Origin of the sequence: Pediococcus sp. M21F004 (assembly GCF_051122535.1) — a bacterium.
Lineage (GTDB): Bacteria > Bacillota > Bacilli > Lactobacillales > Lactobacillaceae > Pediococcus > Pediococcus inopinatus.
On sequence record NZ_CP177314.1, the window covers coordinates 1899500 to 1957170 of the forward strand.

General features: G+C 38.8%; 57 protein-coding genes, 2 tRNA genes and 1 other RNA gene (2 of these 60 running past the window's edge). 45 read left to right on the top strand and 15 right to left on the bottom strand.

Features of this window, described 5'->3' with window-relative positions; genetic code table 11:
* From uvrB to whiA, 5 genes are all read left to right on the top strand, one after another.
* A protein-coding gene (uvrB, locus tag ACLHK8_RS09440; protein WP_063696825.1) for an excinuclease ABC subunit UvrB crosses the window boundary here: on the top strand, positions 1 to 9 show its 3' end. 1995 nt of this gene lie to the left of the window's left edge; the window shows 9 of its 2004 coding nt (coding positions 1996–2004); the start codon falls outside the window, past its left edge; the stop codon is at positions 7 to 9.
* 11 nt (positions 10 to 20) lie between these two features.
* Positions 21 to 2888 carry an excinuclease ABC subunit UvrA gene (gene uvrA / locus ACLHK8_RS09445; RefSeq protein ID WP_057772849.1) on the top strand — a complete coding sequence of 956 codons (2868 nt, stop codon included), beginning with the start codon at positions 21 to 23 and terminating at the stop codon, positions 2886 to 2888.
* Positions 2889 to 3089: 201 nt separating this feature from the next.
* A complete protein-coding gene (rapZ, locus tag ACLHK8_RS09450; RefSeq protein ID WP_057772851.1) occupies positions 3090 to 3983 on the top strand; it encodes an RNase adapter RapZ in 894 nt (297 codons plus the stop codon).
* Positions 3980 to 4990, top strand: coding sequence for a gluconeogenesis factor YvcK family protein (locus ACLHK8_RS09455; RefSeq protein ID WP_057772853.1), 1011 nt, complete (start codon positions 3980 to 3982; stop codon positions 4988 to 4990). Before rapZ ends, ACLHK8_RS09455 begins: the two co-directional genes overlap by 4 nt.
* 60 nt (positions 4991 to 5050) lie before the next feature.
* Positions 5051 to 5980, top strand: a complete 930-nt coding sequence (whiA, locus tag ACLHK8_RS09460) for a DNA-binding protein WhiA (protein ID WP_057772855.1) — start codon at positions 5051 to 5053, stop codon at positions 5978 to 5980.
* Positions 5981 to 6046: 66 nt separating this feature from the next.
* Here whiA and clpP read toward each other — a convergent pair whose 3' ends face one another.
* Positions 6047 to 6643, bottom strand: coding sequence for an ATP-dependent Clp endopeptidase proteolytic subunit ClpP (clpP, locus tag ACLHK8_RS09465; RefSeq protein WP_057772857.1), 597 nt, complete (start codon positions 6641 to 6643; stop codon positions 6047 to 6049).
* A gap of 437 nt (positions 6644 to 7080) precedes the next feature.
* Positions 7081 to 7152: transfer RNA gene (locus ACLHK8_RS09470), tRNA-Arg, on the bottom strand.
* Positions 7153 to 7218: 66 nt separating this feature from the next.
* Between ACLHK8_RS09470 and rpoN the strand changes: the two genes are divergently transcribed.
* From rpoN to smpB, 12 genes are all read left to right on the top strand, one after another.
* A complete protein-coding gene (gene rpoN, locus ACLHK8_RS09475) occupies positions 7219 to 8553 on the top strand; it encodes an RNA polymerase factor sigma-54 (protein ID WP_434520318.1) in 1335 nt (444 codons plus the stop codon).
* 201 nt (positions 8554 to 8754) lie between these two features.
* A complete protein-coding gene (locus tag ACLHK8_RS09480; RefSeq protein WP_057772861.1) occupies positions 8755 to 9783 on the top strand; it encodes a sugar-binding transcriptional regulator in 1029 nt (342 codons plus the stop codon).
* 67 nt (positions 9784 to 9850) lie between these two features.
* Positions 9851 to 10873: a type I glyceraldehyde-3-phosphate dehydrogenase gene (gap, locus tag ACLHK8_RS09485; RefSeq protein ID WP_063696834.1), complete on the top strand. Its 1023-nt coding sequence runs from the start codon at positions 9851 to 9853 to the stop codon at positions 10871 to 10873.
* Positions 10874 to 11004: 131 nt separating this feature from the next.
* On the top strand, positions 11005 to 12207 hold the full coding sequence (locus ACLHK8_RS09490; RefSeq protein ID WP_057772865.1) for a phosphoglycerate kinase: 1203 nt from the start codon (positions 11005 to 11007) through the stop codon (positions 12205 to 12207).
* A gap of 83 nt (positions 12208 to 12290) precedes the next feature.
* Complete coding sequence (tpiA, locus tag ACLHK8_RS09495) at positions 12291 to 13046, top strand: triose-phosphate isomerase (protein ID WP_057772867.1); 756 nt, start codon at positions 12291 to 12293, stop codon at positions 13044 to 13046.
* A 71-nt stretch (positions 13047 to 13117) separates the two neighbouring features.
* The gene (eno, locus tag ACLHK8_RS09500; RefSeq protein ID WP_057772870.1) at positions 13118 to 14437 is read left to right on the top strand and encodes a phosphopyruvate hydratase; all 1320 of its coding nucleotides are present in this window, start codon (positions 13118 to 13120) and stop codon (positions 14435 to 14437) included.
* 127 nt (positions 14438 to 14564) lie between these two features.
* Positions 14565 to 15326 carry a nucleoside phosphorylase gene (locus ACLHK8_RS09505; RefSeq protein ID WP_323715185.1) on the top strand — a complete coding sequence of 254 codons (762 nt, stop codon included), beginning with the start codon at positions 14565 to 14567 and terminating at the stop codon, positions 15324 to 15326.
* 21 nt (positions 15327 to 15347) lie between these two features.
* Positions 15348 to 16862: a glycerol kinase GlpK gene (gene glpK, locus ACLHK8_RS09510; protein WP_057772874.1), complete on the top strand. Its 1515-nt coding sequence runs from the start codon at positions 15348 to 15350 to the stop codon at positions 16860 to 16862.
* A gap of 121 nt (positions 16863 to 16983) precedes the next feature.
* Positions 16984 to 18543 (top strand): ClC family H(+)/Cl(-) exchange transporter, encoded by a 1560-nt coding sequence (locus ACLHK8_RS09515; RefSeq protein ID WP_434520319.1) that lies wholly within the window; start codon positions 16984 to 16986, stop codon positions 18541 to 18543.
* Between the two features lie 136 nt (positions 18544 to 18679).
* Entirely contained in the window at positions 18680 to 18916 is a 237-nt protein-coding gene (gene secG / locus ACLHK8_RS09520; protein WP_057772878.1) for a preprotein translocase subunit SecG, read from the top strand.
* A gap of 72 nt (positions 18917 to 18988) precedes the next feature.
* Complete coding sequence (rnr, locus tag ACLHK8_RS09525) at positions 18989 to 21361, top strand: ribonuclease R (protein ID WP_063696840.1); 2373 nt, start codon at positions 18989 to 18991, stop codon at positions 21359 to 21361.
* 13 nt (positions 21362 to 21374) lie between these two features.
* Entirely contained in the window at positions 21375 to 21848 is a 474-nt protein-coding gene (gene smpB / locus ACLHK8_RS09530; protein ID WP_323715182.1) for an SsrA-binding protein SmpB, read from the top strand.
* Between the two features lie 67 nt (positions 21849 to 21915).
* On the opposite strand, the gene ACLHK8_RS09535 is transcribed toward smpB, so the two are convergent.
* The 4 genes from ACLHK8_RS09535 to ACLHK8_RS09550 form a co-directional block, all read right to left on the bottom strand.
* Positions 21916 to 23340 (bottom strand): APC family permease, encoded by a 1425-nt coding sequence (locus tag ACLHK8_RS09535; RefSeq protein ID WP_323715181.1) that lies wholly within the window; start codon positions 23338 to 23340, stop codon positions 21916 to 21918.
* 131 nt (positions 23341 to 23471) lie between these two features.
* Positions 23472 to 24038 (bottom strand): GNAT family N-acetyltransferase, encoded by a 567-nt coding sequence (locus tag ACLHK8_RS09540; protein WP_434520320.1) that lies wholly within the window; start codon positions 24036 to 24038, stop codon positions 23472 to 23474.
* Positions 24039 to 24052: 14 nt separating this feature from the next.
* A complete protein-coding gene (locus ACLHK8_RS09545; protein WP_057772218.1) occupies positions 24053 to 24625 on the bottom strand; it encodes an LURP-one-related/scramblase family protein in 573 nt (190 codons plus the stop codon).
* Between the two features lie 29 nt (positions 24626 to 24654).
* Positions 24655 to 25527: a Cof-type HAD-IIB family hydrolase gene (locus tag ACLHK8_RS09550; protein ID WP_057772220.1), complete on the bottom strand. Its 873-nt coding sequence runs from the start codon at positions 25525 to 25527 to the stop codon at positions 24655 to 24657.
* Between the two features lie 134 nt (positions 25528 to 25661).
* Between ACLHK8_RS09550 and ACLHK8_RS09555 the strand changes: the two genes are divergently transcribed.
* Genes ACLHK8_RS09555 through ACLHK8_RS09565 form a run of 3 tightly spaced genes read left to right on the top strand, consistent with a single transcriptional unit; the run spans position 25662 to position 27364 of the window.
* A complete protein-coding gene (locus ACLHK8_RS09555) occupies positions 25662 to 26384 on the top strand; it encodes a uracil-DNA glycosylase (RefSeq protein WP_057772222.1) in 723 nt (240 codons plus the stop codon).
* 3 nt (positions 26385 to 26387) lie between these two features.
* Positions 26388 to 26858, top strand: coding sequence for a tRNA (adenosine(37)-N6)-threonylcarbamoyltransferase complex ATPase subunit type 1 TsaE (gene tsaE, locus ACLHK8_RS09560; protein ID WP_323715179.1), 471 nt, complete (start codon positions 26388 to 26390; stop codon positions 26856 to 26858).
* The gene (locus tag ACLHK8_RS09565) at positions 26855 to 27364 is read left to right on the top strand and encodes a GNAT family N-acetyltransferase (RefSeq protein WP_323715178.1); all 510 of its coding nucleotides are present in this window, start codon (positions 26855 to 26857) and stop codon (positions 27362 to 27364) included. Before tsaE ends, ACLHK8_RS09565 begins: the two co-directional genes overlap by 4 nt.
* Here ACLHK8_RS09565 and ACLHK8_RS09570 read toward each other — a convergent pair.
* Positions 27357 to 27893 carry a 3'-5' exonuclease gene (locus ACLHK8_RS09570; protein WP_057772229.1) on the bottom strand — a complete coding sequence of 179 codons (537 nt, stop codon included), beginning with the start codon at positions 27891 to 27893 and terminating at the stop codon, positions 27357 to 27359. The two genes, ACLHK8_RS09565 and ACLHK8_RS09570, sit on opposite strands and share 8 nt — an antisense overlap.
* 106 nt (positions 27894 to 27999) lie before the next feature.
* Here ACLHK8_RS09570 and ACLHK8_RS09575 point away from each other — a divergent pair, with 106 nt between their 5' ends.
* The 3 genes from ACLHK8_RS09575 to ACLHK8_RS09585 all read left to right on the top strand — a co-directional run bounded on the left by ACLHK8_RS09575 (position 28000) and on the right by ACLHK8_RS09585 (position 30843).
* Positions 28000 to 28914, top strand: coding sequence for a Gfo/Idh/MocA family protein (locus ACLHK8_RS09575; protein WP_323715177.1), 915 nt, complete (start codon positions 28000 to 28002; stop codon positions 28912 to 28914).
* 74 nt (positions 28915 to 28988) lie between these two features.
* Positions 28989 to 29843 carry a UDP-N-acetylmuramate dehydrogenase gene (gene murB, locus ACLHK8_RS09580; RefSeq protein WP_323715358.1) on the top strand — a complete coding sequence of 285 codons (855 nt, stop codon included), beginning with the start codon at positions 28989 to 28991 and terminating at the stop codon, positions 29841 to 29843.
* A 268-nt stretch (positions 29844 to 30111) separates the two neighbouring features.
* Positions 30112 to 30843, top strand: a complete 732-nt coding sequence (locus ACLHK8_RS09585; protein ID WP_323715176.1) for an MIP/aquaporin family protein — start codon at positions 30112 to 30114, stop codon at positions 30841 to 30843.
* A 61-nt stretch (positions 30844 to 30904) separates the two neighbouring features.
* Here ACLHK8_RS09585 and ACLHK8_RS09590 read toward each other — a convergent pair whose 3' ends face one another.
* A complete protein-coding gene (locus tag ACLHK8_RS09590; protein WP_434520321.1) occupies positions 30905 to 31552 on the bottom strand; it encodes a DUF1361 domain-containing protein in 648 nt (215 codons plus the stop codon).
* Between the two features lie 270 nt (positions 31553 to 31822).
* Here ACLHK8_RS09590 and cdaA point away from each other — a divergent pair, with 270 nt between their 5' ends.
* From cdaA to ACLHK8_RS09630, 8 genes are all read left to right on the top strand, one after another.
* The gene (cdaA, locus tag ACLHK8_RS09595) at positions 31823 to 32674 is read left to right on the top strand and encodes a diadenylate cyclase CdaA (protein WP_434520322.1); all 852 of its coding nucleotides are present in this window, start codon (positions 31823 to 31825) and stop codon (positions 32672 to 32674) included.
* Positions 32671 to 33549 (top strand): CdaR family protein, encoded by an 879-nt coding sequence (locus ACLHK8_RS09600; RefSeq protein WP_323715174.1) that lies wholly within the window; start codon positions 32671 to 32673, stop codon positions 33547 to 33549. Before cdaA ends, ACLHK8_RS09600 begins: the two co-directional genes overlap by 4 nt.
* Before the next feature lie 25 nt (positions 33550 to 33574).
* Positions 33575 to 34939 (top strand): phosphoglucosamine mutase, encoded by a 1365-nt coding sequence (gene glmM, locus ACLHK8_RS09605; RefSeq protein WP_323715173.1) that lies wholly within the window; start codon positions 33575 to 33577, stop codon positions 34937 to 34939.
* Positions 34940 to 35167: 228 nt separating this feature from the next.
* Positions 35168 to 36988 carry a glutamine--fructose-6-phosphate transaminase (isomerizing) gene (gene glmS, locus ACLHK8_RS09610; protein WP_323715172.1) on the top strand — a complete coding sequence of 607 codons (1821 nt, stop codon included), beginning with the start codon at positions 35168 to 35170 and terminating at the stop codon, positions 36986 to 36988.
* Positions 36989 to 37231: 243 nt separating this feature from the next.
* Entirely contained in the window at positions 37232 to 38539 is a 1308-nt protein-coding gene (locus tag ACLHK8_RS09615; protein WP_434520323.1) for a glucosaminidase domain-containing protein, read from the top strand.
* A 419-nt stretch (positions 38540 to 38958) separates the two neighbouring features.
* Positions 38959 to 39264, top strand: a complete 306-nt coding sequence (locus ACLHK8_RS09620) for a hypothetical protein (protein ID WP_057772246.1) — start codon at positions 38959 to 38961, stop codon at positions 39262 to 39264.
* Positions 39265 to 39366: 102 nt separating this feature from the next.
* A tRNA-Asn gene (locus ACLHK8_RS09625) sits at positions 39367 to 39438 on the top strand.
* A 173-nt stretch (positions 39439 to 39611) separates the two neighbouring features.
* Positions 39612 to 40319 (top strand): matrixin family metalloprotease, encoded by a 708-nt coding sequence (locus ACLHK8_RS09630; protein WP_236698812.1) that lies wholly within the window; start codon positions 39612 to 39614, stop codon positions 40317 to 40319.
* Between the two features lie 76 nt (positions 40320 to 40395).
* Here the strand turns inward: ACLHK8_RS09630 and ACLHK8_RS09635 are convergent, their stop codons facing one another.
* Positions 40396 to 41208, bottom strand: coding sequence for a Cof-type HAD-IIB family hydrolase (locus ACLHK8_RS09635; RefSeq protein ID WP_063697964.1), 813 nt, complete (start codon positions 41206 to 41208; stop codon positions 40396 to 40398).
* Between the two features lie 211 nt (positions 41209 to 41419).
* Here ACLHK8_RS09635 and ACLHK8_RS09640 point away from each other — a divergent pair, with 211 nt between their 5' ends.
* The 9 genes from ACLHK8_RS09640 to ACLHK8_RS09680 all read left to right on the top strand — a co-directional run bounded on the left by ACLHK8_RS09640 (position 41420) and on the right by ACLHK8_RS09680 (position 50249).
* The gene (locus ACLHK8_RS09640; RefSeq protein WP_057772249.1) at positions 41420 to 42142 is read left to right on the top strand and encodes a GntR family transcriptional regulator, LSA1692 subfamily; all 723 of its coding nucleotides are present in this window, start codon (positions 41420 to 41422) and stop codon (positions 42140 to 42142) included.
* Between the two features lie 18 nt (positions 42143 to 42160).
* Complete coding sequence (locus ACLHK8_RS09645; protein WP_434520324.1) at positions 42161 to 43477, top strand: Sapep family Mn(2+)-dependent dipeptidase; 1317 nt, start codon at positions 42161 to 42163, stop codon at positions 43475 to 43477.
* The gene (locus tag ACLHK8_RS09650; protein ID WP_323715169.1) at positions 43478 to 44431 is read left to right on the top strand and encodes a N(4)-(beta-N-acetylglucosaminyl)-L-asparaginase; all 954 of its coding nucleotides are present in this window, start codon (positions 43478 to 43480) and stop codon (positions 44429 to 44431) included.
* A 20-nt stretch (positions 44432 to 44451) separates the two neighbouring features.
* Complete coding sequence (locus ACLHK8_RS09655) at positions 44452 to 44979, top strand: GrdB-related putative oxidoreductase (protein ID WP_057772255.1); 528 nt, start codon at positions 44452 to 44454, stop codon at positions 44977 to 44979.
* Between the two features lie 15 nt (positions 44980 to 44994).
* Entirely contained in the window at positions 44995 to 46305 is a 1311-nt protein-coding gene (locus tag ACLHK8_RS09660) for a PTS sugar transporter subunit IIC (protein ID WP_057772257.1), read from the top strand.
* 150 nt (positions 46306 to 46455) lie between these two features.
* A complete protein-coding gene (locus ACLHK8_RS09665) occupies positions 46456 to 47073 on the top strand; it encodes a sugar O-acetyltransferase (RefSeq protein WP_057772259.1) in 618 nt (205 codons plus the stop codon).
* On the top strand, positions 47012 to 48016 hold the full coding sequence (locus tag ACLHK8_RS09670) for a DUF368 domain-containing protein (protein WP_434520325.1): 1005 nt from the start codon (positions 47012 to 47014) through the stop codon (positions 48014 to 48016). The genes ACLHK8_RS09665 and ACLHK8_RS09670 overlap by 62 nt, the downstream gene beginning before the upstream one ends.
* 136 nt (positions 48017 to 48152) lie before the next feature.
* Positions 48153 to 48485, top strand: a complete 333-nt coding sequence (locus tag ACLHK8_RS09675; protein WP_063697954.1) for an ArsR/SmtB family transcription factor — start codon at positions 48153 to 48155, stop codon at positions 48483 to 48485.
* 87 nt (positions 48486 to 48572) lie between these two features.
* Positions 48573 to 50249 (top strand): oleate hydratase, encoded by a 1677-nt coding sequence (locus ACLHK8_RS09680; RefSeq protein ID WP_057772265.1) that lies wholly within the window; start codon positions 48573 to 48575, stop codon positions 50247 to 50249.
* Between the two features lie 48 nt (positions 50250 to 50297).
* On the opposite strand, the gene ACLHK8_RS09685 is transcribed toward ACLHK8_RS09680, so the two are convergent.
* Both ACLHK8_RS09685 and ACLHK8_RS09690 read right to left on the bottom strand, forming a co-directional pair.
* The gene (locus tag ACLHK8_RS09685) at positions 50298 to 51110 is read right to left on the bottom strand and encodes a LicD family protein (protein WP_057772267.1); all 813 of its coding nucleotides are present in this window, start codon (positions 51108 to 51110) and stop codon (positions 50298 to 50300) included.
* 66 nt (positions 51111 to 51176) lie between these two features.
* Entirely contained in the window at positions 51177 to 51341 is a 165-nt protein-coding gene (locus ACLHK8_RS09690) for a hypothetical protein (RefSeq protein WP_169790700.1), read from the bottom strand.
* A 211-nt stretch (positions 51342 to 51552) separates the two neighbouring features.
* Between ACLHK8_RS09690 and ACLHK8_RS09695 the strand changes: the two genes are divergently transcribed.
* The 3 genes from ACLHK8_RS09695 (at position 51553) to ACLHK8_RS09705 (ending at position 53301) form a co-directional block, all read left to right on the top strand.
* Complete coding sequence (locus ACLHK8_RS09695) at positions 51553 to 51702, top strand: hypothetical protein (protein WP_162841290.1); 150 nt, start codon at positions 51553 to 51555, stop codon at positions 51700 to 51702.
* A gap of 38 nt (positions 51703 to 51740) precedes the next feature.
* Positions 51741 to 52110, top strand: a transfer-messenger RNA (tmRNA) gene (ssrA, locus tag ACLHK8_RS09700).
* A gap of 435 nt (positions 52111 to 52545) precedes the next feature.
* On the top strand, positions 52546 to 53301 hold the full coding sequence (locus ACLHK8_RS09705) for a hypothetical protein (RefSeq protein ID WP_057772271.1): 756 nt from the start codon (positions 52546 to 52548) through the stop codon (positions 53299 to 53301).
* 410 nt (positions 53302 to 53711) lie between these two features.
* Here the strand turns inward: ACLHK8_RS09705 and ACLHK8_RS09710 are convergent, their stop codons facing one another.
* The 4 genes from ACLHK8_RS09710 to ACLHK8_RS09725 all read right to left on the bottom strand — a co-directional run bounded on the left by ACLHK8_RS09710 (position 53712) and on the right by ACLHK8_RS09725 (position 55363).
* A complete protein-coding gene (locus tag ACLHK8_RS09710; protein WP_057772273.1) occupies positions 53712 to 53963 on the bottom strand; it encodes a hypothetical protein in 252 nt (83 codons plus the stop codon).
* A gap of 88 nt (positions 53964 to 54051) precedes the next feature.
* Positions 54052 to 54261, bottom strand: a complete 210-nt coding sequence (locus ACLHK8_RS09715; protein WP_057772275.1) for a hypothetical protein — start codon at positions 54259 to 54261, stop codon at positions 54052 to 54054.
* A gap of 419 nt (positions 54262 to 54680) precedes the next feature.
* On the bottom strand, positions 54681 to 55139 hold the full coding sequence (locus ACLHK8_RS09720; RefSeq protein ID WP_057772279.1) for an NUDIX hydrolase: 459 nt from the start codon (positions 55137 to 55139) through the stop codon (positions 54681 to 54683).
* Positions 55140 to 55171: 32 nt separating this feature from the next.
* Positions 55172 to 55363, bottom strand: a complete 192-nt coding sequence (locus ACLHK8_RS09725; RefSeq protein WP_057772282.1) for a hypothetical protein — start codon at positions 55361 to 55363, stop codon at positions 55172 to 55174.
* 214 nt (positions 55364 to 55577) lie between these two features.
* Between ACLHK8_RS09725 and ACLHK8_RS09730 the strand changes: the two genes are divergently transcribed.
* A complete protein-coding gene (locus ACLHK8_RS09730; protein WP_063697952.1) occupies positions 55578 to 56306 on the top strand; it encodes a response regulator transcription factor in 729 nt (242 codons plus the stop codon).
* 8 nt (positions 56307 to 56314) lie between these two features.
* A protein-coding gene (locus ACLHK8_RS09735) for a sensor histidine kinase (RefSeq protein WP_063697971.1) crosses the window boundary here: on the top strand, positions 56315 to 57671 show its 5' portion. Its footprint extends 89 nt past the window's final position; only the first 1357 of its 1446 coding nucleotides appear in the window; it begins with the start codon at positions 56315 to 56317; its stop codon lies beyond the right edge, outside the window.

Below are 57671 nucleotides of genomic sequence, written 5' to 3' on the forward strand. Positions count from 1 at the left end.
ATGGGTTAGGGGGAACGGATTTGGCAAACGATAAAATTGTCATTCATGGTGCACGAGCACATAATTTAAAAGATATTGATGTAACCATTCCAAAAAATAAAATGGTTGTAATCACAGGCTTATCAGGTTCAGGAAAAAGTTCGTTAGCCTTTGATACCTTGTACGCTGAAGGCCAACGACGGTATGTTGAGAGTTTATCAGCATATGCGCGTCAGTTTTTGGGACAGATGGATAAGCCAGATGTTGATTCAATTGATGGATTAAGTCCGGCAATTTCGATTGACCAAAAAACGACCTCTAAAAATCCCCGTTCCACGGTGGGAACTGTGACGGAAATTAATGATTACTTACGTCTTTTGTGGGCCCGGGTTGGTCATCCTATTTGTCCCAATGATGGGACACTGATTACGAGTCAATCTGTGGAACAGATGGTTGATAAGGTATTGTCGCTCCCAGAACGCACCAAGCTCCAAATTATGTCACCAATTGTGCGTGCTAAAAAGGGACAGCACAAGAAAATCTTTGAAAAAATTAAACGCGAAGGCTTTGTGCGCGTTCGGGTCGATGGCGAAATTCATGATATTGAAGAAGAGCTTGATCTCAACAAAAGCAAAATGCATACCATTGAAATTGTGATTGATCGAATTGTGGTTAAGGACGGAATTCGCTCCCGTTTATTTGACTCATTTGAAGCTGCTTTGCGTTTGAGTGGTGGGTATGCCACTGCTGATTTGATCAATGGTGAACCAATCTTGTTTTCTGAGCACTATTCTTGCCCAGTTTGTGGGTTCACAGTGGGCGAATTAGAACCGCGGTTATTCTCCTTCAATGCACCATTTGGAGCCTGTCCTGATTGTGATGGATTAGGTGTAAAGCTTGAAGTTGATATGGATCTGGTTGTGCCAGACACAAGTAAAACTTTACGAGAAGGTGCCTTGGCGCCTTGGAATCCAATTAGTTCACAATATTATCCAAGCTTATTAGAACAAGCTTGTGATGCTTTTGGAATTGATATGGATACGCCGTTCGAAAAACTTAGCAAAGCGGATAAAGATTTTGTCCTTTATGGATCAAAAGGTAAAACATTTCATTTTCATTATGAAAATGATTTTGGTGGTGTTCGCGATGTTGATGCCGAGTTTGAGGGCGTGATTGAAAACGTGGATCGTCGTTATCGAGAGACTAACAGTGATTTCACACGTGACGTAATGCGTGGTTACATGCGTGAATTGACCTGTCAAACGTGTCACGGTTATCGTTTAAACCGCAAAGCGCGAAGTGTTAAAGTTATGGATCAGCATATTGGTGAAGTTTCCAGTTTGCCAATTAATGATGCGATGGACTTTTTTAATCATGTCGTTTTATCTGAACAAGAAAGTGCCATTGCCAAACCAATTTTAAAAGAAATTCGTGATCGGCTAACTTTTCTTAAAAATGTTGGTTTAGAATACTTAACTTTAAGTCGCGCGTCCCGGACTTTATCGGGTGGAGAAGCTCAACGAATTCGATTGGCTACTCAAATCGGATCTAATTTATCTGGTGTTTTGTATATTTTGGATGAGCCTTCAATTGGACTACATCAACGAGATAACGACCGGTTAATTGGATCATTAAAGAAGATGCGTGATCTTGGGAACACATTAATTATTGTCGAACATGATGAAGATACCATGCGAGCGGCGGATTACTTAATTGATGTTGGTCCCGGTGCTGGTGATAATGGTGGCAAAATTATGGCTGCTGGAACACCTGAAGAAGTTGAAAAGAACCCGGCTTCGCTAACTGGCCAATACTTAGCTGGTAAAAAATTTGTGCCAGTTCCTTTAAAAAGGCGTAAAGGTAATGGTAAGAAGATTACAATTAAAGGTGCGTCTGAAAACAATTTAAAGAATATTAATGTGGATTTTCCCCTTGGCAAATTTGTAGCTGTAACCGGTGTTTCCGGATCGGGAAAGTCGACACTTGTTAATATGGTTTTAAAACGCGCTTTAGCACAAAAATTAAATCGTAATTCTGAAAAGCCAGGCAAGTATCGATCAATTTCTGGTGTAAAAAACATTGAAAAAATTATTAACATTGACCAAAGCCCAATTGGGCGGACTCCAAGAAGTAATCCGGCAACGTATACAAGTGTCTTTGATGATATTCGTGGGTTATTTGCGCAAACCAATGAAGCCAAATTACGTGGGTATCAAAAAGGTCGTTTTAGTTTCAATATCAAAGGTGGCCGCTGTGAAGCATGTAAAGGCGATGGAATTCTTAAAATTGAAATGAACTTTTTACCAGATGTTTATGTTCCTTGTGAGGTTTGCAAGGGAAAGCGGTATAATTCAGAAACCCTTGAAGTGAAATACAAAGGAAAGAGCATTGCGGATGTTTTAGAAATGACCGTTGAAGAAGCTTTGAACTTCTTCGAACCAATTCCTAAAATTCGGCGTAAACTGCAAACCATTGTGGATGTCGGCCTTGGTTATGTCCAAATGGGTCAGTCTGCAACGACATTATCTGGTGGGGAAGCGCAACGGATGAAGCTTGCTTCTGAACTGCATAAACAATCTGCAGGGAAGAGTTTCTACATTTTGGACGAACCAACTACTGGTTTGCATACTGACGATATCAAACGTTTATTGGAAGTTTTGCAGCGATTAGTAGATAAAGGCAATACCGTTTTGGTTATCGAACATAATCTGGATGTCATTAAAACGGCTGACTATTTAATTGACCTTGGACCAGAAGGCGGGGCCGGCGGTGGTTCAATTGTCGCAACAGGTACACCTGAACAAGTTGCTGAAGTAAAGGAAAGTTATACTGGGCAGTATTTAAAGCCGATTTTAAAACGTGATAAGAAACGGACTACAGAAGTTTCTTTGACTGACGCAAAAGCCTAATAAAAAAATCGAAATCACCTCGACTATTAAAGAAGGTGTTTCGATTTTTTTGTAATTTAAATGGCATGGAGGATTTTTTCATAGAGCAAGGCGTAAATTTAATTACCTGTCATAACTTAAGACAGCTTTAAATTTGGCGCGAAGCTTAAAATGAAACACCCGGTGTGTTATAATGAGCTATCATGAACGGGGGATATTTAAATGACAGATGAAAAAATGCAATTAGTCATTGTAACCGGAATGAGTGGAGCTGGGAAAACAGTTGCCATGCAAAGCTTTGAAGACCTTGGCTTTTTCTGTGTGGATAACATGCCACCCGCACTCTTACCTAAGTTTTGGGAATTGGTTAAAGAGTCTGGGAAGATTAACAAGGTTGCCTTGGTTGTGGATTTAAGGTCACGTGCTTTTTATGACCAAATTTTACACATGCTTACGGATGAGGATTCAGAGCCAGCTACAATTGATTCTCAAATTCTTTTTCTAGACACATCCGATAAGGAATTAATTTCTCGCTATAAAGAAACACGTCGTTCGCATCCGCTAGCAATGGATGGCCGTGTGATTGATGGTGTGCGTAAGGAACGAGAACTTTTGGCCCCAATCCGTTCAAATGCGCAATATGTGATTGACACCACTTCAATGACACCGCGTGAATTACGAGAACAGATTTTTGAGAATTTTGGTACAGAAGGTGCAACAGGGAAATTCCATATCGAAGTGGTTTCTTTTGGTTTTAAATATGGGCTCCCAATTGATGCAGATATCGTGATGGACGTTCGATTCTTACCTAACCCTTATTATGTGCCAGAGCTAAAGAGTAAGTCTGGCTTAGACGATGCTGTGTACAAGTATGTGATGGAACAACCTGTTACTGAAAAATTCTATAATCATTTTATTTCATTATTAAAATATGTAATGCCTGGTTATCAAAAAGAAGGCAAGTCGACAGTCACAATTGCAATTGGCTGTACAGGCGGTCAACACCGGTCTGTGGCGATTGCAAAGCGTGTTGCTGAAGATTTGGAGTCCGACTATACTGTTCATATTCAACATCGTGATATGAACAAGCGAAAGGAAACTGTGAATCGATCATGACAAAGAAACATGCGGCAAAAAATCGCCCTAAATTTGTGGTGATTGGTGGTGGGACTGGTTTACCGGTCATCTTAAAAAGCTTAAAAAAACAAAATGCAGACATCACAGCCATTGTTACAGTCGCTGATGATGGGGGGTCCTCAGGCGTCATTCGAAACTACGTCAACGTTGTGCCCCCTGGCGACATTCGTAATGTGATTGTGGCGCTTTCTGATTTGCCAAAACTAGAACTCGATATTTTTCAATATCGATTTAAAAGTAATGATAGTTTCTTATCTGGACATGCAATTGGGAACCTAATTATTGCGGCTTTATCGGAAATGAAATCGGGAATTTTTACTGCGGTCCAGGAACTTTCCGAAATGATGAAGGTTGATGGTCATATTTACCCAGCCTCAGATGAACCGCTTGTGCTTCATGCCGAATTTAGTGATGGCAGTCAATTGGCAGGAGAGTCTGAAATTACTGCCGCCCATAAAACAATTAAACGAATTTGGGTAGAGCCAACCTCTTGGAAGGCGAATGAAAAGCCACATGCTGTTCAAGAGGCCATTGACGCTATTTTAGATGCGGATGAAATCGTGCTTGGACCCGGAAGCTTATTCACGAGCATTCTCCCTAATCTGATGATTTCAAACATTGGGGATGCGGTTTTAAAAACCACAGCAGAGGTTGTGTACATTTGTAACATTATGACTCAAAAAGGCGAAACGGATAACTTCACGGACTCCGATCATGTTCGGGTGTTGAATGAGCACTTGGGACAAAATTTCGTCGATACTGTGCTCGTAAATACAGCTAAGGTACCTGATGACTACATGGATTATGATCGTTACGACGAGTATTCTACTCAAGTTGGATCCGATTTTAAAGGCTTAAGAGCTCAAAACTGTCGGGTGGTTTCCAATAACTTTCTTAGTTTGCGCGACCACGGAGCTTTTCATGATGGTGATCGGGTGGCCGAAGAATTGTTTAATATGGCAGGAAATCCTAAAGCCTGTGACTAAACAGTGTGTTTTGAAGAATTGTTAGCAAGAAAAATTATAATTTAGAAGGAAGGGATTTTCGTGTCGTATGCAAGTGAAGTAAAAAAAGAGCTAACTGGGATTGAAGTCCATCCTGAAAATGCAAAAGCTGAATTGATGGCTCTTATTCGCATGAATGGTTCAATTAATTTGGTTCATCATCAGTTAGTGTTAAGTGTGCAAACCGAAAATCCCGCAATTGCGCGACGAATTTACACACTATTAAAGGATTTTTACTCTGTTGAAGGGGAATTAATTGTTCGTCGCAAAATGAAGCTCAAGAAAAATAATCTTTATATTGTCCGTTTGATGACAAATGCCCAAGCTATTCTGGAAGATTTATCTATTTTAACGAATGGTTTTCAGATTAATGAGAAAGTGCCTGATGATTTACTGACAACTGAGGGTGAAATCCGTTCTTATTTAAGAGGTGCATTTTTGGCTGGAGGATCAGTTAATAATCCTGAAACAAGTCGATATCACTTGGAAATTTATTCTTTATATGAAACACACAACGCAATGTTGACTGAATGGATGAATCGATATCATTTAAATGCGCGTTCGACTGAGCGACGTAGCGGATATATTGTCTATTTGAAGGAAGCGGAACGAATTGCGGACTTCCTATCTTTAATTGGAGCAACCAATTCGATGCTGAAATTTGAGGACGTTCGGATTCTTCGTGATATGCGCAATTCTGTTAATCGGCTTGTAAATTGCGAAAATGCTAATTTGACGAAAGTTGCTAACGCTTCGAGTAAACAAATCAATAACATTAAATATATTGATGAAATGGTAGGAATTAATAAATTACCACCAAAACTTCAAGAGGTTGCGCGAGTTAGATTGGATAATCAAGAAGTCAGTTTAAAGGAATTGGGCGAGTTGATTCCAAGTGGTGCAATTTCAAAATCGGGGATTAACCATCGACTACGAAAATTAAATGAATATGCAGATAAATTACGTGCGTAGAGTCTGTAAACAAAAAAAGACACCGAGTTATAAAAACTCAGTGTCTTTTTTTGAATATCTGAAATGTTACTTCTTTAAATCTTCGTTATTGGCCATAATTCCGTCAATCAAGCCGTAATCAACAGCTTCTTGAGCTGTAAAGTAATGATCACGCTCGGTATCACGATTAATAACTTTCAATGGTTGACCAGAATTGTCAGCCAAGATTTGGTTCAATTGTTTACGTGTCTTTAGAATTTCTTCTGCGACAATTTCAATTTCAGTTTGTTGTCCTTGAGCACCACCAGATGGCTGATGAATCAACACTTCTGAATGAGGTAAAGCAAAACGCTTGCCCTTTGTACCAGACGATGCCAATACACTAGCCATAGATGCAGCCATCCCCATTACGATTGTTTGAACATCAGATTTGATGAAGTTCATTGTATCGTAAATTGCAAGGCCGGCAGTTACAACACCACCGGGAGAGTTGATATATAGGTAAATATCTTTCTCAGAGTCTTGGGCATCAAGAAACAAAAGCTGGGCAATAATTGAGTTAGCAACGTCATCATCGATAGCACCGGAAAGCATAATGATTCGATCCTTCAACAAACGGGAATAGATATCATAAGCACGTTCGCCACGTGATGATTGTTCAATAACTGTTGGAACTAAGTTCATAACTTAGTAGCCTCCCTTTAAATTTAATTTTTTATTTTATTAGTTCATCACTAATATAGTAATAGCTTAACGCCAAGGTCAAAAAAGGTCAAACAATTTTACTCGCTTTGAATCTTTTTTTGATTAATCCCCTTAATACTAGCTTCCATCAAGCATCACAGTGGCATGATACAAGGCCTGAGAACATGTTTCTAATCTTTTTCACTTTTGTGTGGTGGATGGTAAAGGTAGTGATTTGTTCTAAAAAAGAGCTGAAGATAATCAGCTCTAAATAAGGTTTATCTTTATTTTGTAAAATGTGGGCAACTATTGTTTTTAAATGATTTTGTTTGACATCTAATAACTAGTGTTTAATAATTAGAAGACTATGAACACCCTTTCAACAGTGACGAAACAACATTTTTGAAAAGGCTAAAATAATTTTGGGTACAAAAAAATGCGCCATGCGGGAGTCGAACCCGCGTCTCAAGAACCGGAATCTCACGTGCGATCCACTACACTAACGGCGCAAACTACCTTTTAATTTTACTGTATTCACTTTAAAAAAACAAGCTATTTAAAAAGAGGTGATCTACTTGGCTATTCAACAGGGCCTACATCAACATCAAAAACAAGCTCAACGGTTAGCAATGACCCAGACGTTGCAGCAATCGATTCAAGTTCTACAATATAATGTTGAAGAATTACAAAATTTTTTGAACCAAAAGGCGTTGGAAAATCCATTAATTAATGTGTCAACTAGTCGAGAAGATCTACCAATTAGTTCGCAGTCCAGATCATCTTCACAATCAGTTGATGAAAATTATATGAATCAAATTCCAAATGACAGTCATCAATCCTTGTTTGAATATTTACTTGATCAGATTCATCTCACACTGCGAGATACTCCCTTACGGAATTTAGTTTTATTTTTACTTGAGTATATTGATCAAGATGGCTACTTGGACATTTCACTTGAAGACGCGATGGAAAAAACCGGGAGTAACAAGGTTGATATGGTGGATGCTGTAACGTTAATTCAGCAACTGGATCCGCCGGGCGTTGGGGCGAGAAATTTGCAAGAGAGTCTTTTACTTCAGGCTGAGAGCGATGATTGGGCACCAAAAAATGCGATCACGCTTTTAAAGGAAAATTTTGAGGAGTTAGCAAATAAAAAATGGGCCTTAATTGCTAAGCAGCAAGAAATGACTTTGGCAGAGATTCAAGAAATTTTTGATTATATCCGGACCTTAACCCCGAAGCCAGGCGCTCGTTTTAATGACGAGGGTCCTCAATATATTTTTCCAGATTTGATTGTGGAAAATGAGGAGGGAGAACTTAGTATTCGAATGTCGCGATCGGCTAAACCTGCCGTGCATTTCCAACAACGTTATTTTCAAAAGATGTTACAACGAAAAGATAGTGAAGTAACGGACTATGTCAAAGGGAAAAAGAAAGAGTACGATTGGATTTCTCGAAGCTTACAACAAAGAGAAAACACAATTTTACGGGTTGGAAGAGTTTTAGTTGAACATCAACAGGCTTTCTTCCTTGAAAAGACCAAAGAATTGAGGCCGCTGCTGTTACAAGATGTGGCCTTGAAATTGGGTTTACATGAATCCACAATTAGTCGGGCAGTCAATGGCAAGTATTTACAAACGCGCTTTGGTACTTTTGAACTTAAATCATTTTTTAGTAGCGCTGTGGCTAAGACAGATGCATCACCAGAAGGCTTATCGGTTGATACAGTGAAGCAGTTATTGCAGAAGTTTATTCATGAAGAGGATAAGCGTAAACCATTATCTGATGCAAAAATTGTTAAACAATTGGCAGAACGTAAGATTGAGGTTTCTAGACGGACAGTTGCAAAATATCGAGAAAGTTTGAATATTCCGTCATCATCGGCACGAAAGCGGTATGAAGCAGATTAGAGGGTTGGTTAAGAAAACGTTTAAGATTGCATAGGGGTTTGAGTTGCAATGAAGAGCGGCTCCTGATATAATTCAATATGTAAGTGAGTGGTATACAACCGAAAAATAACTTGATTAGGTGTATGCCAATTATTTTGAATTTGTCGGGTCGTTCAATGACACATATGGACGACTTACGTCCCAATTGGGAGCAGAGAGATCATGCAAAATGAGCTAAAATGGCTAGAAGCAATCGCACCAGACATGATAGACGTTTTTTTAAAACGTTTCTCAGTCTTACGATCAATTGCCCTGATGGCTCCAATTGGTCGTCGTGGATTGGCCATTCATCTTAATATGAGTGAACGAGTCTTACGAACACATACTGATATGTTGAGGCAGTTGGGGATGATTCAAGCTTCCCCAGCAGGGATGACATTGACTAAGGAAGGCCGTTCTGCTTTAAACGGTTTAAGTAATATGGTCGATGGCATGTTAGGTTTACAACAATCGGAACGGGAACTAGCACAGATTCTTAATATTGATCGTTGTTTTATTATTTCTGGAGATAGTGATCATCAAGATCGCGTTCTTGATGGAATGGGAACAATTCTTAACGATACACTTGCAAAAATGTTACCAGAGGGTAATAATGTAATAGTGGTGATGGGCGGAAATACAATGGCACAAGTTGCTAAAGAATTTTCTCCAGAATTATCCACTAAACGACAACTTACCTTCGTTCCTGGTCGTGGTGGTATGGGTCAATCAATTGCTATGCAAGCAAACACAGTTTGTTCAATCATGGCGGAACGTACACATGGTGAAAGCCAATCAATGTATGTCCCAGAAAAATTGAGTGAAAAGAGTTACCAGCCATTACTGGAAGAACCGAGTGTTCAATTGGTCTTACAACTAATTGAGCAAAGTAATGTTGTGATTCACGGAATCGGTCGCGCCGATGAAATGGCTGAACGCCGAGAAGTTGATCCGAAGATTTTGCATCTTTTACAAAAAAAGGAAGCAGTTGGAGAAGCTTTTGGTTGTTTTTATAATCAGCAGGGCGAGATCGTTTATCGGGTGCCTCGAATTGGTTTACAGTTCGAACGTATCAATTCAATCGATCATGTTTTGGCGGTTGCAGGTGGGCATACAAAAGCTCAGGCAATCCGTTCTTACATGAAATTAGCACCTCACCAGACGTATTTGGTTACTGATGAAGGTGCCGCAAACTTGATTTTAAAAAAGTAATGTTTTTAAACATCACTTTTTAAAATAAAAATTATTTTTTTTGATTCCTAAAGGAGGAAATCTTAGTATGACTGTAAAGATTGGTATTAATGGTTTTGGACGTATCGGTCGTTTAGCTTTCCGTCGCATCTATGAATTAGGCGCAAAGTCAAATGATATTGAAGTTGTGGCTATCAATGATTTGACAAGTCCAGCAATGTTGGCACATTTATTGAAGTATGACTCAACACATGGCACTTTCCCTGGTGAGGTTAGCGCGACAGATGACTCCATCATTGTTGATGGCAAGAAATACCGTGTTTACGCAGAACCTAAAGCACAGGATATTCCATGGGTTAAAGCTGATGGCGTTGACTTTGTTCTTGAATGTACAGGTTTCTATACATCAAAAGCAAAGGCACAAGCTCATTTGGATGCCGGCGCAAAACGTGTTCTGATTTCTGCTCCTGCTGGTAATGATCTTAAGACTGTTGTTTACAACGTTAATGATGACGTTTTAACTGCAGATGACAAGATTGTTTCTGCTGGCTCATGTACAACAAACTGTTTAGCACCTATGGCTTACTTCTTGAACCAAGAATTTGGTATCAAAGTAGGTACAATGACAACAATCCATGCTTACACAAGTACACAAATGTTACTTGATGGACCAGTTCGTGGTGGTAACTTACGTGCAGCTCGTGCTGCTGGTGTTAACACTATTCCTCATTCAACTGGTGCTGCTAAAGCTATTGGTCTTGTAATCCCAGAATTAGTTGGTAAATTACAAGGACATGCACAACGTGTTGGTGTTGTTGATGGTTCATTAACTGAATTAGTTGCAATCTTAGGCAAGAACGTTACAGCTGACGAAGTTAATGCTGCAATCAAGAAACATACAGAAAACAACGAATCATTTGGTTACAACGAAGACGAAATCGTATCTAGTGACGTTATCGGCACAACATACGGTTCAATCTTTGACCCAACACAAACTGAAGTTACAAGCGCTGGAGACAATCAATTAGTTAAAACTGTTGCTTGGTACGACAACGAATACGGCTTCACTTGCCAAATGGTACGTACTTTATTGAAGTTTGCTACTCTCTAGGATTAAATTAATTTAATCTTTTAAGTTTGCAGGTTTCAAAACCGTCTAACGGTTTAAGGCGGAGGGAGGCAAACTTCCTCCGTCTTTTTTTATTGATAATACATTAATTTCTTAAATTAGGAGGAATAACTTTGGCTAAATTAACAGTTTCTGATTTAGATGTTAAAGACAAAAAAGTTTTAATGCGTGTGGACTTTAATGTTCCCGTAAAAAATGGTGTAATCGGTGATGATAACCGTATCGTTGCTGCATTACCAACTATCAAATACATCATCGAACATGATGGTAAAGCAATCTTGTTCTCACATCTTGGCCGTATTAAGACTGAAGACGACAAGAAAGCATTAACAATGCGTCCAGTTGCTCAACGTTTGTCAGATTTATTAGGCAAACCTGTCACATTTGTACCTGCAACACGTGGCAAACAATTAGAAGATGCAATTGCTGACATGAAAGATGGCGATGTTCTCTTATTCGAAAACACTCGTTTTGAAGATCTTGATGGCAAGAAGGAAAGCGGTAACGACCAAGAACTTGGTCAATACTGGGCTTCACTTGGCGACGAGTTTGTAAACGATGCTTTTGGTACAGCACATCGTTCACACGCTTCTAACGTTGGAGTTGCTACAGCTATGAAAGCAGCTAACAAACCAGTTGCTGCTGGATTCTTAATGGAAAAGGAAATCAAATTCCTTGGAAATGCTGTTGATAATCCAAAGCATCCATTCGTTGCTATCTTGGGTGGTGCTAAGGTTTCTGACAAGATTGGTGTCATTGATCATTTGCTCGATAAAGCTGACAAAGTTATTATCGGTGGTGGTATGACATATACATTCTATGCTGCTAAAGGCATGAAGATTGGTACTTCACTTGTTGAAAAAGACAAGGTTGCTTTAGCTAAAGAAATCTTAGATAAGGCTGGAGACAAGATTGTGCTTCCTTCAGACAGTGTTGTTGCTGAAAAATTCGATAATGATGTACCTCATAAGGTGGTTGAAGGAGATATTCCTGATGGCTATATGGCACTTGATATCGGACCTAAGTCAATCAAAGAATTCAAAGATGTTCTTAAAGATGCTAAGACGGTTGTTTGGAATGGACCAATGGGTGTATTCGAAATGAGCAACTATGCTGAAGGAACTCTTGAAGTTGGTAAGTTCTTGGGTACATTAACAGATGCTACAACAATTGTTGGTGGTGGTGATTCAACTGCTGCTGTTAAACAACTTGGTGTTGGCGATAAGTTAACACATATTTCTACTGGTGGTGGTGCTTCACTTGAGTACCTCGAAGGCAAGGAATTACCAGGAATTGCTGCAATTTCAAACAAATAAGTTTTATAACAGGATTGAATTGAAATTCAATTCTTTTCTGCTGTTTAAAATATAATTTGTTATAGATGAAAGGAAGTATTATTTTGCGTACACCAATTATTGCTGGAAATTGGAAAATGAACAAGAACCCTAAAGAAACAACTGAATTTGTTAATGCTGTCAAGGATCAACTTCCTGCAACTGACAAAGTTGAATCTGTTATCGGTGCTCCTGCCGTTGATTTACAAGCTTTGTTAGATGCTGCTAAAGGCACAAACCTTAAAGTAGCTGCTGAAAATTGTTACTTTGAAGATGAAGGTGCTTTTACTGGTGAAACTTCACCTAAAGTCCTTTCTGAAATGGGTGTTGACTATGTTATTATTGGTCATTCAGAACGTCGTCAATATTTCGGCGAAACTGATGAAGATATTAACAAAAAAGCTAAAGCAGTTTTTGCTAACAATATGTTACCAATCATTTGCTGTGGTGAAACTTTAGATCAACGTGAAGCTGGTCAAACAAATGAGTGGGTTTCAGGCCAAATTACTAATGCACTTAAAGGTTTATCTGCAGATCAAGTGGCTTCACTTGTGATTGCATACGAACCAATCTGGGCAATTGGTACTGGTAAGACAGCTTCAAGTGATCAAGCACAAGAAGTTGTTCACGTCCTTCGTGAAACTGTTGCTAAGTTATACGACCAAACAACTGCTTCTAAAGTTCGTATTCAATACGGTGGTAGTGTTAAACCTGCTAACGTTAAAGAATTAATGGGCAAAGAAGACATCGATGGCGGTTTAGTCGGTGGTGCAAGTATGGTTCCTGAATCATTCTTGGAATTAGTTAACTTTAATGCTTAATTTTCAAGTCGATTTGTAATACAATTGATTTGTAACAGAATTTACTAAATTTAGTGAGGAGAAATTACAATATGTCACTTATTACTGATATTTATGCACGTCAGGTTTTAGATTCACGTGGTAACCCAACTGTTGAAGTTGAATTATATACAGAAGATGGCGGTTTCGGCCGTGGAATCGTTCCTTCTGGTGCTTCAACTGGTGAACATGAAGCTGTTGAACTTCGTGATGGCGACAAGAGCAAATTCATGGGCCAAGGTGTTACAAAGGCTGTTGAAAATGTTAACAAGTTAATTGCTAAGAAAATTGTTGGTTATGAAGTAACTGACCAATTAGCAATTGATAAAGCTATGATCGAACTTGATGGTACTCCTAACAAAGCTAAGTTGGGCGCAAACGCAATCCTTGGTGTATCTTTGGCTGCTGCTCGTGCTGCTGCTGATGAGCTCCAAATTCCTTTGTACAACTACTTAGGCGGATTCAACGCTCATACATTGCCAACACCAATGTTGAACGTTATCAATGGTGGGAAACATGCTAATAATGATGTTGACTTCCAAGAATTCATGATCATGCCTGTTGGTGCTCCAACAATTACAGAAGCAATTCGTTGGTCATCAGAAACATTCCACAACTTAAAGAATCTTTTGAACGAAAAAGGTTACTCAACAGCTGTTGGTGATGAAGGTGGATTTGCACCTGATTTGAAGAACAATGAGGAACCATTTGAAATCCTTGTTGAAGCTATCACACGTGCTGGCTACAAACCTGGTAAAGACATTGCAATTGCCTTTGACTGTGCTGCTTCTGAATTCTATAACTCAGAAACAAAGAAGTACGACTTAAAGGGTGACGGCAAGTCATATACCGCTTCTGAATTTGTTGACTTACTTGATGGTATTGTTGACAAGTACCCAGTTGTTTCTATCGAAGATCCTTTGGATGAAAACGAATGGGAAGACTGGAAGATGGCTACTGACAAACTTGGCAAGAAAGTTCAAATCGTTGGTGATGACTTGTTCGTTACAAACACAGACTACCTTGCTAAAGGTATCAAGATGGGCGTTGGTAATGCTATCTTGATCAAGTTGAACCAAATTGGTACATTAACAGAAACTGTTAATGCTATCGAAATGGCTAAGGAAGCTGGCTATACAGCAATCGTTTCTCATCGTTCTGGTGAAACAGAAGATACAACAATTGCTGACTTAGTTGTTGCTTTGAATGCTGGTCAAATTAAGACTGGTTCAATGAGCCGTACAGAACGTATTGCTAAGTACAACCAATTGATGCGTATCGAAGATCAATTAGGTGAAGTTGGCGATTACAAAGGTATTAAAGCCTTCTATAACTTGAGCGAACAAGCACGCGACGCTATTACAAACAAGTAATTTAACGTTTGCAAATGGGTTCGTTAAGAGCCATCTGGATTATTCCGGATGGCTCTTTTTTGTACTGAATTTTTGCTACAAAAAGAGTAAAATGATGGTAATTGATAGTAGGAAGTAGGAATGCAGAATGTTAAATAGTTTGCCACTTTTTGATTTTGATGCGCATCGTCAAGCCGTATTGATGCCGGGTCATGATGGTCCATTTTCTTTTCACAAGAAAGCTGTGTTTCCATTTTTACGTGATGAAGAGATTTTACAATTTGTTGAACAAAATGGTGGCAAACAGATTGGCAAGTTTGAAACAATTACCAAAACTTACCCTGTTTACGAGTGTCGATACCAGAATGAATGGATTACGGTGGCTCAAGCGCCGTTGGGTGCGCCAGCTGCGGTACAATTTCTGGAATTCTTAATTTGGTTTGGTGTTAAGCAAGTTATTAGTGTGGGGAGCTGTGGCGTATTGACGGATATTGCTGAGGACAGATTTTTAATTCCAACGGTTGCCCTAAGGGATGAAGGGACTTCTTTCCATTATGTTTTGAGATCTGATGTTATTGCCTTGAATCCGGAAGTAGTTGCTAGTATGGAAAAAGGTTTAACTAAAAATAAGCTTGAGTTTCGAGAAGTGGAAACTTGGACAACGGATGGCTTTTTTCGTGAGACTGCCGCTTTAGTAAGAAAGCGTAAGCAACAGGGCTGCACAGTTGTTGAAATGGAATGTGCTGCTTTAGCTGCTTGTGCCCAATTTCGCAATGTTCAATTTGGACAGTTATTTTTTACAGCTGATTCACTGGCTAATTTAAATCAACACCAAGAACGGGATTGGGGTGAGGGTGCTCATGAGCAAGCGATTGAACTTGCTGCCCAGTTGGTTACAGAACTTGTTTAAAAATAAAATGAGGTTATAAAAATGCCAGAAAGTTATATTTTGTCCATTGATGAAGGGACAACAAGCACGAGGGCCATTATTTTTGATCATGCTGGTCAAAAGGTTGCTGATGCACAACGAGAGATCACACAAATTTTTCCTAATCCCGGCTGGGTTGAACACGACGCCAATGAAATTTGGGACGCTGTATTGTCCACGATTGCTGACGCTTTAATTAAGTCACGAATAAGGCCCTCCCAAATTAAAGGAATTGGTATTACAAACCAGCGGGAAACGACGGTGATTTGGGATAAAAAAACTGGCTTACCAATTTATAATGCCATTGTTTGGCAATCCCGCCAAACAGCAGATATTGCGAATCAATTAATTTTGGCAGGCTATCAAAAAGAGATTCATCAAAAAACTGGCTTGATTGTGGATGCCTATTTCTCGGCAACAAAAATTCGTTGGATTCTGGACCAAGTTCCCAATGCCCAAAAGCGGGCAGAAAACGGTGAGTTGCTGTTTGGCACGATTGATACCTGGTTAGTTTGGAAGCTTACCGGCGGGGATGTGCATGTGACGGACTATTCAAATGCAAGTCGGACGATGTTATTTAACATTCACGAACTCAAATGGGATACAGATATTTTAAAACTCCTCAACATTCCCAAGGCCATGTTACCAGAAACAAAGTCAAATTCTGAAATTTATGGATATACGAAGGATTATCATTTTTACGGTAGTGAAGTACCCATTTCAGGGATGGCAGGGGATCAACAAGCGGCACTGTTTGGGCAAATGGCATTTGAGCCAGGGATGATCAAGAATACATACGGAACCGGAGCCTTTGTCGTGATGAATACGGGGACCGAGCCGCAACTATCGGATCATAATTTATTGACCACCGTTGCTTATGGGATTAATGGCCAAGTCTATTACGCGCTAGAAGGAAGTATTTTTGTTGCTGGTTCAGCCATCCAGTGGTTACGAGATGGCATGCAGTTGTTGAAAACTTCCGCAGAATCTGAGGAAGATGCCTTTAATTCAACGGATCATAATGAAATATATGTGGTACCGGCGTTTACTGGTTTGGGGGCACCTTACTGGGATTCAGTTACGCGCGGATCAATTTTCGGAATAACCCGCGGAACAACAAAGAATGATTTTGTCAAAGCAACGTTACAATCGTTAGCGTATCAATCACGGGATGTTGTGGATACGATGAAGCAAGATGCAGGAATCGAGATTCCAACGCTTAAAGTGGACGGAGGAGCCTCTCATAACAATTACTTGATGCAGTTCCAGGCAGATATTCTTGGAATTGAAATTGACCGAGCTGCTGATTTAGAAACAACAGCGCTTGGGGCAGCATTTTTGGCTGGCCTTGGTGTCGGTTTTTGGAAAAATATAGAAGATATTAAAACAATCTATCAATCTGGCCAGAGCTTTTTGCCAAATATGAATGGAGAAGAGCGCGAAAACTTATACTCCGGGTGGCAAGAGGCCGTTCAAGCAGCGCGAATGTTTAAGCATCAACCATATCGAAAGAAATAGATTCACTAATTTAAGAGTTAAGGACCGGATAATTAATTTGTCCGGTTTTTTTATTTTAAGTATTTTCGTGCTAAACTAAATAGTGACGTTTAAAAATTATAAAATTAAGAAGTGAAATAATATGCAGTGGCAAGGACAACCAACAAAAAAGCAAAGGGTTCCTGATCGGACTCGGTTAACTTATATTTTGCAAGGATGCATTACGGGTGCCATTGCCGGGTTCATCGTCAGTATTTTTCGATTAGCGATTGTGAATGGCCTGAAACTGATGATGATCGTTTATAAACAACTTTCAATGCACTGGGAATTAATTCCAGTTTGGCTGATTATTATGCTCCTGGTTGCCGTTGTGGTTGGTTATATGGGTCGCCAATATCCTGAAATAAAGGGATCTGGTATCCCCCAAGTAGAAGGGCAACTCTCTGGCAACTTAGAATATGCTTGGTGGCCAGTCTTATGGCGAAAATTTGTGGGTGGCATACTGGCGATTGGTTCAGGACTGTTTCTAGGTCGCGAGGGGCCATCAATTCAGTTAGGCGCTACAATCGCACAGGGGTATGCCGAACTAACTCACAAGACAGAGTTAAAACGCCGGGTACTCATTGCAAGTGGAGCAGCGGCTGGATTGTCTGCCGCGTTTAATGCACCAATCGCTAGTACATTATTTGTGCTTGAAGAGGTTTATCATAATTTTTCACCACTGATTTGGACGACAGCGCTAGCTAGTGCTATTGCTTCAAACTTTGTTTCTACAATCTTTTTTGGCTTAACACCAGTTTTACATATTGTTTACGCAAGCACACTACCGCTTACAATGTATCCGCATCTAATTCTGCTAGGTATTTTCCTTGGGCTAATGGGGTTCATTTATCAACGTGTCTTACTTAAAATGGGTGATTGGTATGCCTATTTGACCAAATTACCGAGCTGGTTATTTGGGGTTGTGCCATTTGTGTTGATTATCCCGATTGGCATGTTGGTACCTAACTTATTAGGTGGTGGGAATAATATTATCTTAGCCATTGCTGCGCATTCTCCGGCCCTAATTATATTGATTGGGATCTTTCTTTTAAGATTTATTTTTTCCATGATTTCTTATGGATCTGGGCTTCCTGGTGGCATTTTTTTGCCAATTTTGTCGTTAGGTGCCATTCTTGGTGCTATATATGGAAAAGTCATGATTCAGTTAGGAATGATGCCATCCGCATATTTGGTTAACTTTATTATTATTGCAATGGCGGGCTATTTTGCCGGAATTGGAAAAGCCCCGTTTACTGCCATCTTGTTAATTACCGAAATGGTCGGGACGCTGCATCATTTAATGCCACTCGCAATTGTTTCAATTACCGCCTATTTGGTAGTTGATTTGCTAGGTGGTGCCCCAATTTATGAATCATTACTTCACAAAATTGTGAAACCTAAAATGCCACGTGTGGGTGGTAAATTGGATCGGGTAGAATTTCCGGTTTTTGCTGGTTCGTATTTAGCGGGACATCAAGTGCGTGATTTTAAGTGGCCGGGGAACAGTTTACTAATTGCCATTCGTCGAGGTGAACTTGAAATCATTCCCCATGGAGATACGCTACTTCAAGCGGGAGACACCTTAATTGTGACAACTAGTCATCAAAACCGGGGGAATATTGCGCGCCAATTAAGAAAACTGCCTATCCAATCGAATTGATTAAAAAGAATTTGGTCAGGATTTTTATTTAGTAATTCCGTGTTCAATAGGAAAAGTTATCCATAACACTGGAAAAAAAGCTAAACTATGATAAAATATAGAGGATATACTACAAGCTTAGGTAGGAGGTCGCTACTTGTATAATTTATTAATGACAATACTATTAATTGTTTCAGTTTTGATTATCATTTCGGTAATGATGCAGCCAGCAAAGACAGATAACGCGTTGTCGTCTTTCTCAGGTGGGGCAGATGACCTTTTTGCCCACTCAAAACCGCGTGGATTTGAAGCGTTTATGCAAAAAGTCACATTAGGATTAGGAATTATTTTCTTTGCCGTTGCAATTGCGATGGTCTATGTTTCTTCTCACTAATGATTGAGCCTCCTGTGTTTTGCAGGAGGCTTTTATTAAGTTAAAAAACAAATTTAAAATTTGAGGTAAAAAATGGAAACAAATAAAATTCAAGCTGCTGTCAGCAGTTTATTAAGTCAACATCCTAAGGAAAATTTTACAGCTGAAGAAATTTTTCAACAATTAAAACTTGAAGGAGCAAGTGTTTTTAATATTTTAGTTAAAGAACTTGCTGTGATGGAACGGTCAAATCGTGTTCATATCACAGAGCAGGGGAAATTCACCTTGCCCATTCAACCAGATCAACAAATCGTTCACGGTGTGTTCCATGCCAACGACCGTGGCTTTGGTTTCGTAGCCATCGATCCGGAAATTCCAGATGTTTATATTAGTGAAGATCATACAGCTTTTGCATTGAATCAGGATGAAGTTGATGTTCGGATCACACGTCAGGCTAAACCTGGCGATGATAAAGGGCCTGAAGGGGTCGTTACTAAGATTACGGAGCGTCATTTTACGCAGGCTGTTGGGGTTTTTCAAACTTCAGGTGCAGATCCTGAAAATGGCGTTATCGGTGAAATTGCATTAAAAGATAAAAAATTAGCTTCATATCATTTTGATGTTTTAGCTTCAGGAATCAAGCCACAAGAAGGGGCTGTGATCACTGCTGAAGTGACTCAGTATCCTAATTTGAAACATCCTAAACTGATGGCAGGCCTCGCTGTTGAGACCATTGGATTTAAAGATGACCCTGGGGTTGATATTCTTCAGGTTATTTATCAACACGAATTACCATATGAATTTCCTGATGATGTTAAAGAGGAAATCAAAGCGATCCCAGAATTCGTGACAGATGAAGAAAAAGTCGGTCGTAAAGACTTGACTGATGAAACAGTTGTGACAATTGATGGGGACGGGTCTAAAGATTTTGATGATGCTGTTGGTGTTTATAAAATGGCTAATGGACATTATCATTTGAGCGTCAACATTGCTGATGTGAGTCATTATGTTAAAGAGGGGTCACCTCTGGACCACGAAGCTTATCGGCGGAGTACCAGTGTTTACTTGACTGACCGTGTGGTGCCAATGTTACCGCGGAAGCTCTCTAACGGAATTTGTTCTTTGAATCCTGATGTGGAGCGTTTGACCATGACTTGTGAAATGGAAATGGACGAAAATGGTAAAGTAGTCAATCACCGGATTTATCCAAGTGTGATCAAATCTAATGCGCGAATGACTTATTCAAATGTTAATAAGATTCTTGAAGCTCACGACGAAAAAACGCGGGAACGCTATGCTGATTTAGTGCCAATGTTTGAAACAATGGGCGAATTGCATAAAATCTTGCTGAAACGTCGGAAGCGTCGTGGAGCAATTGAATTTGATGATAACGAAGCTGAAATTATTGTAGATGAAACTGGTCATCCAATTGATATTAAAGTTCGCGTTCGGGGAACTTCTGAACGGATGATCGAATCGTTTATGTTGGCAGCTAACGAAACCGTGGCTCAACATTATTCAGAGCTCAAAGTGCCATTCTTGTACCGTGTCCATGAAACGCCTGACAGTGACAGAATGTTGAAATTCTTTGAATTTTTGACAAACTTTGGTTATACAGTTAAGGGTAGTCCAAAGGATATCAAACCCAAAATGTTACAAAGCGTTTTGAAACAGGTTTCGGGAAGTAAAGAAGAACCCATGATTTCGATCATGATGCTTCGTAGTATGAAGCAGGCCAAATATTCTGAGGATTCTTTGGGACATTTCGGCCTTGCTGCAGAATACTATACGCATTTCACGTCACCAATTCGACGTTATCCAGATATGTTTGTGCATCGTTTAATCCGTCATTACGAAGAGGACGGCCTTAGTGAAGAATCACAAGCTCAATTTGTTGAGAAGGTTCCTGAAGTTGCGGCTCATACTTCTAAATTGGAACGGCGAGGTATTGATACAGAACGTGACGTTGATGGGATGAAGAAAGCTGAATTTATGGGCGATCACGTTGGCGAAGAATTTAAGGCTGTTGTGAGCTCGGTAATGAAGTTCGGGTTGTTTGTTGAATTAGATAATACTGTTGAAGGACTTGTTCATATCAGTCAAATGAAAGACGACTATTATGAATACGTTGAAAACCAAATGGCTTTGGTTGGGCGGAATACGCACCGAACATACCAAATTGGTCAAGAAATTGAAGTTAAGTTAATTCGAGTGGACAAGGATCAAAGAGAAGTTGATTTTGATCTCTTACACCCAGAAAAGACGCCGACTAGTGAAATTCAATTACCACCACGTCAATTCCGTAATAGTGGCAATTACAAAGGTGGCAATCGACAAGGTAGTCACAACAAGAATTTCAATAAAAAATCATCAAGTAATTATCGAAATAATTCTGCTAAAAACTCACATGCAACAAACTCACATGGTAAGCCATCATCTTCAAAACCGTATGGTCGGAAAAAGTAGGAGTGAGGTTTAAATGGCAAAGGCAAAAACAAAGCAACGAGATCCAGCCTTAGCTCAAAATAAAAAAGCACGTCATGATTATTTAATTTCAGAAACTTTTGAGGCTGGGATGGTACTGACGGGCACAGAAATTAAATCTGTCCGTGCCAGTCGAATCAACTTAAAAGATGGCTATGTACAAATCCGTAATGGTGAGGCCATCCTGATGAATATTCACATTAGTGAGTATACAGAAGGCAATCAGTTTAATCATGACCCATTGCGAAACCGAAAATTGTTGTTGCATAAAAAACAAATTGCGGAATTAGCTGAGCAAACACAAAATAAGGGAATTACAATTGTGCCCTTAAAAGTTTATTTAAAACATGGGTTTGCTAAGGTTCTGATTGGAGTTGCAAAAGGTAAGCATGAATACGATAAACGTGAAACTTTAAAACAGCGTGACCAAGAACGCGAAATTGCGAAAGCAGTTAAGCGTTATCGGTAAGCTGTGATAATCAAAAAGCGAGGAAAACTACTTTCATACAGTAGTTTTCCTCGCTTTTTTGTATAGGTTATTGTTCTTTTTTACGTTGTCTACGCGCAATTGTGGGCATGACCCAACCCAACGCTAAGAGAAGCCCTGGGGTTGCAATGTTCATAATCAACTCTTGCCAATACGTAAAGGAGGTTGGCGGGACATCTTGGGGTAAAATACCGAAGGTTGCCGCAACAAATGTAATAATGAAGCACCACAAAGCCACAAGGTAAGCAGCACGATCATTTTTAATAAAGACATAATCAGATTTGAATTTTTGGGAGTTTTTTCGAACTTGCATGAAGGCAAAAAATATCCAACAAGTAACATAAGGAGACACAATCCCATTTAGATTAAGTAACCAGTTAAAAATTTCATTCATGTCGGGAAGAAAAACACCCATCAAAAGAATTCCAGCAGATAATGCTGAAGTAAGAATATAGCCATTGATGGGACGGCCATGATGATCGAGCTTTAAGAGCTGTTTTGGCATGAATCGTTTACCAGTGTCTAAGATCAACATTCGCGTCATTGCATCTAGCAACAATGCGAGTAGTGCAAACATATATAACAGCTGGGCAATTGAAAATAGGAACAGCATCGAGTGACCTAAGCCAATGTGGTTGCCCACATAATCAAAGGCGTAATAACTACCATTCATTTTTAAATCGACAGGTAAATGATGATCATTAAAGAAAACCCCTAATGAAAACGAACCAAAAATAGTGAGAAAGCCGGCCATTACTGTCAACATAATAATTGATTTTGGAAAGTCACGCTTGGCGTTGCGCATCCGCGTGACATACGGAGCGACTAATTCGGAGCCACTCGTCGCATAAATTAACAGACCTAATGTCGAGAAAAAGTGTAAGTTAATTTTCGGTGTAAAGGTGGATATGTGTAGTGGTGCTGAAGCGATTGCGTGTCCATTAGTCAGATTAACGACCGTTAAAACAACGAATAGGATGGTCATAATAAACATTGCACCACCACCCAAGACGTTAAGGAGCTGCAAAGAATTTTTGATTCGATTCTGAATCAAAATAAAAATGACAAATACTAAAAAGGTAAGTAAGGCAAACATGGTATTTGACATATGTTCTTCCATTGAATTATTGCCATTGATTAACCAGCCAAAGGCCACAACTACGGAATTTGCGGTGTCCACTACATACGGAATGGAAGCTGCCCAATATGTCCAAGCTGTAAAGTAACCAAGTGTGTCGCCACTGGTTTCACGAACCCAGGAACTTAGGCCACCACCAGACTTACTGAAAGTGGATCCTAATTGACCGACCATTAAACCATAGGGGACAACGTATAAGGCGAATAGAATTACCCAAGTAGTAATCACACCTAATCCTTGATTCTTAAAGTTATAAATAATGTCATCAAAGCCGATAACATTAACAAAGGCCATCAGTCCGAGGACCGGCCAGCTAATATATTTTGTGTTTTTCATATTCCAATTCCCATCTAAAAAATCATTTAATTTTAGCATAGATTTAAACCTAAGCGCTACAAAAACTTGAAGCAAAATTAAATTTTCCACTTCAAGTTTTAAAGATGGTTACTTATTCAATTATTTCGACGCTAGACAGTCATTTTAAGATGATTGTAATTATGCCCAGCAACGATTTGAACACGATCTTTTTTAAAGCCGATTCGCTGATATAATTTTTCGGCTTGAGGATTTTTAAAGTCGACTAGTAAACCGACTTCATTGGTGTGAACCTGTTTAGCAACTGTTGGGAGGTAATTTAAGAGCTGAGTACCAATGCCTTCACCACGATGATGAGCATCGACACAAAGCGTGTTAAGGTACCATTCATTCGCATCGGCTTCCCGATCTGAAAAGATAACAGTTTTTTCAGGAATTCCTAATTCGGTGTAGTAGCGGGAAAACACGTCAAAGAGTTGTTGTTCGTTTTTTCCTATATAGCCAAACATCATACCAAGCACTTCATCTTGATCTTTAGCGACAATCAAATTAGCCAGATCACCTTGATATTCAGGTGATGAAAATGTTTTTTCAAAGAGTTTAGTCAGCTGTTCATCACTTAATTCATGGAGAGCAGGAAGTTCCATTTCTTCTAAAATGACCTTAACTAAAGTGACGATTTGAGGGACATCTTTTATTTGAGCGGTTTGAATTTGCAAATTTACTCCTCCATTTATTCGATTAATTTATTTTTGTGTTTTTTATGTTTTTGGATATTGTTAAAGCTAGTCTCACCACTTGGTAGTTGCCATCCTGGAACAGCAGATCCACGCTTAATGTTTGATTTGCTATTTTTCTTTGACCAATGATCCAGAATTGCTGCTATGCAAATACAAACTGGCTCGGTGGCCTCCGTAGTAATTGTCAGCTCATTGTAAGTAGTGCCGCATACCAGCTTCATGATGGGTTTACGGCCACTATAAACGTGATGCAAACCGGTTCGGAGGTTTCCAGTGATAAACCATTTTAATTTACTAACATACATAAATTCATGGATTAAGCCAAAGGTCTTTGAAATTGAGCCGATTTTTTGACCATTAAAAAAAATATCAAATTTAGGAAAAATTCCTACTGACGTTTGTTTGATTTCTGCCAATAGCTGTCCGTCTGTACTGTAAACAGAGAGGGCATCGTGCCGGATTCCCCATTTACCAACCATCAGATAACATGAATTGTTGAAATCATCATGGACGATCGTGGCACCTTTATTATTTGCATCTTGATGTTTCACATAAAGCTTGCGCATAAGTACTCACTCCTATAGCAGCAAAACCATTATTGACGATTGGTTTTGAGTTGTTCCAAGATGGCTTTTCCAACCCCATCTTCGTTATTCGAAACGGTTAAGTGATTCGCAATTTTTTTAATTTCGGTATGAGCATTTTCCATTGCGTAACTAGTGTCCGCAATTTTTAGCATGGAAGCATCGTTTAAATTATCTCCGATTGCCATGACTTGTGACATGGGAATGTTTAATTCGTCAGCATAATGTTGCAACGCGATACCTTTTTGAGCACGGACGTTATTAATTTCAATATTCGAGCGAGAAGATGATGTAATGGCCACATCAACCTTTTGATTAATCTTATCAGCTACGGGCTGTAGTTCGTCTTGACCATCATTTGAAAAGGCAATGATTTTTAAGATTCGGACATTTTTGTCATCAATCAATTCTTGGTAATCATCGACATATGTGATATCCATTAGTTCAACTCGTGCCGAGGCTAAAGAAACGGCTAATTTAAATGGAGTGTCAGGATTAAGATTTGAAAGTAGATCTGCCAAATTTTGAATATGCATGGCACGGCTATTAGAAATGACCCCGTCGATTGTGACAATTTCATAGTATAAGTGTGCTAAATTTAATTCGCGCATGATCTGGGTAACTGAAGCACGATGGAGAGGCACCATATCCAAAGCTTTTCCGTCCACATCGTAAACGGCAGCGCCATTCAATGTAATCATTGGTGCTTGAATTCCGAATTTTTCAATTAGGGGCTTGGCCTCTGAAAGCTGGCGTCCTGTTGCGATAACAAAATGAACACCTTCACTTTGGGCTTGTTTAATGGCAGCGGCATTTCCTTCAGAAACTTCCATTTTTTCATTGAGTAACGTTCCATCCATATCAGAAGCAATTATTGAAATCATATTTCCACGTCCTTATCAGGTTTTTATATCTTCAGTTTAACATGTTCCTCCGGTTTTTTTTAGTCATAAGATAACGACATTTAATGTTATTAAAACATTTTAGGCTATGCTAGAATATGAGGAGAGGTGCGAAAATGAAAACGTTTATTCATAATGACTGGCAAGAAGTTCTGGGACCAGAATTTGAAAAGGCCTATTACAAAGATTTACACGATTTTTTAAAAACCGAATATAAAACTCAATTAATTCATCCAGACATGTTTCATATCTTTGAAGCGTTTGAGTGGACGCCGTTTAGTGAAGTTAAAGTGGTTATTTTAGGACAGGATCCCTATCATGAACCGAATCAGGCGCACGGGTTAAGTTTTTCTGTCCTACCTGGTGTCAAAATTCCACCATCTTTGCAAAATATTTATAAAGAGCTACAAGATGATTTAGGGATCAAACCAGTTTCTCATGGTTACCTAGAAAAGTGGGCTAAACAAGGAATTCTAATGCTTAATACCGTCTTGACGGTGCGCAACGGACAGGCATTTTCTCATAAGGGAAAAGGATGGGAACAACTAACCGATGCAGCTATCGAAAAGCTTTCTGCACGAGAAACGCCAGTGGTATTCATACTTTGGGGGAAAGCTGCTCAAGCTAAGATTGAATTGATTGATACAGATAAAAATATTGTCATTAAATCGGCGCATCCGAGCCCATTTTCTGCCTATCACGGATTTTTTGGATCTCATCCGTTTTCAAAGACGAATGCAGCCTTAGAGGCGTTAGGTGAAACACCGATTGATTGGCAATTACCAGAACATGTAGATTTGTCCGAAAAGCCTGAGAATCAGTCTCAACAAACGAGGTAAATTATGTTTACAATAAAAACAAAGCAAGCAGAGCAAACCGAAAAAATTGGCGAACGACTCGCCGACAGTCTTAAGCCTAATGATGTGATTTTACTAGATGGCGACCTTGGGGCTGGAAAAACGACTTTTACCAAAGGATTAGCTAAAGGATTGGGAATCAAACGTTACGTAAAGAGCCCAACTTTTACCATTATTCATGAATACCGGGAAGGGCGCATGCCACTTTTCCATATGGACGTGTATCGTCTTGAGGACGGTGGTGGTGATGATCTCGGTTGGGATGAATATTTTTATGGTGATGGGGTTTCGGTAATTGAGTGGTCTCAGTTTATTCAGGATTATTTACCGGAAGATTATTTAAGAATTACCCTTAAACGAAATGACGAAAGCGATAATCAGCGCACATTAGACTTTGAAGCTCAAGGGGAGCGATACACAACTCTTTTAAATGATTTGAAAGAGGATTTAAAATGAGTGATGAAGTTAGGATCGTGGAAGCTGGGGCTGAGGATTCCCTACAGGTCTTGAAGTTACTCAAACAACTAGATAAAGAAACGGAAACTTTTACAGTTGAAGATGATCTGGCCAATTTAACGGTAGACACTGAAGCAAAACAACTGGAACTGATTCAACAAAGCCGCGAAAATCTTATCTTACTTGCCATGTATCAAGATGAGGCAATTGGTTTAGCGACTGTCATGAAAAGCGAAACTAACGAATTTGGTGAAGTAGGAGTGGCTGTGTTATCTGAACTTTGGGGACAAGGATTAGGGACCGCGTTGATGGAAGAAACCCTCACGTGGGGAGAATCATTTAGTTGGCTTTCAGGGTTGGTACTAACGGTCCAGGCGCGCAATCTGAGTGCAGAACATATTTATAAGAAACTCGGATTTGAAGAAATTGACCGTAACAAAAAAGGCTTCCGTGATAAAAACGGCGCCTCATTTGAAACGATTGATATGAAATTAACGTTTAGTTAGCCATTCGAATCAGGGGCTTTAATTGTTCAGTCCCAAAGTTATTTGCTTCGTACAGCAGGATATTTGCACATGCTAAGCTATCATCCAAAGCGTTATGATGATGATCCAGTTCAATACCAAGATGCTGGCAGACTGTATCCAACTTATGATTTTCAAAATCTGGGAAAAGTTTACGGCTTGTCCGAACGGTATCAAGCGTCAGATAGTGGGTCCGTTGCAAGTCATAATGCTCAAGGCAGCTCTTTAAAACACCATTATCAAATGGGGCATTGTGTGCGACAACAAGCTGATTAGATTGAAAAAGAGGATTGATAACTTGCCAGACCTCTGGAAATGTTGGTGCATCGGCAACATCATCTTCATGAATACCATGAATTTGCACGTTGCGCCAGCTAAATTCAGTATCAGGCTTGATGAGAGAGTAAAATTCATCAGCAATCTGATTCTCCCGCACAATGGTGAGTGCAAGCGAACATGCACTGTAACGTTTTGGGGATGCTGTTTCAAAATCCATTGCCACAAAATTCATAATTTAAAAATCCTTTCTAACTTTCTGATTGGTACTATTATAATCTGAAGGAAGTTAGAAAGATAGTAGAGAGTTTTAAAATCAAAATCATGAGAAGGCAAAACAAATGAAAAAAATTGGCGTTATGGGATTAGGTAACATTGCACAAAAAGCTTATTTACCAGTCATGACAAGCTTGCAGGATCAGTATGAATGGCATTTTTGTACACGTAATGATGAAAAACGGCGAAAATTGCAAGCCCAGTATGGGGTTACTCATGGGGAATCAAATATTGAAGAGTTGATCGCGGAGAAGCCACTGGCAGTGTTCGTCCATACGCCAACTGCAACCCATTACCAGATCATCAAGAAGTTGTTAGCAAATAATATTAATGTTTACGTGGATAAACCGGTCTCCGAAAACCTGGAAGAAGTGGAAGAACTTTATCGGTTGGCGGCTCAAAAACAGGTGATTTTAACGTGTGGTTTTAATCGGCGATTTGTTCCTTTAACTCAAAAGTTGAAGGTCCTACCAGATAAGCAAATTATTCGGGGTATCAAACTACGAGAGGATGCTGTTCAAGAGACTAAATTTGCAATTTATGACTTACTTATCCATGTGGTTGATACGGTTCGTTATTTACTAGATGAGCCAATCCAATCTCAGCAAACGCAATTGTTTACCACAGGTGAAAATTTAAAACAGGCTCTCGTAACCTTAAAAACGAAACATTCTTCAGCAACGGCGGAGATTAATTTAGTCGGCGGGGTCAATCAAGAAGAAATAACTGTTGAAACGGCCGGCGGGATTGCAACGGTTGAAAATTGTCAAACTTTCATAAAAAAAACGCCCGCTGGGAAACAAATTATTACGGCGCCAGATTGGCAACCCACATTGGTGACACGTGGATTTGATCCTTTGACTCGCCAATTTTTGGCGGCAGTCGAAGGAAAACAAGCAAATCCAGTTTCCGCAGAATCATCAATAGAAAGTCACAAAATTTGTCGAGATGCCGTTAAGGCCTTTGAAGTGTTAAACTAGAAATTAATTATAAATCTGAAAGGAACCGTAAGATCTTGCAAACGATAAATGAAACATTTCCAGGAATCAAAATCATGAGCCATGAACCGCTGTCAAAGTATACAAATACTAAAACAGGAGGTCCGGCCGATTATCTTGCTTTTCCGAAAACTGTGGTACAGGTTAATGAATTACTAACCTGGGCAAACCAGCAACAGATGCCTTTAACAATTGTGGGAAATGCGAGTAATTTGATTGTGCGCGATGGTGGTATTCGCGGACTAACGATTATCCTAACGCAGATGAAAGAAATTAAAGTATCTGGGAGCCAAGTCGTGGCCCAGGCTGGAGCGGCGTTGATTGCGACAACCGAAGCTGCATATCAAGCTGGTTTAACTGGTATTGAGTTTGCAGCCGGGATTCCTGGCAGCGTTGGTGGCGCAGTATTTATGAATGCAGGAGCTTATGGTGGCGAAATTAGTGAAGTGGTTAGCGAAGCGCAGGTTTTGACTCGTAAAGGGCAGATCAAAACGTTAACAAATCATGAGCTAGATTTCGCATACCGGCATAGCAGTATTCAGGATTATGAAGATATTGTTTTATCCGCAACTTTTAATTTAGCTCCAGGAAATGCGGATCAAATTCGAAATCGGATGGATGAGTTAAATCGCCTCCGGGCCTCAAAACAGCCCTTAGAATATCCCTCTTGTGGGAGTGTGTTTAAACGGCCAACTGGATATTTTACTGGCAAATTAATTCACGAATCTGGGTTACAAGGATTTCAAATTGGCGGAGCACAAGTTTCACAAAAGCATGCTGGCTTTATCATTAATGTAGGTGGTGCGACGGCAACGGACTATTTGGATGTCATCCATCATGTTCAAGGAATTGTTTTTGAAAAGTTTGGGGTGCATTTACAAACCGAGGTTAGAATTATTGGAGAAAAATAAAAGTTTTATTGATTGAGCGTATTTTAGAAAGCATTAGAAGGTTAGCGACTTCTAATGCTTTTTTTGTGATCTATCCCAAGCGATGAGTAGGAGCTATTATTTTAGGGAGTAAGCACCAAAAAGCCGCATTTGAGCTAGATCAAATAAGAATAAAATTATTTATGAATTAAATACAAACCAAAATTATCCTTTGATAAGTTTTTGAAATAGCGTATAGTGGTAAACAGTGTAAAAAATATAATTCTTTGGAAAGAAAGTGGGAAACATAATGCATTATAGCTTATTAATTCGTGCTGTAGCCGAGTTTATCGGGACAGCATTTCTAGTCATTTTGGGTAACGGATCCGTCGCCAACGTTGAACTTAAAGGAACGAAGGGTTCTAAAGGTGGGTGGATCTTAATTGGACTAGGGTACGGGGCTGGTGTATTAATTCCTGCAATGATGTTTGGAAATGTTTCTGGAAATCAAATTAATCCGGCTTTTACCTTAGGCCTAGCAATTAACGGAATGTTTCCATGGAGCAATGTGATTCCTTATCTTATAGCTCAACTTATGGGAGCCATCTTTGGCCAATTAGTTGTTGTTTGGTGTTACAAACCTTATTACAATCAAACGGAAGACCCTATTGCTATTCTTGGAACGTTTTCAACAATTGATGCCGCCCGTTCTTATCGTGACGGCTTTGTGAATGAGTTTGTTGGAACTTTCATTTTAGTTTTTGGTGCCCTCGCCATGACAAAAGATATCGCTTTTAAACAAAATATTGGGTTAGCCAACTTTTCAGTCGGATTTTTAGTGGCAACCCTAGTGATTTCGATGGGTGGAGCCACGGGGCCTGCCTTGAATCCAGTTCGTGATTTGGGGCCACGAATTGTACATGCTTTATATCCAATGAAAAATAAGGGTGGTTCGCATTGGGGTTATTCATGGGTTCCGGTTGTAGCGCCTATTTTAGCTGGTGTTTTAGCGACATTTATTTATAAAACAATTTTTATCTAATCAAAAAGATCTGTATCATAAACAAAAGGGTTGAAGTCGGTAATGACTTCAACCCTTTTGTTTAGTTTGTATTGCGAATAACACGTAAAACAACGTAGATAGTTCCTTGCAATAATGTCATCAAGAAAACGAATGCTAGCATTTGCCAGGACCACATATTAAAGATTGGTTTTAAAACCCATTCGGGACTAATCAAAAGATATATTGTATGGAGTCTTAAAAATCTTCCGATGAAAATTCCAATTGAAGATAAAGCAGTGAAAAATAGCACAATTCCCATTTCAACAAGCTGATTATGAATACTGTAGCGTTTAACGATTGACCGTGTGACTTGCATCATGCTCCACATACCAAGTATGACACTGGGGATAACTGCCAATAACATGTAAATATAATAAATCCACATTGAAATTGATAATCGAATTAGTCCAGTATCCGCATAGGGATGTAGCAAACTTAAGTGAAATAAATCAGTCAATAGGTAAGGAGCATTCGGATAAAAAAGCAACCAGAGTAAGATTCCCAGCCAAAATAAGCCTGTGTTTCTCGGAAAATTAGGACGGATATGAAACGCAATCTCGATTGGGATGTAGGCTAAAAATGTATTGAGAAGTAAGAAATGGTAGGGTGGGTGAACAAACAGAGCAATGTAGATTAGACCCAAGCCATAGCAAATTCGAATAAACCATTTAGTTTTTGTTGTCATCATGTTTTCCTCGCTGATTTTATTGTAGCAGAATATAGGAAACTTTTTCCATAAATCAACTCTAACTAATATGCTTTGGCCGGTAACCATTCTTGTGGCCTAAATTCAGACCGCAAGAAACATGGTCCTTCTCCGCACTAAGGTAATTATTAGCCAAACCCGCTAATAATTTTATATGCTTCGGCCGGTAACCATTCTTGTGGCCTAAATTCAAGCCGCAAGAAACATGGTCTGTGCTATAATTATTTTTGTACTGGTTGGGAGGAAAACCAAATGAATTTTGCTTGGAATCAACTGATTACCCTACATAATTTTATGAACCTAGTCGACATTCTTGTGGTGTGGTTTGTGATCTATGAATTAATCATGTTGGTAAGAGGAACAAAGGCTGTTCAACTCTTTCGAGGAATTGTAGTTATTATCTTAATTAAGGTAGTCAGCGTTCTCCTAGGATTAAGTACAGTTTCATGGATTATGGACCAGGTGATTAATTGGGGAGTCATCGCAATGGTTGTGATTTTTCAACCAGAAATCCGCCGTGGTTTGGAACATCTCGGCCGAGGGTCTATGTTTGTAAAAAATAAGACTAAAAACGAAGCCGAAGCACGCATGATTGCTGCTTTGGACAAGGCCATTCAATACATGTCTAAACGTCGAATCGGGGCTTTGATTACGATCCAAATGGATACCGGGTTGGAAGAATATATTGAAACAGGGATTGCTTTGGATGCTGATATCACAGGAGAACTTCTGATCAATATTTTCATTCCTAACACACCATTGCATGATGGGGCAGTTATTATTAAAGATAATAAAATAGCTGTTGCGGCAGCTTATTTGCCACTTTCACAGAGCACAATGATTCCAAAAGAACTCGGGACACGTCATCGAGCGGCAGTTGGTATTAGTGAAGTGACAGATTCAGTAACGGTTGTCGTTTCTGAAGAAACTGGCGAGGTTTCTATTACAAAAGATAATGAACTGCTACGGAGTATGACGCAAGAAGATTATCTCCGTTACTTTAGAGATCAATTTCTCAGTGATGAAGAGCCAGAAAGTCGCAACATTGTTCAAGACTTTGTAGAAGGATTGGTGACATTCTTCAAAGGAGGTCCTAAAAAATGAAAGCTTTTTGGAAAGAACGATGGGTTTACCGGATCTTGGCCCTGGTCCTAGCAGTTCTCCTCTTTACATACGTAAAGTCGGATCAGACAAGTTTAAACAACACGGCTTCAAATGGAAGCTCTAGTGATGCGACGCTAATGGCCAACAAAACAAAAACTTTGACGGTACCGCTCGAGTTGGATGTAAATAGTTCTAAATATTTAGTTAGTGGTTATCCTTCAAAGGTTAAAGTTAAGATTACAGGGCCTAGTGCTTTGGTAACCACGACGACAAATACACAGAATTTTAAAGCTTATGTGTCATTGCGAAAACTAGGTGTTGGCAAACATAAAGTGCAGATCAAAGAAGAGGGTTTGAATAAAGAACTGGCCTATAGTTTTGATCCGCAGTCTATCAATGTGACGATTGCTAATCGAAAAACAAAAACTTTTGCCATTCAACCAGAAGTCAATAAAGATGTTATTGCCAAAGGCTACGAAGCTAAAGCGGCAATTCTGCGATCACAAACGGTCACAGCAACGGGATCTGTTTCAGAAATTAATCGAATTACACAGGTAATTGCAAAAATTAATTTACCTAATAATACAAAAAAAGAAATTACTACTCAGGTTCTACTTCAGGCGTTAGATAATAATGGGAATACAGTGAATGTTATTTTGGATCCCCAAGCGGTCAGCGTCACTGTACCGGTACAAAAATCGGCAAGCTCATCAGATAGCAGTGACGAATCGTCAGCGGAATCATCTAGTACCTCAGCAGATAACAAACGAAATGGGTCGACCAGCGGGAGTAGTAAGACAAGTTCTTCGTCTTCATCCAGTTCGGCAAGCACTTCAAGTAGCGCTAGTGCTTCAGATTCTTCAAGTTCAAATTAATTTAAGAATAGAAAGAGGAAAAATCATGGCTTTGAAATATTTTGGAACAGATGGTGTGCGGGGAATCGCAAACGAGAGCTTAACCCCAGAAATGGCTTTTCAATTAGGCCGGACTGGTGGCTATGTTTTAACAGAACATGCTGAAAATACCAACGCACAACCAAGAGTTTTAGTTTCTCGAGATACGAGAATTTCAGGACAATTATTAGAGACAGCTTTAATTTCTGGGTTGCTTTCCGTGGGCATTGAAGTTTTGGATATGGGAGTTGTCACAACACCAGGAGTTGCTTATTTAGTTCGTAAACAAGAGGCCGATGCAGGCGTTATGATTACAGCCTCACATAACCCTGTTCAGGATAACGGGATTAAGTTCTTTGGTTCAGATGGTTACAAATTATCAGATGAATTAGAAGGCGAAATTGAGGTTTTAATTGATAAAGAAACTGATGAATTGCCACGCCCTTCAGCTGAAGGACTGGGTACGGAAAATGATTATCCAGAAGGAGCTCTCAAGTATACACAATTTTTAGAACAAACAATTCCAGATGATTTAGAAGGCTTGCACATCTGCGTAGATTCTGCAAATGGGGCAACCAGTGGATTTGTCTCTCAAATCTTTGCTGATTTGGGTGCTGAATTTGACACAATGGCTACTTCACCAAATGGATTAAATATTAATGCCAATGTGGGATCAACGCATCCAGAGGGCTTACAAAAATTTGTTGTAGAAAAAGGCGCTGACATGGGTGTTGCCTTCGATGGTGATGGTGATCGTTGTATTGCAGTCGATGAAAAGGGAAATATTGTTGATGGCGATAAAATCATGTACATCTGTGGAAAATATCTTAGTAAACGGGGACGTTTAAAGAAGGACACGGTTGTCACGACTGTTATGAGTAATCTGGGCTTGTATAAGGCTCTTGAAGCAAATGATCTCCACTCAGTCCAAACACAAGTTGGGGACCGTTACGTGGTTGAAGAGATGCTAAAGAATGGGTATAACGTTGGTGGTGAACAATCAGGGCACGTTGTATTTCTTGATTTTAATACCACTGGTGATGGCATGTTAACTGCCTTACAACTTATGAACATTGTTAAACAAACAGGTAAGAAACTATCCGAGTTAGCTGGCGAAGTGAAAACTTATCCACAAAAGTTGGTTAATGTAAGAGTCCAAGATAAAAAAGCTGCATTAAAAAACGAAAAAATTCTAGCAATTATCAAAACTGTTGAAGATGAAATGGCTGGTGAAGGTCGCGTCTTAGTTCGTCCTAGTGGAACTGAGGACTTGTTGCGAGTTATGGCAGAGGCAGCTACAAAAGAAGAGGTTTCAGCGTACGTGGATCGGATTGTCGATGTTGTACGTGCTGAGGTCGGCGTAACTGAATAATAAAGCTAAGTAACTGTTTGTGTTGAGAGGGTAGTGTTTGCCTAATCATGCAAACAGTTTTTTTAGTCACTTTTACGAATTAGGCCAATTTAATATACGGATAAGACCAAATTGAATATATGTGTTGACACTGCCCACGAACTGCGGTATTCTTATAGCCATTGAGGATATACCAATAGCGGATATCCATATAGACCAATTATAACTTATTTGTAAAGGATGTTGATTATGTGCGGAATTGTTGGTGTTACAGGAAGAAAAGATTCAGTGGAAATCCTGGTTTCTGGTTTAGAAAAGCTTGAATATCGTGGTTATGATTCGGCTGGAATTTATGTGAATGATGCCCAGAAGCAGGCTCATTTAGTTAAGGCCAGAGGAAAAATTGCAGATCTAAAGAAAAAACTGACTCCCGAAATTCAAGGGACAACCGGGATTGGGCATACCAGATGGGCAACAAATGGTGTTCCAAGTATTGAAAATGCTCACCCACAATTTTCCACAGATGAACGTTTTTATTTAGTGCATAATGGAGTTATTGAAAATTATGAAGAATTAAAAGCAGAGTATTTAAATGACGTGACCTTTGTTAGTCAAACAGATACAGAAGTTGTTGTGCAATTAGTAGATCGATTCGTGGTACGGGATGGGCTCACCACCAAAGAAGCGTTTAAAAAAACTTTGAGTTTGTTAAAGGGATCTTCTTATGCATTCTTGTTAATGGATTACGAAGATCCAGAAACACTATATGTAGCTAAGAACAAAAGCCCACTTTTGATCGGAGTTGGTAAGAATTTTAATGTGGTTTGTAGTGATGCTCTGGCGATGCTGAATGTGACAAAAGATTTTTTGGAGTTACATGATGGTGAAATGGTCGTTGTGACACCAAAAAAAGTTGAGATTACAAATCAAAATGGAGACACGATTCAACGGAAATCTTTCCACGTTGATTTAGATCCCAAAGAGGCTGATCGAGGCACTTATCCATACTATATGCTCAAAGAGGTCGACGAGCAGCCGGCAGTTTTACATCGGATTCAAAATGCTTATTTTAATACAGATGATATGCCTGTTTTACCAGCCAATTTATTAGCAGAAATGCAAAAGGCCGATCGACTTTATATTGTCGGAGCCGGAACAAGCTACCACGCGGGGTTAGTCGGGCAACGCTTATTTGAAAAGCTTACCAAAATTCCAACAGAAGTTGTTCTTGCATCTGAGTTTGCCTATGCTGACCCAATGCTGTCAAAGCATCCATTTTTCATTTTCTTAACCCAAAGTGGTGAAACAGCAGATAGTCGCCAGGTATTGGTCCGGGCTAATGAAGAGTGGCATGCACCGAGTTTGACAATTACTAATGTCGAAAATTCTACATTGTACAGGGAAGCAACCTACCAGTTGTTATTAAATGCTGGTCCTGAAATTGCAGTGGCCTCAACCAAAGCTTATACGGCACAAATTGCAGTTGAAGCAGTAGTGGCTAAAGCATTAGGCGTGGCTCTAAAGATTTCAACAGCACAAGATTTTAGACTAAATCATGAATTGAGCTTAGCGGCGAATGCGATTCAAGCCATTGTGGACGAGAAGGAAACCATTAAGGCCATCGCACATCGAGACTTGGAAACCACACGAAATGCTTTTTATATCGGACGTGGGGTTGATTACTTTGTTGCCTTAGAAGCAGCTTTGAAATTAAAAGAAATTTCGTATATTCAAGCTGAAGGCTTTGCTTCTGGTGAATTGAAACATGGCACAATTGCATTAATTGAAGATAAAACGCCAGTGATTGCAATTGTGACACAAGAAAAGACTGCCAGTCATACAAGAAGCAATATTCAAGAAGTTAAATCGCGTGGTGCGCAAGTTTCAATAATTGTTTCCAAAAATTTAGCTAAACCTGGGGATGATATAGTAATTCCGAGTCTTTCAGAATTGTTATTGCCCCTTGTGAGTGTAGTTCCCGCACAATTATTGGCTTATTACGCGAGTTTGGAACGCGGATATAATGTTGACCAACCTAGAAATTTGGCAAAAAGTGTCACTGTTGAATAAAAAATTACAAATAGTGCGAACTAACCTGTTGAGTGGTATTCAACAGGTTTTTTTGTCCATTAGGCTAATTTAATTGTTAAATTTTTGTTACATTCATCTGGCCCAGCTTGAAGAAGCCTGTTATATAGGGATTTATAAAATGTGGTTAATTTACGTATATTTCAAAATGATTAAATGCATTAAGATTTACCGGCGAAAGTTATATACTAATAGTTAAGATCATTACGATACGGGGGAAACAGTATGCATAAACGGTGGTTACCATTTATTTCATTCTTAATATTACTTTCGACAGTTGCTGTTTTGGGTTCAAACTCAAAGACCGTTCACGCAGATTCACCACAAGCTTTTATTTCGCGACTAAAGCCTGATGTTCAAAGCGTTTCATCAAAGTACAATTTGTATGGTTCTTTGATGATGGCACAGGCGGCTTGTGAGAGTGCCTGGGATCAGAGCCAATTGGCTATTAAAGGTAATAATTATTTTGGGATCAAAGGTACATATAACGGTAAATCGATAACGATGCGGACAGCAGAATACACTTCAGCCGGAAAATTATATTATACAAATGCAGCCTTTCGTAAATATCCTAATGTCAAAGCTTCCTTAAATGACAATGGAAAAGTTTTACGAAATGGAACGGCTTGGAACTCTTCTTATTACAAGGGAACTTGGAAAGAGAATGCTAAAACGCCTGAAGCAGCGGCTAATTACCTAACGGGTCGGTATGCAACAGCGCCTTCTTATGCGAAAAGTTTAATTAGCATTATTAAGGGTTATAATTTACACAATTTGATTGATGGTGTGAGCGTCAAATACACTAAGCAAAATATGTCGAAGCAAGTTAAGCTAAGTCCGGGGCATAATTTTTATAATCATATTCCCGGAAGTACTTACAGTTCTAAACTTACCCATTATGGGACGACTTATAAGGGTAAAACGATAACAATTGATAATTCGGGTGTTAAAAAGGGTACCAAAACGCCGTACTATCGTTGTTATTACAAAGGAAAACTTATTGGCTGGATTTATTCGACGGCAGTTGTAAATGTGACAAAATATACTTCCACATATAAAGTTGCTACAGTGAGTAATTCACCAAAGAACGATTTTTACAATCATGTAACTTCCAGTGTTTATTCTACAAAACGCACACATTATGGCACAACTTATCGCGGTAAAAATGTGACGATTGATAATCAAGCTGTTCGTGCTGGCACAAAGACACCATATTATCGTTGCTATTACAACGGAAAGCTAATTGGCTGGGTTTATGGCGGAGCTTTGACAGGTGTTCGTTATCTAAATACTACGTATACAAGTCAAACTCTGACAAGAACAGTCAAGGCTGTGCCTGGGCATGATTTTTACACACATATTCCTAAAAGTAACTATGGGTCTAAACGCAGGTATACTGGTAAGTCATACGCAGGCAAAACTGTCCAAGTAGATATGACAGGCGTTATTGAAGGAACAAAAACGCCATATTACCGCTGTTATTACAATGGTCAATTATTGGGTTGGATTTACGGAAGTGCTTTGAGTGCTTAATTAAGAAATTATGAACAAATAATTAAAATTCACTAGACTAAAATGAGAAAAAGAGGTATATTTAATTTACCATTTACTTACTTCCTCTTCCTGTTTACCCCAAATGAACACAGTGGAGGATATCTCTAGTTGGTGTATACGCCAGATGGTGAGGATCGGAATTAATTTTCCGATTTTTTTTGTGGAATTAAGATTAAATTTAAAAATTTGTTTGACACCGCTTACATATAGAGGTATCATTACTTCTGAAAGGTAGTAGAGCATCTCCTCTACCTTTAATCAATTCTCTTTCTCTCTTATGCCAAAAAGGTGTGTTTAAGCTATAAGCTTAGACACATCCTTTTTTTGTGAACTTTAACGTAAAACGCCTTGCTTACCAAAGGGAATTACCCTTATACTGAATATGAGGAGTGATAGCTGTGAGTAAACAAACTTTTACGTTGATTGAAGAAATTACGCGAAATGATAATTCTAAATATTTGGAAATTGCAGACATGGTTATGAATGGCCGTGCCGAATTGGCTTCAGAACGTAACTTTATTAAGGAAGTTCGAATTTTACAGCTGAATATTCCCCATTCAGCCCATGTGGTGAACTATGAGGATTATATAAACGAGCGTTATGAAATTCCAGATGAAGATATGGATCACTGGGAAGAGTGGAAAAAAGACGAAAAAATAATGATTGATTTTAACGCTGTTTTGAAGGAAAATCATATATCATAATTACATGGCGCAAAAATCTAGAAATAATTAGGCAATTATTAGAATTTAGTTGACAAGTCTGTGGGTTCCATGATATAAATATATACATGGTAATTAAGTAATTGCTCCGTAGTTCAGCGGTAGAATAATTGACTGTTAATCAAGAGGTCGCTGGTTCGATCCCAGCCGGAGCAGTATTGAATGACTAAAAGTTGTTATACAGCGTTAAAACGCTGGTATAGCAGCTTTTTTGTTTTCTATAAAAATTAGGATTTTTTTAAGTTAAATGAGATTGCGGGAAAAACAATCCAGACGTGCTATACTTTTTGGACTGAACAGTGAACACAAATTCAAAGTGGGGGATAATCGTGAGACGTAGAGCTTTTGTATGGATAATAATTATTATTGCCGGATTGTATTTCTCGACAAAAACAAATATTCAAGAGACAGCAAAAAACCTATATGCCGATAGCAAGCAAGAAATTAGCAAGGTTATCTCTGCTATAAATTCACAGCCAATAACCAATGAAATTAAAGTTGATCCGAATAGTAACGCTTCAAATAGTTCTAGCGCCAACACTACCACGCAAAACGCAACGGCGACAGAAAATGTTATTCAAGGTCATAAGTTGTCAAACGTTTATTATTATCATTTTGCAACTAACGTACCTAAAAATGTGCGAAATGCTTTTTTAGAAGCAGTTAAAATTTATAATCAGACGGGATTGGTAAAGCTGGTTGCGGGTACTGGTACACAGAGACAAAATCAAATTAAATTTTCTGTTTATAGTAAAACCATGACCTCTTCTCAACAAGGTGTAATTGAATTAGGGCTTGGTGGCCCAGAAATAATTCAACAAACTGGTTTGAATGCTTATACAGTTAATCATGCTAGTGCTAGTTTGAATACCCATTATTCATCAGCTGTTCACCTTTCAGTTGCAGTCCATGAACTGGGCCATGCATTGGGCTTGGCTCACAGTGGTAGTAAGGACTCAGTTATGTATCCGGTTGATCAAGGGAAAACAACTTTATCGGCAGCAGATATTGAAGGACTTAAAGTAATATACAAATAAATTTGTGTTTATGCTAAAAAAACTATGTCTTCTCAGAGAGGGCATAGTTTTTTTAGCATTGTTTTGATTGAAAAAACTAGACTAGTGCAAATTTCTTAATGGCATTGGCCAATCCACCGTCATCATTGGTACCTGTCACGAAATTAGCATGTGATTTTGCAAGGTCACTACCATTGCCCATTGCCACCGCGGTTCCAGCATAGTCGAACATTGCGATATCATTTCCTTCATCACCGGCGACCATCACGTCGTTTGCATCAAGTTTTAAAATAGATGCCAGGTTTTTTAATGCTTGACCTTTATTCACACCTGGATGCATTAACTCTAAAAAGGGTTTTGCCGCACGTATGACAGAGAGTTCATCACCGAATGTTTTTGTGACCAATGGTTGGATATTGTCTAATAACTTTTCGTCCCCGACAAACAAACCTTTGGCAATCTGGAAATTAGCCGGCAATTCTTCGGGTTTGCGGATCAAAATCCCCGCACTGTTTTCCCAAGCCTGCACGACGGTAATGGCATTTACATCATGATCGGCGGTATAAATTGTACCGTCCTCATCCAAAACATTAAAAGGAATTTGATGTTGTTGGCCGAATTCGGTCATTTTTCGATAATAGTTATTTTCAACAAGGTGCTTTGCGATTACTTTTCCAGCTACAGATTCAATGACAGCACCATTATAAGTAATTACATATTGATCATCACCAGAGATTTCTAATTGTTGAAGAAAATGAGCAACGCCGACAAGGGGACGGCCAGTACAGAGCACGACTTTAATTCCTTGAGCAATAGCTGCCTTAACTGCTGTAATGGTGCTGGGTAAAAGCTCACCCTTGGAATTTAGGAGAGTATCATCGACATCTAAAGCTATTAAACGAATTGGCATATAAGTAACCTCTTTTTGATTTTTAAAGCACCATACTAGTTAGCTAATTTTAGCGCTTACATACATTGTATCATGTTTATAGGCTTTTTTTGCTTAAGTTCAGATCTAAAAATAAACACATGGTATCGCTATCATATTTCGTGAAATTATGTACCTAACGTGATAGTATATACTAAACAGTACATACTATCTGACGGAGAGGAACGATGCTATGCAAGAAGCAAAATTTAAACGAGTTGCTGCGGTACTTAAACAGCGAGTTGAGGATGGCATTTATGGCACTAAACAGAAGTTACCCTCTGAATATGACCTTGCCGATGAGTTTAAAGTGAGTCGTTTAACAGTTAGAAAGGCAATTGAATCATTAATAGAAGCACATATCTTGGTTAAAAGTCGCGGGAAAGGGACGTATGTCATGGACACTCCCAAAGTTGAGAGTGGGCGTTTGGGTTTGCAAGGATTCACCGAGGCTTCTGAAGCCTATGGAAAGAAGAGCCATACTGAGGTCCTGTTATTTCAAAAGGTTCTCCATCCTAGTGATGAGGTCCTACAGGCGTTGCAAATGAAAACAGCGACTAAAGAATCTATTTATGAATTAGTTCGGCGGCGTTATTGGAATGATGATCCAATGACAATAGAGCAAATCTATATTCCAGAAACTTTAGTGGCAGGTAAATCGGCAGATGATTTTACTGGATCTTTATTTGCCATTATTGAACAGCATGAGCCAATCATGTATTCGAATCAAGAAATTGAGGCAATGTTGACTGATAAGAGAATTGGAGAACTCATGAAGATTCCAGTCGATAGTCCATTACTAAAAGTACAATCCATAACTTATACTGCGGATGCTAAACCAATATTTTTTGATAATTCTTATTATCGTGCTGATAAATACCGTTTCAAAACAACATTAGTACGTAACAAACTTTGATGGGAGGAATCTGATCAGATGGAAAATAAATTTCGATCAGTTATTACTAGTCAGGAACCTGATTTTTTGCAAATGCTCCAGAAAATGATGCAAGTTCAGAGTGTCAAGAGTAATCCAAGTGACAATGCACCGTTTGGCAAGGGGCCAAAACAAGCCTTGAAATTAGTGGTTAAAGTGGGTCGCAGTCATGGTTTCAAGACCGGAATTATTAATGATGCAGCCGCCTATGTACAGTGGGGGGATGACGATGACCATTACATTGGTATTTTTGGACATTTGGATGTTGTGCCAGCAGGTACGAACTGGTCAATGCCACCGTTTGATTTGACTAAGCGTGGTGATCGATTTTATGGACGAGGAATCTTAGATAATAAAGGGCCTAGTATGGCATGCTTGTACGGAATGAAACTATTGAAGGATATGGGCGTCACGATGGACCATACGATTCGGTTAGTATTTGGATCTGACGAAGAAAATGGAAGCGCAGACATGATTAAGTATTTAGATGAGGAATCGGCACCCATGTATGGTTTTACACCTGATTGCAAGTATCCCGCCGTGTATGGAGAACGAGGAATTGTGAATTATGCTATTAAAACGCCAATTAGCAAGGATGAGCTTAAACAATTTAAAATACTTAATCCAGAAGCACAATCCTCTGATCATGTCCCGGATTCAGTAGAGGCATTGATTAATCAAAAAGAAATGACGATAAATGGTAAACGTTCACCTTCTAATGCGCCAGAAATGGGAGAAAATGCTTTAACTTTATTAGCTAAGGAGCTTGATGACAATCAATCGTTTAAAGGTCAACTAGGCGACTATTTCCACTGGTTAGCGAGTTTGCATGGTGAACATTATGGAATTGGACTCGGAGTTGAATTTGCGGATGAAGATAGTGGCAGGTTGATTATGACGCCTTACAAACTGGAAATCCAATCAGATAGTTTGGTTTTGTTTATCGCTATTCGCTATCCAGTCTCTGTAACGGAGGATCAAGTTACAAAAGGAATTCAAAAACATGTTTTACCCAAAAGTACCATTGAAATTGTGCGGTCAATGCCAGGAGTTATGCATTCAAAAGACCAGTTTTGGATCAAACAACTTTCAGTTGCGTATGAACAAGCTACTGGTTTAGATGGGACTCCAGTTACGACCACTGGTGCAACATATGCGCGAGAAGTGCCCAATATTATTGCTTTTGGGCCTTCGTTTCCGGGTCAAAAAGGGATTGCCCATAAGCAAGATGAATATATGGACGAACAAGATTTATTGGCAAACATGGAAATTTATATGAACGCAATGGTGGCACTAGGACAGGGAAAGGATGATTAGATGACATATGGAACAATCGCCACTTGGCGGATGGCTCATGAAGGTGTAGTTAAAGCGAATGAGTTGTTAAAAAAACAAGGCACAGCTGGGGATGCAGTGGAAGCCTTAATTAATACGGTCGAAGCTTATCCATATTACAAATCAGTTGGTTATGGAGGATTACCCAATGAACAAGGGGTCGTTGAAATGGATGCTGCATTTATGAACGGTGACAGTTTTGCGATTGGTGCTGTGGCCGGAATCCAAAATGTGAAACATGCTGTTTCGGTAGCCCGTAGCCTGAGTCACGATCATTTCAACAGTTTTAGGGTCGGATCAGGAGCCACACAATATGCAATGCAAAATGATTTTGAAATTGTAAATATGTTAACACCGCGCGCAAGAAAGATTTGGCAAAATCGGTTGAAAGAGATGCGAGAAAAGAATCTTAATCCATATGATGGCCATGATACAGTCGGTGCAATTACCTTAGATTTGCAAGGATCAATGGCCGCCGCAACTTCAACATCAGGATTATTCATGAAAAAAGCTGGACGAATAGGTGATTCACCTTTATCTGGATCAGGATTTTATGTCGATAGCGAAGTTGGCGGTGCTGCTGCAACTGGGTTAGGGGAAGACATTATGAAGGGCTGTCTTTCTTATGAAATTGTGAGACTAATGGCTGATGGCAAAACTCCTCAAGAGGCTTGTGACCAAGCGGTTTATCCATTCATTGAAAAACTAAAGAAACGCTATGGTAAAGCTGGAGAATTTTCATTAGTTGCAATGAACCATAAGGGGGAGTGGGGTGTAGCTACCAACGTCGAATTTACTTTTAGTGTTGGTAACGAGCAAAAGGCATCTCGGATTCTAATGGCTAACCCAGGACCAGATCAAACGACAATTATTGAGCCGATCACACAAGCGTGGTTAGATGCTTATGAAAAAAGAATTAAAGCGCCTGTTGAATAAAAATTCGAGGAGGTTTTGATATGAAAGTCATTATCATATTAGATCAGATTCAATCAGGATTAGGCGGTAAAGAACGTGCAGACACTGTATTTGGAGGAAAGAGAATTGCCATGGGCAGTGCGGATACGTTAGAGAAAAGTTTGAAAAAAGTTGACGGTGAAGTGTTAGGAACATTTTATTGTGGAACTGATTATTATCAGGAAAATAAAGATCTGGTTCAAAGTAAATTTACTAAAATGGCTGAAAAGATGGATGCTGATGTGGTTGTCATTGGACCAACCTATGACTATCCCGAGTTTTCAACGATGGGTTGCGAGTTGGCGCAAGCTTTTCAAGAAAAAACAATCATTCCAGTTTTAGTGGCGACAGCGATTGAGAAAAATGCCGACTTGATTGCACAATACAAACAGAATTTGACCATTGTTAAGGTCCCCAAAAAAGGGGGGACCGGATTGTCCGATGCGTTGAAAAATATTACAAAAGGCTGTCAGTTAGCTTCAAAAAAAGTAGATATGACAGAGTTCAAACAACAGTACTGTTATCAATAGAATGGAGTGAGACTAATGCAAAATAGAGCTGAAAAGATCTTAATGCCAATTGCAACTAAATTAGGCAATAATGTTGTGTTACGTTCGTTACGTGACGGATTTTTAATCATTACCCCTTTAATTATTGTGACCTCATTTTTCCTGTTGATTGGAAACTTTCCAATTCCTGGTTGGAGTAATTTTTGGACGGGAATTTTGGGACCTCATTGGAGTGAATGGTTTAGTTCCGTATCCAATTCAGTATTTAGTTTTACTGGGTTACTCGGTTGTTTTGGGATTGCTTATGCTTATGGCAAAAATCGTGGACTTCAGGCTGTAAATGCAAGTGCAGTGGCAATTATTTCTTTCTTGATTTTGACACCCACAACATTAAAGGTTGGAAAAACAACTTATGGTGCTGTTGAGACCATGTACTTAGGACCAAATGGGATTTTCCTCGGAATTTTCATTGCGCTGATTAGTGTTGAATTATATCGTTTTGCAATTAAACGACACTGGACGATTAAAATGCCAGAAGGAGTACCTCCCGCAGTTTCGCAATCATTTGATGCCTTACTGCCAAGTGCGTTAGTTATTTTTACTTTTTTCGTTATTCGAATTCTGTTTAGTTTAACTGATTTTGATACTGTTTATAATTTTATTTATACAATGCTTCAGGCTCCTTTAAAAAATGTCGGAAATTCAATGCCTTCAGTAATCTTGTATAATTTCTTGGCCAGCTTGCTATGGTGTTTTGGAATCAATGGACCAACCATCACAAATGCGGTTTGGTCACCGATCTTCTTTGTTTTGACGCAAGATAATTTACAGGCTTTTCAAAATCATTTAGCCTTACCTCATATTTTTACGCAACCATTTATTGATATCTTTACCACTTATGGTGGTGGAGGAAGTACTTTATCCTTATTAATTGTCATGTTAGTCATTTGTAAATCGAATCGAGTTCGTCAGTTAGGGAAGTTAGCCATTATTCCGGGTATCTTTGGAATTAATGAACCAATTATTTTTGGACTACCAGTGGTTTTGAATCCCATTATTGCGATTCCTTTTATTATTATTCCAACGTTAAACACGATTATATCAGGTTTAGTAATGACTTGGGGATGGGTGCCACATACAAATGGGGTCCTGCTTCCTTGGACAACGCCACCAATTATTTCTGGCTGGCTCTCTACGGGAAGTTGGACAGGTTCTGTGTTACAGTTGTTTGAAATCATTCTTGGAATCATTATTTACTATCCATTTATTAAGATGTTGGACAATCAATATTTACAAGAAGAAAAGGCAGCATCGGCAGATTTGGATATTGATTTTAGCGAAGTATAAAAAAGTGAAATGCTGTAAATTAAATTAAAAACTATTATCTTTGATAATGGTTTTTTTGAATTTAAATATTTAGAAAAACTTAAACAGTATTTCAAATGACACTCGTTTCAAACTTCGATATAATCAAGTTAAATATGCGGAGGAAATTTCATGACCAACAAAGAAAGAATGCTAAATAGCCAACTGTACGTGGCAAATGATCCGGAGTTAAAGAAAGATTTTAAACACGGGCGGGTGCTGACCCGATTATTTAATAAGACAACTGAAGAGCAAATGACTTATCGAAAAGAATTATTAGGAAAATTATTCGGTGAAGTCGGAGAACATATTTTTATGGAACCGCCATTTCATATTGATTACGGCTTGAACACAACAATTGGTGAGAATTTTTATGCTAATTATGATTGTATTTTTATTGACGTTGGTAAAATTACGATTGGCGATAACGTGATGTTTGGACCGCGAGTAAGTTTATATACTGCCGGGCATCCGATTGACGCGACTGTTCGAGTTGAAGGATATGAGTATGGTTATCCAATTACAATTGGAAATAATGTTTGGATTGGCGGAAACGTGGTGGTTAATCCGGGCGTGACAATTGGAAATAATGTCGTTATTGGTTCGGGATCAATTGTGACCCATAATATTCCAGACAACGTGATTGCGGTGGGTAATCCGTGCCACATCTTACGTGAGATCAATGATGATGACAAACAAAAATGGGAAGCACAAAAGCAAGCATATATCGCTTCAATGGACGCAGAATAGGAAAGAGGTAAAGCAAATAAAAACAAAAGCATATATCAACACAATGAAAGGCTTTCTAATTGGAATTGCTCTTGTAATTCCGGGGCTTTCAGGAAGCATGTTTGCAGTTGTCGTTGGGTTATACGAAAAAATGATTGAAGCAGTTTCTACATTTCGCAGCAAGCCAAGTAAGAATATAAAATTTTTACTTCCCATTATGTTGGGGGCAGTAGTCGGGGTTTTAGCATCCACTAAACTGGTCTTGTGGTTGTGTGAACAGTTTCCAGTAATGAGTTATGGATTCTTTATCGGGTTAGTTATTGGCGTTTTACCGTTTGTATATAAGAAAATTCGGCAACAACATTTAAAAGTGTGGGACCTTGCCCTTATTATTTTGGGGTTTGCCTTTATCATGGTCATTAGTCATCAAGGAACAGAGGGGACTAGTGAATTTGTTGCTCTGACAAACCTAAATGGTTTGTCGGATTGGGCAACAATAATATTTGCCGGATTCTTCGCGGTTTCGATGATGATGATTCCCGGAATTTCTGGTGCGGTTATGTTAATGATGGTGAACCAGTACGGTACAATCTATAATTCAGTCGCCAAACTCTTAGATACAGTGATGTTTTTATTGGTTGGTAAGTTTGATCAGGCAAAATCAGCATTTTCGTCAGTCATGATTTTGCTACCGTTTATCATTGGTGCTGTCATTGGCGTGATTCTCATGGCGAAAGTTTTACATTTTTTATTAAATCGTTATGCCCATCAAGTTTATTGTGCGGTCTTGGGGATTATTGGGGCCGGAATTTGGATTTTAATGGAACTTGCAATTAAAGGAGCCATGGGTAACGTCCAAAGTGGCGGCTCATGGGCTGGTGTGATTGTGTCGCTTGTGATCTTTATTGTGGTAGGGACGTTAGCAACCATATTCCTAGATAAACAAGAAGCAACCGATGCCTGATTTTGAGTTGAAACTGTTAGTCGAGCGGCTAGCGGTTTTTATTTTTTAATTGGTTGTAAGCGGTTGCTAAAGATTTGAATACATGTTACTATATTCATGAATTTAAATATTTGAATATATAGATAGAGGTGAGCCTATGGAAGAGGTACTAATGGAACCAAAACAAAAGGCGGCTTTGGATGAATTTATTAATGATCTGGATATTTTAAATGCGTTGGCTGACAAACATCGGCAACGAATCATTATTTTATTGGGATCTCGTTTGAAACAGGGAATGACGGTTAGTGAGTTAACATCTCAGTTGGACATCTCACAACCGGCAGTTTCCCACCATTTAAAAATTTTGCGGGCAGTTCATATCGTGGACTCAATGCGAAATGGCCTGGAAAACAATTATTTTTTAACTTTGGATGATACGTTAGACCGTTTGGAAAGAATTGTAAAATTAATTAGAGAATCAAATGCGTAACTTAGAGGTATAAACACTCGGGCCAACCGGGTTAGGTGTTCAAGTGTTTAGAAACTTAAATATTAACAACGAATAGGAGACGATATAATGGCAAAAGCATATATGATCGGAACCGGAATTGGTAATTTAGCAGCTGGTATTTATTTAATTCGTGATGGTGGCTGGAGTGGCGACCAAATTACGATGTTTGGGCTTGAAAAACACGGAGCAAATGATGGCGCAAAGGTTGCAGATTATGAAAGTGAGTATGGTAATCCGGCGTTAAAAAATAATAAAGGTTTTCTTGCTAAGGGCGGCCGGATGCTCAACGAGGAAACTTATGAAAATCTGTGGGATGTTTTAAGGACAGTTCCTTCTCTGGATAACCCAGGGCAGTCAGTTACAGATGATATTTTAAATTTTGACCATGCACATCCAACTCATGATGTGGCCCGTTTGATGGACCGAGTTGACGGAATTCGCAATAAGGGCGATCAAAAAGACTACAATCATATGCAGTTTAATAACCAGGATCGCATGTTGTTAACCAAACTCATGATGATGCCAGAATCAAAGGAACCACAGCTGAATGACATTAGTATCGAACAGTGGTTTGCGAAGAGCCCTCACATTTTCACAACTAACTTCTGGTACATGTGGCAAACCACTTTTGCTTTTAAGAAGGAAAGCTCTGCTATGGAGTTACGACGCTATATGAACCGAATGATCTTAGAGTTTAGTCGGATCAATACATTAGAGGGTGTGACGCGAACACCTTATAACCAGTATGAAAGCATTATTCTCCCAATGCGTAAATACCTGGAAGACCACGGGGTTAACTTTGTAGATAATCGTAAAATTACGGAATTTATTTTTAAAGATACGCCGTTGCGTGATGACATTGTAGTGACCGGCTTGAAGTACGAAGAAGTGGATAATGATAATAAGGCCGGTGAAATTGAAATCGGTGAAAACGACTTTGTTTTTGATACCAATGGATCAATTACGGATAGTTCATCAATTGGAGATCTTGATACCCCAATCAAAGAAAATATGGAATACGCCCCTAGCGCTGCTCTTTGGAAGCAAGCTACAGAGCACTTCTATAATTTAGGAAATCCAGATAAATTCTTTGCGGATCGTAAACAGAGTGAATGGTTAAGTTTTACAGTTACAACCGATAATCATTTCTTATTAAATGAAATTTCTCGAATTACTCAACAAGAACCCGGGAATGCATTGAACACCTGGATTGACAGCAGTAATTTGTTATCAATTGTTGCCCATCATCAGCCCCATTTCCATGCACAAAAAGAAAATGAAACTGTTTTCTGGGGATACGTTATGTATCCACGACGTAACGGTGACTATGTAGATAAGCCGTTTATCGAGATGACAGGTAAAGAGATGCTAGAAGAGCTATTAGGCCACTTAGCAGCGGTTGATCCTGCCCGAGACAACATTGCCGATCATACTGAAGAAATCATGGCTAGTGTTGTGAATGTTATTCCAGCGTACATGCCTTATGCAAGCGCGTTGTTCAATCGACGAGCAGTTGGAGATCGACCAGCCGTTGTGCCAAAGAACTCAAAGAACTTAGCGTTTATCAGTCAATTTGCAGAAATGCCTTTTGATATGGTATTTACGGAACAGTACTCATTCAGATGTGCACAAGTGGCCGTCTACCACTTTATGGGACTTCCAGACAGTGAATTAACCCCATTACATCATTATGAAAAGCAGCCAAAAGTGTTGGCAAAAGCAACTAAGACGATGTTTAGATAAATTCTTGCAAACTAAAAGAGTTATGATCTGTGAAGGTCATAACTCTTTTTATTCGATGTTTTTTCCGTTTACGATTAAAGTATCCACATGTTTTTCTTTTTGATCACGGTCTGGTGGCAATGTCATGTAGTCATCATACATGCGTTTTAAAATGCGATCATAAGCCTCGGGAATCTTGACCTGAATATTTTCAAATTGGTGAGTTACTAGTTCTGAAATTTCGGCCTGATTCAAAACTTCCTTATCATAGGCATATTGGGAGGCATAATTTTTGTAATGATGGAAAGGCTCCTTATTATACAAACGCATGATGTTTTCGCGTTTTTCTTTGAGCTTAGCAACTGACATATAATGATCAAGGTCATTTGTTTCTGGATCTTTTCGGAAGGGCGTTTTGATAATGTTGTAGCCAAGTCGGATTAAAATTCGCGCATCAAAATAGCGAAAACGACTATACACAGCCCGCCGAATTTCTGGCTGACGGGGCACTTTATCAAAAGGAAAGATATCTACAAACACACCTTTTCGGGCGTCGTTAACGTTGTTTCGTTCTTTGATATAGGTATCAGTGTCAAGAATTTTCATATAGCTAAACGCAAAATTAGGATCTGTATCGGCGGTCTGCATGAAGTAATGCGTATTTTGGAGAAGGGCAGGTGTTAGCGAGGCAAACCGATCGTAATCGTCGCGGCGCATACCAATATCTACATCGTCATCCCAAGGAATAAAGCCATCATGCCGGATGGCACCCAAAAGAGAGCCACCAATTAAAAAGTATTTGATGTGGTTTGTATCACAAATTTCGGCCACTTTTTTCAATGTGTTTAGTTCGATACGATGTAATTCGCTGATTTGTGACATGCCGTTACCCCCACGTTTTCTAATACCTTAAGTTTACACTGTCGGAGCGATCTATGCCAACCTGACTTATTTATGAGTGAGCATGTGCCATAAATTGATTGTTGCCTCTAGCAACATGCCAATGGCCATCATGTACATTGCGATCATGTTTTGGTGGACAAAAACGAAGTAGGTTAGAACTAAATAGAAAATAAAGAATAGAATTGCGGTTAGTTTTGAATTGCCAGTCATAGTTGAACCTCCATATTATTGTTGATACTTCTATTCTAATTTAAAATGATTCTAATTTCCACAATAAATTGAAAACGATCCCATTAATTTTTAATTTTTCGTAAAATTGTGGGTTTAAATAGATGTTTTTTGGTTGACAATTATGGAGCGAACCCTTATCATTGGTACCTAGATTAGATATTAAATGCGAAGAATCGCGGAGGAATTTACAATGAGAAAAACCAAAAATGCGTTGTTAGAATATTTGCTTAAGAATGTCCAGAATGCTGATCTTGTTAATAAGTTATTGGTCACAATGGTTTCTCGTGGTCAAATTGCCCTGGTTCCAGCAACTAATTCAGCTTCACAACCACGCAAGTAGGGATTTTTTTATGCTTGTGTTATAGTGAATAGTGTTATGGGGTCGTTATGGATTCGACAGGTATAGGTTGAGTCTGGATTGCGCTTCGTAGGTTGCGTCTACGTTAAAACGCTCAGTTTATTATAACTGCAAAAAATAATAACAATTCTTACGCTTTAGCTGCTTAATTACAGCTTAGTGTAGATCTGCCTGGCATCGTCCATGTGTTAGATACAGGTCTTAAATTAAGTGGACTTACGCAACGCACTCCCATCTGAAGTGAGTTGAAGAGACTAATCAGATTAGCTAGTCAAGAGAACCATGCCATACGGTGTTTTGGCTAGTGAAACTTAAATAGTATGACTATGAGCGTAGATATCTAGGTGGCAATATGCTTGGACGCGGGTTCGATCCCCGCCGACTCCATTTTATCAATTTAATACCTGTCAATAGCCTTCAGAATGCCGGTTTTATGCGGTTTATCTTGAAGGCTATTTTCAATATTATGCACTGTTTTGCATCCAAACCTTTTGCACAAAAGATGGTTAAAGTGAACGGGTTCATGGGCTGAGAAGGTATACCAATTCAAAGTACCTTTTGTATTTGGCTGTTTTAGAACTTTATTTTATTATTCCAAACTTATTCGGTTCTAATGTGTCCGTTTTCGGTTTGATGTACATATTTTTTAATTCCCAATGAATCATTTACACATAATTATTCAAACACTCAAAATTCGCAAAATAGATTTTTTAATAAAATGTGTAATTAATCATTAAAAAAAGGTGGTTGATTGCATGATTTAAGGTGTATAATAAATTGTAGAAAGCGTTTTCAAACAACCGGTCAGTAGGGGGAGTGTATATCATGAAAAAAATAATGTTATTGATGTCAACTGTTTTAGTTTTGATATTTGGTTACTCCATGAAAGTGCATGCGGATAGTTCAACCGAAAATGATTTATCTACAATTAATGACAGTTTAGTAAAGAAAACTGCTGGCGATAATAGCCAGACTACTGTTGAAAGGGCAGTATCTGAATTAACAGATCAGCAAAAAGAAGTTTTATTAAATGAAACACAGTCCGTGATAAAAAAAGCAACCACAGAAGGTAATGATACTGGTTATATTTTAGAAGAGGCAAATTTAGGAAATGGATTTACTGTTCAAGTACAGTCTCAAGATGTCTCTGAAAACCAAGCAATAGGAAACAATGAACCGCTTCTTAGATCTTCCACAAGTGGACACTATGATATCACGAAGGCTTATGGGAACCGAGAATATATAATAACTGCCGGAGTTAATTGGAAAGGGCTTGGTTTTTATTCTCAACGACTTAATATGCACTATACTTTAAGTAACAGTGGTATCAAAATGCGATATTCGAACACTGCCGGTTCTTATAGTTATGTTTCGGGATTATCTACGTCATGCAAAACAACAGACTTTTCAGCAACTCATGTAGGAGCTAATGTCAATGCTTATGCCAAGTTTACTTGTAGCGGAATTCTATCAACGCCAGCTGGTGCAATAGATTATGTACATGGTGCTGTGAAAATAACTAGTTGGAGCAAAACTAATAAAAACATGAAATTGCACGAAAGTTGGTACTTGGAAAAATAATAGAAATTAAGGAGGGATGAAAAGGGTGCTGAATGTATTAACCACATTTTTAGTAATCATAATAGTTGCATGTATAGCAATATATATTAGTAAGCGAAAAAAATAATTGTGATGAATGTTTTATATAGTAGGAAGCGCTTTTGATTAGTAGTAAATATGAATAGTGTACTATTTTAAGAATTAAAGCAAAGGTTAGATCTCCAAAGTTAAATAAGAAGTTCTCACATTCAGATATTTGTTGATCGGATTGTTGAAAGTGTAAATAGTAGGCCAGAAAAACTAATTCTTTAAAAAAAATAGGTTTGAGATTTTCGTTTTGCTGAAAATCTCAAACCTATTATTTTGTGGAAATTAAATAAATTGACGTACAAAAAGCAATTTGAACTGAACCCCATAATTTGGAGTGAATTTTAAGCAACCAACTGGTCGGATAGGTTTCGGTATTGTACCGGAGTTTTTTCGGCCAGTTTTCTAGCCTTTCGGGTAGCAAGATAAACGATGCCCATAACGATGTATAAGAGGGCGACTAAAACGCCACTTGTACCAGATGTATGATTATTACCTTCTATGGCGTTACCAACTCCCGCAAACATGGATTGGAACAGAATAAATGCGGCTAAGACGATCATAAGAATGCCAATCACTAATTTTGTTGTTTTCATGTTATTTCTCCTTAAATGTTTTTAGATATAAATTATGAGATTTCTAAAGATTTAAATTTGGTGTATTACAAGTACGAATTTAGTTCAATTACTCCTCATCTTTTGATTCATCATGAAGCAAGTACTTTCCTTCTTGATCGTTGTTTTCGTTTGGAATCGTGTCTGGTGTTTCTTTAGGAGATTTTTCACCTGGTTCCATTGGATTGTCATTTTGCTCATCGTAACTCATATTACTGTCGGGGGCCCCGCGGCGATTTTCATCTTGTTTAAAAACGTCTTTGATCTTATCATCATGCATATAAATCACATCCTTAGTTAGTTTTTTTGGGTACTATTTTACTATATAGGTTGATTGACAGCGCTCGCAACTCTCGTGCTTATTTGATAATCTAAAACCGAAAATAAGGGAAACCTACAACGAGTTTTGCGAATTTGATGTAACGTTTTGGTGGTTTAAACATAAAATTACTGGTTTGTTAAAATTAGTATTCTAAAAAAATGTGGAGGAATGAGCAAAATGGTGTTCATTTTAGTGGCCAAGATTCATTTGGCGCATTAAGCCTTCCATTAGCAGAATTAAACGAAAAAAACGCCTCTCCCTTATTACTTAAGGCAAAAGCGTTTCTGGAACATGATTTATTTTTTGATAAAGCAGATCAAATCTTCTCAGATTGGAAAGTACTTGAGAAACCAAGTTATTAAACACAAGGATGATTGTTAAGAAATATCTTGCCAATATTGCGTAGTTTTGGGAAGCTCCTTCAAAAATTTAAAAATAGGTGGTTGCAACTTGGTTTGTTGGAGCTCAGAAAGAGATTTCCAAGCAGTCAGAGTCCCTTTATTTGTCTGATCGGGAATCGAGTCATCAGCAGCTAATAGGTATAACAAGATAACTTGTTGAAAACTTTCTGTTTCTAAATGGACCTGATGTTCAATTACCCATAGTAACCGTTTGATTTGAACATTAACGTGGAGTTCTTCACTGAACTCCCGTTGGATGGCTGCTTTAGATGATTCACCAAACTTAACCCGACCGCCAATAAAAACAAAATCGGCAGAAGGACTGGTAGTTTCACAGACTAATAGTTGATTTTTTCTTTCAATTATCCCGGCTGCTCGCAAATTAAATTCGTGATTATTATCTGAGAAACAAATGTCGTCGGATTCGCGTTCCAAACTATCACTTCCTAGCTTGACTTATAGCCATATTATACAACTTGTTCCTGCCGTTTCAACTCGCTATGTGGGATAATAAAGCTAGTTTCTGCAGCATCCATAAGGAAAACTTGCCAATTACTTTCCTCGTCCAACAAGCGGGTATCAATTTTTTTGACATAAGCGATCTGATTTTCGTTTACATAAAGGACCTCATCATCGGTGGTCTGAACTCGTAGTAACATAAAATTTCTCCTTTCGAAATGCCTAGATAGCAACTATAAAAAGAGTTTAACATGTGCAATTAGACTTTTTAACTATCTTGCTTATCAAAAACTTTTATGTAGACTTAATCTAAGGCTGATATGCTACTGAAGAAAATAATCCAAACGTTTCTAGGTTTACACGAACGTTTGAATTATACTAGTGATATGGATAACTTAGGGAAGAGGGACCACAATGAAAATTTTAATGATTGAAGATAATAAATCGGTATCCGAAATGATGGGGATGTTTTTTAAGAAAGAACAATGGGATGCACATTTTGCGTATGACGGCAATGAAGCAATTGATATGTTTAAGGCTACTCCCCACGACTGGGATATGATTACATTAGATTTAAACTTACCTGGTAAAGATGGGATGACGGTTAGTTCCGAAATTCGTCAGATTTCTCAAACAGTCCCGATTATTATGTTGACGGCTCGTGATTCAGAAAGTGATCAAGTATTAGGACTAGAAATGGGTGCCGACGATTATGTGACAAAACCGTTTAGTCCAATTACACTAATTGCGCGGATTAAGGCCCTTTATCGTCGTGCTCAGATGAATACAATCGGCGATAATACTCAACAGAATGGTGATCAAGCTGAAGACTTTGATGTGGAAACAAATAATTTTAAATTAAGTTCCTCAACACGAGAGGCTTACTTAGATGATAAATTAATTCCGGATCTAACTCCTAAAGAGTTTGATTTGCTTAAAACATTGGCTCAAAAACCAAAACAAGTTTTTTCACGAGAACAGCTACTGCAACTTGTTTGGGATTATGAATTCTACGGTGACGAGCGTACGGTTGATGCCCATATCAAAAAACTGCGTCAAAAGATTGAAAAAGTTGGCCCACAAGTCATTCAAACAGTTTGGGGAGTTGGCTATAAGTTCGATGATAGCAAAGCGGGGGATTAAGTATGAAACTGAAACTCCTATATCAACAAATGTTGGCATTTTTTGCCGTTATTTTTACAACACTAATTGTTTTCGGAATTGCATTCAGTCAGTTTTCTAGCCGAATGATTTACCAAGATACTTGGAAACAGCTTGAAGGCTATGCAGACAGTGTTTTTCAACAATCTGTAGTGGTTAGCACCAGCGGCGAGTTTGAGGGGATTCAAATTGCGGGATTGGAAAATAGTGAGCGATTGTTAGAAAACCAATCTGTGCATTTTACAATTTACAATAAGCAAAATACAATTGCGTATCCAAAGGCTAATTTTTCACCAACGATAAGTGCTGCACAGTGGAAGAAGTTGAAAAATGGTGAAACCATAACCAGGAAGTCAGACCGACGTCTTAATCAAGCGTCTAGTAAAAATCATCGTCCGACCACCGATATTATTAAACCCTACCGGAATCAAAAGGGAGATTTGATCGCCGTGATCTCAGTAGGGTCGCCTGTTTCTAATGTTGAATTAAATATGCGTAAAATCCGGCATAATTTACTGATCGCTTTTCTGATCTCAGGGCTGGTTTCAATTATCATTGCCTATGGTTTGGCTAAATATTCTGTTTCTAGAATCGATCGGATTCGAAAGGCTGCCCACAAAATTGGAAAAGGTAACTTTGATATTAAGGTTCCTACAAAGGGTAATGATGAAATTGATGGTTTAGCAACTGACTTTAATCACATGGCTATTTCGTTAAAGAAGTCAGACGAAGAAATTAAACGCCAAGAACAAAGACGGCGGGAATTTTTGGCGGATGCCGCTCACGAGATGCGAACGCCATTAACAACGATCAACGGTTTACTAGAAGGGCTGACCTACGATGCGATCCCAGAAGAGAGCCGTGAAGAAAGCTTGCAGTTGATGAGTAATGAAACGAAGCGACTAATTCGATTAGTAAATGATAATTTAGATTATGAAAAAATTCGGACTAATCAAATTGTGTTGGCGTGTCACAGCATTCCAGTGAGTCATATCGTGGAAAATTTAATGGAGCAATTGCAGAAAAAGGCTACTGAGGCCAAAGATAAATTTGTGGTGCAGGTTGGTGATGATGTAATTGTATATGCGGACTACGATCGGTTTGTTCAGATCCTGTTTAATATTATGCAAAATGCGATTCAGTTTACAAACGACGGGACAATTACAATTGAGGCTCACAATGATAAGGATAAGAATTGTGTGATTTCAATTAGCGATACTGGAATTGGCATGTCTGAGTCACAAATGAAGAACATTTGGGAACGGTACTATAAAGCGGATCCTTCTCGAAAGAACACCAAATATGGTGAATCTGGTTTAGGGATGGCCATTGTGCACCAGTTGGTGA

Bases quoted from the DNA above. Each gene is read 5' to 3' on its own strand.
- ACLHK8_RS09660 (WP_057772257.1), top strand. From the start codon at position 44,995: ATGCAAAATAGAGCTGAAAAGATCTTAATGCCAATTGCAACTAAATTA.
- ACLHK8_RS09565 (WP_323715178.1), top strand. From the start codon at position 26,855: ATGAGTGATGAAGTTAGGATCGTGGAAGCTGGGGCTGAGGATTCCCTA.
- ACLHK8_RS09715 (WP_057772275.1), bottom strand. From the start codon at position 54,261: ATGCATGATGATAAGATCAAAGACGTTTTTAAACAAGATGAAAATCGC.
- murB (WP_323715358.1), top strand. From the start codon at position 28,989: ATGAGCCATGAACCGCTGTCAAAGTATACAAATACTAAAACAGGAGGT.
- ACLHK8_RS09725 (WP_057772282.1), bottom strand. From the start codon at position 55,363: ATGTTACTACGAGTTCAGACCACCGATGATGAGGTCCTTTATGTAAAC.
- ACLHK8_RS09515 (WP_434520319.1), top strand. From the start codon at position 16,984: ATGCAGTGGCAAGGACAACCAACAAAAAAGCAAAGGGTTCCTGATCGG.
- glpK (WP_057772874.1), top strand. From the start codon at position 15,348: ATGCCAGAAAGTTATATTTTGTCCATTGATGAAGGGACAACAAGCACG.
- rapZ (WP_057772851.1), top strand. From the start codon at position 3,090: ATGACAGATGAAAAAATGCAATTAGTCATTGTAACCGGAATGAGTGGA.
- ACLHK8_RS09685 (WP_057772267.1), bottom strand. From the start codon at position 51,110: ATGTCACAAATCAGCGAATTACATCGTATCGAACTAAACACATTGAAA.
- ACLHK8_RS09545 (WP_057772218.1), bottom strand. From the start codon at position 24,625: ATGCGCAAGCTTTATGTGAAACATCAAGATGCAAATAATAAAGGTGCC.
- ACLHK8_RS09695 (WP_162841290.1), top strand. From the start codon at position 51,553: ATGAGAAAAACCAAAAATGCGTTGTTAGAATATTTGCTTAAGAATGTC.
- glmS (WP_323715172.1), top strand. From the start codon at position 35,168: ATGTGCGGAATTGTTGGTGTTACAGGAAGAAAAGATTCAGTGGAAATC.
- ACLHK8_RS09480 (WP_057772861.1), top strand. From the start codon at position 8,755: ATGCAAAATGAGCTAAAATGGCTAGAAGCAATCGCACCAGACATGATA.
- ACLHK8_RS09570 (WP_057772229.1), bottom strand. From the start codon at position 27,893: ATGAATTTTGTGGCAATGGATTTTGAAACAGCATCCCCAAAACGTTAC.
- clpP (WP_057772857.1), bottom strand. From the start codon at position 6,643: ATGAACTTAGTTCCAACAGTTATTGAACAATCATCACGTGGCGAACGT.
- ACLHK8_RS09670 (WP_434520325.1), top strand. From the start codon at position 47,012: ATGACAAACAAAAATGGGAAGCACAAAAGCAAGCATATATCGCTTCAA.
- ACLHK8_RS09590 (WP_434520321.1), bottom strand. From the start codon at position 31,552: ATGATGACAACAAAAACTAAATGGTTTATTCGAATTTGCTATGGCTTG.
- ACLHK8_RS09505 (WP_323715185.1), top strand. From the start codon at position 14,565: ATGTTAAATAGTTTGCCACTTTTTGATTTTGATGCGCATCGTCAAGCC.
- gap (WP_063696834.1), top strand. From the start codon at position 9,851: ATGACTGTAAAGATTGGTATTAATGGTTTTGGACGTATCGGTCGTTTA.
- ACLHK8_RS09655 (WP_057772255.1), top strand. From the start codon at position 44,452: ATGAAAGTCATTATCATATTAGATCAGATTCAATCAGGATTAGGCGGT.
- ACLHK8_RS09575 (WP_323715177.1), top strand. From the start codon at position 28,000: ATGAAAAAAATTGGCGTTATGGGATTAGGTAACATTGCACAAAAAGCT.
- glmM (WP_323715173.1), top strand. From the start codon at position 33,575: ATGGCTTTGAAATATTTTGGAACAGATGGTGTGCGGGGAATCGCAAAC.
- ACLHK8_RS09640 (WP_057772249.1), top strand. From the start codon at position 41,420: ATGCAAGAAGCAAAATTTAAACGAGTTGCTGCGGTACTTAAACAGCGA.
- ACLHK8_RS09690 (WP_169790700.1), bottom strand. From the start codon at position 51,341: ATGACTGGCAATTCAAAACTAACCGCAATTCTATTCTTTATTTTCTAT.
- ACLHK8_RS09710 (WP_057772273.1), bottom strand. From the start codon at position 53,963: ATGAAAACAACAAAATTAGTGATTGGCATTCTTATGATCGTCTTAGCC.
- ACLHK8_RS09600 (WP_323715174.1), top strand. From the start codon at position 32,671: ATGAAAGCTTTTTGGAAAGAACGATGGGTTTACCGGATCTTGGCCCTG.
- ACLHK8_RS09730 (WP_063697952.1), top strand. From the start codon at position 55,578: ATGAAAATTTTAATGATTGAAGATAATAAATCGGTATCCGAAATGATG.
- ACLHK8_RS09675 (WP_063697954.1), top strand. From the start codon at position 48,153: ATGGAAGAGGTACTAATGGAACCAAAACAAAAGGCGGCTTTGGATGAA.
- ACLHK8_RS09585 (WP_323715176.1), top strand. From the start codon at position 30,112: ATGCATTATAGCTTATTAATTCGTGCTGTAGCCGAGTTTATCGGGACA.
- ACLHK8_RS09645 (WP_434520324.1), top strand. From the start codon at position 42,161: ATGGAAAATAAATTTCGATCAGTTATTACTAGTCAGGAACCTGATTTT.
- smpB (WP_323715182.1), top strand. From the start codon at position 21,375: ATGGCAAAGGCAAAAACAAAGCAACGAGATCCAGCCTTAGCTCAAAAT.
- eno (WP_057772870.1), top strand. From the start codon at position 13,118: ATGTCACTTATTACTGATATTTATGCACGTCAGGTTTTAGATTCACGT.
- cdaA (WP_434520322.1), top strand. From the start codon at position 31,823: ATGAATTTTGCTTGGAATCAACTGATTACCCTACATAATTTTATGAAC.
- ACLHK8_RS09550 (WP_057772220.1), bottom strand. From the start codon at position 25,527: ATGATTTCAATAATTGCTTCTGATATGGATGGAACGTTACTCAATGAA.
- ACLHK8_RS09680 (WP_057772265.1), top strand. From the start codon at position 48,573: ATGGCAAAAGCATATATGATCGGAACCGGAATTGGTAATTTAGCAGCT.
- tsaE (WP_323715179.1), top strand. From the start codon at position 26,388: ATGTTTACAATAAAAACAAAGCAAGCAGAGCAAACCGAAAAAATTGGC.
- ACLHK8_RS09665 (WP_057772259.1), top strand. From the start codon at position 46,456: ATGACCAACAAAGAAAGAATGCTAAATAGCCAACTGTACGTGGCAAAT.
- ACLHK8_RS09650 (WP_323715169.1), top strand. From the start codon at position 43,478: ATGACATATGGAACAATCGCCACTTGGCGGATGGCTCATGAAGGTGTA.
- rnr (WP_063696840.1), top strand. From the start codon at position 18,989: ATGGAAACAAATAAAATTCAAGCTGCTGTCAGCAGTTTATTAAGTCAA.
- ACLHK8_RS09615 (WP_434520323.1), top strand. From the start codon at position 37,232: ATGCATAAACGGTGGTTACCATTTATTTCATTCTTAATATTACTTTCG.
- ACLHK8_RS09535 (WP_323715181.1), bottom strand. From the start codon at position 23,340: ATGAAAAACACAAAATATATTAGCTGGCCGGTCCTCGGACTGATGGCC.
- ACLHK8_RS09705 (WP_057772271.1), top strand. From the start codon at position 52,546: ATGAAAAAAATAATGTTATTGATGTCAACTGTTTTAGTTTTGATATTT.
- ACLHK8_RS09555 (WP_057772222.1), top strand. From the start codon at position 25,662: ATGAAAACGTTTATTCATAATGACTGGCAAGAAGTTCTGGGACCAGAA.
- ACLHK8_RS09455 (WP_057772853.1), top strand. From the start codon at position 3,980: ATGACAAAGAAACATGCGGCAAAAAATCGCCCTAAATTTGTGGTGATT.
- ACLHK8_RS09635 (WP_063697964.1), bottom strand. From the start codon at position 41,208: ATGCCAATTCGTTTAATAGCTTTAGATGTCGATGATACTCTCCTAAAT.